Here is a 57671-nt window from a genome sequence, read left to right on the forward strand (position 1 = left end):
GCCCCGCCTCCATTTGCCGGGCGCGCAGCCCGTCGCAAACGCCAAAAGCCACGGCATCGTTGAAGCAGACGGCGGCCGTGACCGGATCGCTTGCTTCGAGCACGCGCCCGATCGCCTCGACACCGCCGGCACGCGAAGGCGCGCAGGGAACAACGGCCGTCTCCTGAAAAGGCAGACCGGCGACAGCCAAGGCGTCCCGAAAACCGCCGACCCGCTCATGGAAGACCGCCGTATCGGGAAACCCGCCCATGAAGGCGATGCGGGAGTGGCCGAGCGAGGCAAGATGGGCAACCGCCTGCGCCATGCCGGACTGATTGTCCGATGCAACCGACGACACTTTCGCACCGGGCAGGCTGCGGACAACGACCACGACGGGAATGCCGGCGGCAATCAGCGGCTTGAAGTCGAGCGGATCGGTCGCTCGGGCGGGCGATACGATCAGCCCGGAGATGCCGTGCTCCCGCATCGAGGCAATCACCTCGCGCTGCCGGTCGATGCTTTCGCTGGTATTGGCAAGAAACTGCACATAGCCGGCCGATTGCACGACCGTGTCGACGCCCACGGCAAGCTCCGCAAAGAAGCTGTTCGTCAGATCGTTGACGACGACACCGATGATTTTCGATTTCGCGCTGGTCTGGCGCAGGTTCGCGGCGCCGCGGTTATAGACATAACCAAGCTCGCGCATCGCCGCATTGACCTTGGCCCGGGTCCCCTCATTGACGAGCGGCGAACCCCGTAGCACCAGCGAGACTGTCGATTTCGACACGCCTGCGGCCTGCGCGATATCTATAACGGTCACCCGTCCGCCAGTCATTGAACCCTCCCAGGCCGTCCATCAAGATCGAGGGGTAATTAATTGGAACGTTCCAATTTTGTCAAGTGACATCGCCGTAGCAAAATCGAAAACTACGAAAGGCTCCGTCTAAAATCGCCAATAATGTTTAATTTCAATGATATTATGATCTCTTTTGGTTTCCATGATTTTCAGAAACCCTATGAAGTTTCGGCATGATTGCCATTGAAAAATGGAACGTTCCAAAATACGCTATTATTTCCTCTCGTCAGGAGCGAGGTGGGTCGAGTTTGCAATGCCGGCGAACGCGAAGGCCGGCAGTGTTCGGCCAAGCCGGAACAGCGACGCTTGCCCTTCCGCCCTAATGGATCGTAGTTTACCGACCAACGCCTACGGCCGGTAAACGATCACCCCTCATTCCGGAGCAATGAATGACCACCGAAACGCCTTCGCTTGACGCCCTGCGGGCAGAGCTAGCTGCCCTTCAGCTCAACACCTTCAACTATGACTTCGCCTGGAAGCTGGGCAGCCTGATAAGATTGCGGGCCGCGGCACAGGAGCTTCCCGTCGCAATCGAGATAAGGCACGGCACCGACGTGGTGTTCGCCAGCCTGCTGCCGGGCGCGACCATCGACAATTTTGGATGGACACGCCGCAAATGCGCGGTCGTTCATCGTTTTCATCGCAGTTCGCTTCAGGTCCGGCTCGAAGCCGAGCGAAAGGGATACGACTTCAACGCAAAGTTCGGCCTGCCGGTCAGCGATTTCGTCGCCAGCGGTGGTGGATTTCCCCTCATCATCCGCGGAGGCACACTGATTGGCTCGGTGGGCGTCAGCGGACTGCCTGACGTCGAAGACCACATTCTTATTACACTCTGCCTGAAAGAAATGCTCGCAGGCTGACATGGTTCGATACAGGCCCTCGTCAAAACGGAAGAAGCCGTCCTTCGGATAAGCGGTCGCCAACCATTTCACGATCCGCAAATTTTTCTTTGGCCGAACGTCCCAAATCCCCAAAACCAAACGTCTACCTCACAAGCGGGCGTTTCACCCACGCTTGATGGTGGGCTGCGGCGTGTCGAATACCGTAGGATTTGGGGGTTTTGATGAGTAAGACAATTTCCGTCTCGCGTGGGGCAAAGGCGGGCCTGCGGGCGGCGCTTCTGGCTGGCACTGCCATTGCCATGAGCCCGGCAATACCGGCAATGGTGAGTGCGGCGAGGGCACAATCGGCGGAACGCACAATCTCGGTGCCTGCCGGACCTCTAACCCCGGCATTGAACAGCCTTGCCGCACAGACGGGATTGCAGATTCTCTTCGACGCATCTGTTGCCGCAGGCAAGAGAACCGCTGGAGTCAGTGGCACCCTCACCCCCGAAAAGGCGCTGAATGCCGTGCTGGCAGGCACCAATGTCAATGCACGCTTTGCCGGCAGCAACCGGGTGACCCTGTCGAGCGGCCCCGGCCTTTCGGCCGCAGGCACCGCACAGGACGGCACGACGGTGCTGGATGCCATCACCATTTACGGCGCGCGCGACGCGACGACGTTGAACAACACGACGGCGAGCGTCGGCATCGTCACCGCCAAGGCAATCGAGGATGGCCAGATCAGATATACGCAGGACGCTTACCGGCGGCTTGCCAACGTGCTCGACAGCGCGACGGTCAATGCCGGCTTCGTCATTCGCGGCATGAGTTCCGAGGGCTTCGTCCCCGGCGGGGCGCCGGTCGGATCGCTTTACGTGGATGGCATTCTCCAGACCCGTTACAATGCCCGTTTCGGTGCGAGAAGCCTCTGGGACGTCGAGCAGGTCGAGGTCTATCGTGGCCCGCAATCGACGCTCTCCGGCCGCGCCGCCATGTCGGGCGCAATCTATATCAAGTCGAAGGATCCGACCTTCGACAAGGAGCTGGAACTGTCCGGCACCGTCGGCAACAATAACCGGGCCGGCTCCGGCTTCGTCGTCAATACGCCTGTGGTCGAGGATCAGGTGGCGCTGCGCATTTCCGGTGCCTTCGAGCGTTCCCGTTCGGATGTTTCCTATTCGAATTTCAGAGACTACGCCGGTTATGACGACCTGACCACGGATATCAGCCGCAACATTCGAGCGAAGGTGCTCATAACCCCTTCCGAGATGCCGGATACGCGCGCCCTTCTGACCTACGCCTATTCGAAGGATCGCCCGAATGACCGGCTGGTCGGCCTCTATGACGGGCGCGGCGACTTCAACAACAATCCCGATACCTATACGGAATTCCGCTGGACCGAGGTCCATAATGTCGGTCTCGAAATCACCCATGATTTCTCCGACAGCCTGCGGTTCACCTCCCAGACCGGCTTTCAATACGGCGTAAACACACGCCGCTCCGTCGATGCGGGCACGCCCGGCCTGGTCACCGGCATCTGGGGTACGGACGACGATTCGATATTCACCCAGGAATTTCGCCTGAACTACGAAGGAGAACGGTGGAAGTGGGTCGCCGGTCTTTTCGGCAGCCATCAGGTCTTCGACGGCTGGTCGCGTTTTGTCGCGGAAGTACCGGGCATACCCATGCCCGCACAGCTCGACGACCAGCAGAATCGCAAAACCTCAAACCTCGCCGCCTTCGGCGAGGCGACCTATGAGTTCGCGCCGAGCTGGTTCGTCACCGCCGGCGGCCGTCTGGACTATCTCGAGGAAACGAATACGGAGTTGAACTCCTTCGTCTTTTACGGGATGGATCCCTTCTTTTCCGGGGGTCCCGCATCCTTCGACGAGTTGAATTTCGTACCCAAGATCGGCCTCTCCAGGGAATTTGGCGAAAATCAAACGGTCGGCTTCACCTACACACAGGGTTTCCGTTCGGGCGGTTCCTATGTCAATCGCAGCGATCCGGCCTTCCCCCTCGTGACCTACGAACCGGAATATTCCCAGAGCTACGAGCTTTCTTACAAGGGAACCCTGCTGGACGACCGGCTCACCCTCAATGCCAATCTCTTTTATACCAAATATGAAGATCAGCAGATCGAAATCCGTCCCCCGTCTCTCATTCCGGGATATCGCATCACGGAAAATGCCGCGTCATCGCGCGCATGGGGTTTTGAAATCGAGCCGACCTATCAGGTAACCGACCAGTTCTCGGCTTTCGCCTCAATCGGTTATCTGAACACCAAATTCCTTGAGTTCGATCACGGCGGCCTGGGCGAGCAATCCGGAAAGTCCTTCCCTGAAGCGCCGGAATGGACCCTCGGCTTCGGCGGGCGTTATGAGTTCGAGAACGGCGTTTATGTCGGCGCGGACGCCAAATACACCACGGAATACAATTCGCGCTTCGGCACGCGCGGCATGTACGAAATCGACTCCCGCTTCATCGTCAACGCCCAGCTCGGCTTCAAGAAGGACAATTGGGAGATAACCGCTTTTGCGGAAAACCTCACCGACGAAAAATACTTCACCGTTGTCGATCCGGATGCGGCCCTGCCATTCGGACAGGCCGGCCAAAGGCGATCGTTCGGTGTCAATCTCCGTGCGAAATTCTGACAATCCGCGTTGCGGGGCGAAAGCCCCGCAATACGCCTCCACGTTCATTGAATGGGTACCGGTCTTGCGCTTCTGTCTTGCCTTTCTTTTCCTCATCCTGCCCGCCTCCCTTGCCCACGCGGCCTGCCAGGGAAAGGAGATAACCGAAGGCGTTTATAACCCGCCCTTCTGCGTTCCGGCTGAAGTGAAGACGATCGTAACACTCGATCCGCTGCTGACGCTCGGGCTCCTCATCGAACTTGAGGCTCCCGTCGTCGCCACGCCCTATATGGCAATTCAGGACCCTGCGGTTCTTCAGGTCGTCAGGCAGGCGAAGATGATCGATCTGGGCAATCCGAAGGAGCCGAGCCTCGAGCGGATCGCGGCGCTGAAACCTGACCTCATCATCGGCAGCACCGAAGGCCATTCGCCGATCTATGAGACGGCGTCGAAGATCGCACCGACCGTCCTCGTCAACCACATGGACTGGAAGAAATATCTCGCGCTGCTCTCCGAAATGACGGGACGCAAGGGCGCCGCGCAGGAGGCGCTCGCCGCCTACGAAAAGCGGGTGACGTCGATCCGCGCGCGAATGAAGGATGTGACGGTTTCGACCGTTCGTTTCGCTCCCGGCCGGTTCGTCGTCTTCCTGGACGGTCCTGCCGCCTATGCGCCGTTTGCGGTGCTGCGCGAAGCCGGGGTAAAGCGCACGGCCTATGAGACGGTGACTGACGGCACCATCGTCAAGCGGCCGGATTGGGAGGAATTGGCCAATCTCGATGGTGACATCCTCCTTTATGTCTCCGCCAGCGGCTTCGAAAGCGGGCCGGACGATGCACTCGAGCAGGAGGTCATCGGCAACCCGCTCTGGCAGCTTCTGCCCGCCGTGCGCAACGGGCAGGCCTACCGTGTCGATCGCATTGCCTGGCAGAGCTTCCACGGCATTGCTTCCGCAAACCGGATACTGGACGACATAGAGCGTTATGTTCTGGCGGATCGATGAACCGCAAACTATCCGGACGTTTTGTCGGTACCGATAGCGGCAAGGCTCTCGCCCTTGCTGCACTGCTGTGTCTACTTGCCGCCGCGTCGCTTCTTGCCGTGGCGCTCGGCACCGTGCGTATACCTCTATCCACGATTCTGGACGCGATTTTCCGGTTTGACGGGTCGCGAAACCACCTCCTCGTCGTGGCGGTTCGCCTGCCGCGTGTCATCGCAGCCCTTCTGGCCGGCAGCGCGCTTGCCGTCTCGGGGGCGATCATGCAGGCCATCACCAACAACCCCCTCGCCTCGCCGGGCCTGCTCGGCATCAATGCGGGTGCTGCCTTCGCAGTTGTCTCCATCATGACCTTTTTCGGTGCGGGTGTCGGCGATATCTACATCTGGTTCGCCTTTTTGGGCGCGGGTATCGCGGCGTTTGCCGTTACTTTGCTTTCCTCGTTCGGCCCCATCCGTCATTCGCCGGTCGGGCTCATTCTTGCCGGTGCGGTCGTCGCGACCTTCCTCACGTCGCTCACCAGCGCCGTGCTCATCTTCGATCAAAGCACGCTCGATGCCGTGCGCATGTGGACGGCAGGCTCGGTGACGGGCAGAACCATGGCGCAGGCAGCAACTGTCGTGCCCTATATTGCCTTTGGCCTCATCGTCTCGCTCTTCCTTGGTCGGCATTTGACGACGCTGAGCCTTGGCGCGGATACCGCCCGCTCGGTCGGGCAAAATACGGCCCTCTGCCGCGGGGTGGCGATCGTCACCGTCATCCTGCTTGCCGGCGGCGCAGTGGCGCTTGCGGGGCCGATCGGCTTTATCGGCCTCGTCGTCCCGCATATCGTCCGGATGACCGTCAGCGTCGACTATCGCTGGATCATTCCGTTTTCGGCGCTTGGCGGCGCGCTGCTCGTGGTCGGGGCGGATATGGCCGGGCGCATGGTCTTCGGCAGCCAGAATTTTCCCGTGGGCGTGACGATCGCGCTTGTCGGCGCGCCGTTTTTCCTATGGCTCGCACGCAACCGGATGAGAGGCGAAACATGATCCGCCTTTTCCTTTCGCTTACCCTGTTGCTCGCGATCCTTGTCCTCGCAAGCCTCGCATTGGGTGACATTTCGTTATCCTGGCCGGCCCTGTTCGATGTTTTTGCCGGCGGACCAGCGGCAAACACGCAGGATGCGATCATCGTCCTCGACCTGCGCCTGCCGCGCGTGCTGCTTTCTATCCTTGTCGGAATGGCTCTTGCGACCGCGGGCACCATATCGCTCGCCATTATGCGCAATCCGCTTGCCGAGCCCGGAGTGCTCGGCATCAATAGCGGCGCGGCCGCAGCCGTCATGGCCGTCATCGTTCTCATGCGGGACCCGCCGGTGGCACTGCTTCAGGCCGCCGGTTTCGGCGGCGCGGTCCTGATGGCGGCGGCGGTCTATCTCCTTGCCTGGCGAGGGGGAGCCTCGTCGCTTCGCATTATCCTGATCGGGATCGGGCTCGGCGCACTCGCCACCGCCGGCACGACTTTCCTCTCCGCCTTCGGTCAGATCGGCGACGTCCAGCGGGCGATGGTCTGGCTTGCCGGCAGCGTCTACGACGCCACCATGATCAAGGTGCGGCTTCTCGCCTTGTGGCTCATCCTGCCCGCTACACTCGCATGGATGGCTTCACGCGAACTCGATCTCATTCGTTTCGGCGACAATTCGGCAAAAAGCCTCGGCCAGCCGGTCGATCGCATTCGCGGCATGATGATCGTGCTCGTCACGATCATCTCCGGCGCGGCCGTTGCCGTCTCCGGTCTCATCGGCTTCGTCGGCCTCGTCGCACCGCATATCGCCCGCAGGCTCGTTGGAGCGTCTCACGCCCGCATTTTCCCCGTTGCGGCTCTTGTCGGCGCGTGCCTCGTCGTCGCTGCCGATCTCCTGGGGCGCACCGTCATTGCGCCTGCGCAATTACCCGCGGGGATCATTACCGGGCTCGTCGGAGCTCCCTTTTTCGCATATCTTCTCTGGGGACGCCGTCATGATCGTGGATGAGCAAAAAGCCGCCGAAAAGCTGGCAGGCGAGGCCATTACACTCGCCTATGACCGCCGCCCTGTCGTCGAGAATCTCGATCTCATCATCCCGGGCGGCTGCTTCACGGCTCTTATCGGCCCCAACGGCAGCGGCAAGTCCAGCATCCTGCGCAGCCTTGCCGGCCTGATGACGCCGCTTTGCGGAACCATCCTGCTCGACGGCCGAAGCATCGCGGCGCTGTCGACCAGGCATATGGCGCGCCGGGTCGGCATGCTCCTACAGGGGCCAGTCGCGCCGGAAGGCCTGACGGTCCGCGATCTCGTCCGCCAGGGCCGCTATCCTCACCGCTCCCTCTTCGGCCGCTGGTCGGTTGAGGACGAAGTGGCCGTCAACGAAGCGCTTATGCTGGCGGGCATGGACACGCTTGGCGATCGCCCGCTCGACAGCCTTTCCGGCGGTCAGCGCCAGCGCGCATGGATCGCCATGACGCTTGCACAGCAAAGCGAGGTGATCCTGCTTGATGAACCCACGACCTACCTCGACCTCGAGCACCAGATTGAACTCATGCATCTGGTGACGCGGCTGGTCAGCCGCCATGGCAAGACCGTCGTCGCGGTGCTGCACGACATCAATCAGGCTGCCCGCTATGCCGAACACATCATCATTCTCAAGAACGGCGAAATCACCGCCGCCGGCCGACCAGCGAACGTGATCTCGGCGGATACCATCGAGACCGTCTTCAACGTCAAGACTGTGGTGATCCGCGATCCGGTCGCCGGAACCCCGCTCTGCATCCCGCTTTAGACGGCGCGGCTTTCGGCCGCTTTCCAGTTACAAAATTATCACACCAGCTACCTTTTCAAACGAAGCTGGAGACGAGAACCCTCCTTCCCGCCGAAACATTTGAGAGTGAAATCCGCAATAAAATCAGGCATAAAGATGAGTATTAATATCATCTTTAAAGCCTGCCGTAAGTTCAACGTTCGAATCGTTCTAACCTGTTGTACTTGCAAGCAATCTTTGAAGCCGGTAGCGATTTTACCATTGGCACCCGAGAAACAAACGCACGGGTGAGCCCGGTTATTGCGAATTGAGTGCCGATGTCGAACCCCTCATCTTCTCCGCCTTCCTGGGACATTCCCGACAGCAATGACCTGCTGAACCGGGCGATGGAGATTTATTACCACGACATCACGGCTGCGGTTCACCGCAGGGGGCATCCGCGCTCCACGGCGCGGGACGTGGTGCATGATCTTTATGTCAGGCTCGCCGCAAAACCTGACATCCTGCAAAACAAGCGATCGGTGAAAGCTTTCCTCTGCCGTGCGGCGATCAATCTCGGCATCGACAGGATGCGGCGGGAGACCATGGAATCGCGGCTGTTTTCCGGTTCCGAGCGCGAGGCGATGGCGGTGGCGAGCGCAGGTCCGGCACCGGATCATGCGCTGGAGATCGAAGCGCGCATTGCAATTCTTCGTCAGGCGATCACCGAACTGCCGACGCGCCGGCGCGTCGTCTTCATCCTGCACCGGCTGCATCATCTCACACCGGATGAAATTTCGGCAAAACTCAACATCTCCAGAAACATGGTGGACAGGCATCTGCGCCACGCCTTCGCCCACTGCCTCGACCGGCTGCTTCTGATCGGCTAAACGTCCCAAATCGGCGATGCCAAACGTCTAGAAGACAAGGGAGCAGCTGGAGACACCAATGCGTGAGAACGAAGCGATGAACGCTCAGCGAAAGCGCAACCGCGAGGCTGCGGACTGGTTGCTCCGCAACGGCGATCCTCAGCAATCGGCCGAAGACAGGGCGCACTTCACGGACTGGCTCAACGATCCGGAAAACTGTCGCACCTATAGTGCCGCCGAGCGACTGATGGGCGACGCACGCAAGGCCATCCAGTCGGACCCAAAGCTCGCCAGCATAAAAGCCACGCCGCGTAACCTTGCGAAACCCGTCGCAACCACCGTCGTTCTTTTCGCCACGGCAACCGCGACCTTTTTCCTTCTCGACGGCCCGATGCGTCTTCAGGCGGACGTCATCGCCGGGACAGATGAGATGCCGGTCATCGACCTTGAGGACGGCTCCAGAGTTCAGCTCAACGCTTCCTCAGCAATCGCCATCGATTTCAACCGGACCCGGCGAACGGTCCACCTTCTGCGCGGGCAGGCCTATTTCGAGGTTGCCCATGCGCCGGAACGACCCTTCAGCGTCGAAGCCGGAACCACGCGCGTGACGGCCCTCGGGACCGCCTTCGACGTCCGCTACGGCGAGACCGACACGGAGGTGACCGTAACCGAAAACGCGGTCCTTCTTGAACCGGACAATGATGGACCGTTCTCCCGACGCGTCCAGCAGGGCGAGCAGGCGACCTATGATCGCATGAAGGGCGAAACAAGCGTCCAGCCGGTCGATAGTCTCGTCGCACTCGCCTGGAAGCGCGGACAGATCGCCGTCGACAATGCGCCGCTTTCTTATGTCGTTGAAGAAATGAACCGCCATTTCGGCGGCAGGATCGTCATCGCCGGAAGATCACTCGCCGCCAGACGCGTGAGTGGAACAGTCGCGATCGCCGACACCGACGCCGCCCTTTCATTCGTGAGGGAAGCGCTCGGCGTGAAGGCGACAAGGCTTGGTCCGCTTATCGTCATCCGCGACTGACGTGGCCATCTCGTAAACAAGCGCCTCACCCGCCCCGCCAGCCCCGCGCATTGTCTATGGCGCGTGCAAAGCGGGCGTGGTCGGCGGCCCCGACCGATCCGTCAGGCGTGAATATCTCGGCATCGTTTCGCATGGCGGCTACATCGATGCCGCAGAGTTCCGCCAAGCCGAGCGCCGTCAACTCGCGCATGGCCGGCACGCGAATGGTTCGGCCACTGGCTGCGGCCAGAAAACGGGCGAAATAGCGACTGTTCGACAAGCCGCCATCGATGGAGATCATGTCGCCTATGGGAGCGACAGCCGACGCCGCCTCGATCAGCCCAGCCGTCAGCAGGGCAATGCCTTCCAGCACGGCGCGCACCGTGTCACTTCGTTCCGTGGTGTGGTCCATGCCGATGAAAAGCGGCACGGCCTGCCTGTCCCAATAGGGCGCGGCAAGGCCCGAAAGGGCGGGCACGAATACAACGCCGCGGCGAATGGCCGAGGGTCCTTCGAAACCGTCGAGTTCGGCACTATCTGCGTATAGGCCGATCTTTTTCGCCCATTCGAGCGCCGCGCCGGCATCATAGACGCCGCCTTCGATGGCGAAGACGGCGGGCGCGCCCTGCATCTGCCAGCCGATGGTCGGCAGAAGCTCGCCCGTCAACGGACGCCCGTTACCGGCAACGGCCAGCAGAAAGGCCCCGGTTCCGAAGGTTATCTTGCAATCGCCGGCCTTGCGGCAGCCATGCCCATAAAGCGCGGCCTGCTGATCGACAATGGAAACGCGGATGGACGTTCCCTCGACCGCGCCAAAACCGCCATCGACAGGACCGATCATGGGCAGGCAATCCATCGGCACGCCGTGAAGCGCGCAGAGTTCAGGGCTCCAGTCTCCGGTTGAGAGATCAAGCAGCCCCGTGCGCGACGCCGTAGCAAGGTCCGTGCGGAAAGAGCCCGTCAGCCGGTCCAGAAAAAAAGCATCGGTGGTGCCCAGCCGCAAACGCCCTGCGGCCCTTGCCTGCGCCACTGCCGGATTGTGCTTCAACAGCCAGGCCAGTTTGCTGGCAGAAAAATAGGGATCAAGCGGCAGCCCGCAAATCTCTTTCGAACGATCCGTTGCCGAAGGCGGCAGGGCGGCCAGCGCTTCGGCGGTACGGGCATCCTGCCAGACGATAACCGGCGACAGCGCCTCGCCGCTCACGGCATCCCACGCCAGACAACTCTCGCCCTGATTGGCGATGGCGATGGCCTCCACCGGTCCGGCGGCAGCCAGCACCGCGCGAATATTGCGCAGCAGTTCTTCCGGATCATGTTCCACATGGCCGGCGGCCGGGTAAAATTGCGCGTGACGCCGGCTGGCCACGACCTCCGCCGTGCCGCTATCGCTCACCACAAGGCACCGGGTCGATGTCGTCCCCTGATCGATCGCCGCAATGCGCATCAATTGGTCTCCCGAAAGTGAAAGGCAATCTGGCTCGCTTCAAACGCAGCGCCGGGAATGGGCACCAGCACACGGCGTTCAGGGCGCCACCGGCCGGTCTTGCTCCACACTTCCGTTCCGTCGAGACGAAGCGAAAGCCGGCCTTGAACGCGTCTGGTGAAACGAAGCTGAAAATCGCGAAATGCCGGTCTATCGAGTCCACCCGGCCGCAACATGGCTGGAACCGCCAGTTTGAGCGGATCGGCGAAGGCAACGGGAACCCCCGGCGCGTTGCAGGGTTCCCGGGCGAGATCGTCAGCCACCGACGCGCCAACGCGGTGGCCTTCGCGAAACGCCCAGCCGCCCGTTTCCACGGCTCGCAAGACATTCCCGCTGGCGAAGAAAATCGGATTGGCCATCCGTCCGTCCTGATCGATCAGCGGCCCGGCACTGCCTGCCGCAACATCCACGGGGGATGCATTGAGAAGCGCTGCCTCCGGCGTGAATCGCCCGGTGAGCAGAACACCGTCGCATTGAACGGTCAGGATGCGGCCATCCGCCAGACGGATATCGGCCTCCTCGACACGGTCACGCCCGCGAATATCCGTGAGTGTCGCACCACAATGAAAGGGCACCCCGACCAGTCGCGGAAACCAATGAAAAGGCGACCGCGCCAGCGAATGAGGCTCCGGCTCGATCATCGCGACCGGTCGGGCGCGATGAGTGAGGCAGGTCAGAAGTGCGGAAAAGGAAACCAGCTCCGAACCGATGATCAACGGCCGGCGAAAGGGCATGATGCCGTGAAAGGCGATATAGGATTGCAGCGTGCCGGTGGTGACCACGCCCACCGGACGGTCGCCGGGCAGAAGCCGCACGGAGCGTGGTTTTTCCCGTGTGCCGGTCGCCAGCACGATACGCCTTGCCTTCAACGCCTCGACGCCACGCGCCGATGTCACCAGCAGCACGCCATCCTGCCCGAGTTCCAACACGGAATGACCGGTGCGGATATCGACACCCGCCTCCTGTGCTTGCCGCTGCAAGTGTTGTGCATAGGCGGGGCCGAAATAAACCCGCCTGAATTCGCGCATGCCGAAGGGCGAGTGCAGGCAATGCCGGGTCGCGCCGCCAAGGGCCGGCTCGCGGTCGAGGATCATCACACGGGCGATACCGCGCGCTTTCAGCTCCAGCGCTGCAGCCACGCCCGCCGGGCCGCCGCCAACCACGATTGCATCTGCATTCTCAGTGCTTGGATGCTCTCGTTGAAAGGACTCCACGGCGCTCATCGGTCGTCTCCCTCCCGAACGGCAAGCGGGGTTGCCAGACGGTCGCCCGTCATCGCGGCCAGCCGGGCGTTGCAATAAAAGCCCTGGCAGCGGCCCATGCCGGCGCGGGTGCGCCGCCGCAGCCCGCCGAAATCACCGGGCGGCACCGGGCTTAAAAATGCCGCCTCGATCTCGCGGCGGGTGACGAGTTCGCAATGACAGACGATTTCGCCGTGATCGGCGCGCTGCCAGTCCCGCTCGCAGGTTTCGGTCAGGTTGGGCATCGTCACTTCGGGGACTGATGGCGGCGGGGCAAAACCCCTACCGAAACCCTCGTGGAGCGTCAAAGCATGCTGCGCCAGCCCGAGTGCTGCGCTGAGACCCGTGGAACGCACCCCGCCAAGCGTGATGGCGCGCCGCTCGGGCCGCGCGGAAATCCGGTAATGTTTCTTTTCGGAGGCCGGCCGCAGACCGGCATAAACGGCAGTTACAGAAACAGAGGCCAGCGCCGGAACGATCTCCGCACCGCGTTTCAGCAGCGCTTCCAGCGTCGCCGTCTCGACCGTCGCGCGTTCGCGGTCGTCCTGCTCTTCCGCCGTCGGCCCGACGAGAACATTGCCGAAGGCGGTGGGGCACACCACGATGCCCTTGGTGATTTCGGTGGGAACAGGCAGAACGATGCGCGGCACATGCCGGCGGGCAGCCTTATCAAGCACGACGAACTGCCCCTTGCGGGGCCTGATGGTGAATTCGGGCGGAAGCCCCAGACGCGCATCGACGATATCGCCGAACAGACCGGCGGTATTGACGACGCTCGTGGCAAGGATAGCGCCCGCCGTCGTCTCGATCCGCCACGCATCGTCGAACACACCGGACAGAACCTCCGCGTTTCGCACCAGCTGCGCGCCCAGCGCCACCGCCTGCGTGAGATAGCCAAGCGGGGCGGACCACGGATCAATGATATGTTCGCCCGGAACGTCGAGCGCGGCGACAAGGCGCTCGGATAGGCCCGGCATGGTTTCACGGGCCTGCCCGGCCGCGAGGAGCTCAAGTCCGGCAATGCCGTTGCGCCGCCCCTGATCGGCGATCGCCTGCAATTTTTCCGCCTCAGCCGGGTTCCAGGCGCAGACGAGCGCGCCGGTTTCGACGAGGCTAAGACCCATCTGCCCATGAATGGACAGATATTCCGCCCGGCCCGCCTTCACCAGTTCCAGTTCCAGACTGCCTTCCGGCGCATCGAAGCCGGTATGGAGGATGGCGCTGTTGGCCTTGGAGGCGCCGGAGAGGATATCGGGGCCTTTTTCGACGACCACCACCTTCGCACCGGCCAGCGCGAAACGGCGGGCGACCGCGCAACCGACCACACCGGCGCCGATGACGGCAACGTCGAATTCCGTGGAGGGGGTCTGAGTCATGGGCTTCCCTTTGCCTTCGTCGTTCAAAGCGAAATCAACAGGCGCGACGGATCGCGCCGATGCAGCAGCAGCGTTCGTAAACGGGAATGAATTCGCGCGGTGTCAGTCAGACGGGCCGGCACAAATCTTGATTCGTCAGCCTCACGCTGACGATCTCCTGATATGCCGGCTTTCCCCGCCGTTACTTCACGAAAGTCTTGGTCAGGCCCGCCGTGCGGTCGACGATGAGAACGACGGCAAGGGTGAGCACGATCAAAAGAACGGAAATGGCCGCAACAAGCGGATCCGCCTGCGTTTCCACATGCTGATACATGGCGACGGGAAGCGTGGTGATGCGCGGGCCGGTGAGGAACAGCGAAATCACCGCTTCATCGAACGACACGAGAAAGGAAAGTGCGGCCGTCGCCACGACGCCCGGCGCGATCATCGGCATCGTCACGCGTCGGAAGACCGTGAGCGGCGATGCCCCGAGCGTGGAAGCAGCCTCCTCGAAGATCAGTGGCAGGCCGGCAAGCGAGGTGGTGAGGACGCGCAGCGCATAGGGCAGCACGATGATGAGATGCGCGATCACCAGACCGATGAAGGTGGCGAGCAGGCCGGCGCCAGCGAAGACGATCAGGATCGCGAGGCCGAGCACGATGGTGGGCAGGAGCAGCGGAGCCGTGAAGAAGGCGAGAAGCGCATCCGCGCCGATCACCCGCATGCGCACGATGGCATAGGAGGCAGGCAGCGCGATCAGCATGGACAGCACGGTGACGATGACGGCGAGAAGGGTGCTGGTGCCGAGCGCCGCCATCATCTTGGAATTATGCATGAGTTCCACATACCAGCGCAGGCTCCAGCCGGAGGGCGGAAAGGCCATGTAGCTGTCGGCCGAAAACGAGATCGGCACGACGAGAACCACGGGCGCCAGCAGGAAAAGGAACATGATGAAGGCGACGATTTTCAGCGCCAGCGGAGCGGGACGTTCTTCCATCTTCGATCTCCTTTAAAGAATGGCCCGCAGAAGCCGGGAATAGAGCACCAGCGCCGCACCGAAGATTACGAGAATGATCATCGACAGCGTCGCAGCGAGTGGCCAGTTGAGCGTCACGATGGCCTGATCGTAGATTTCCGTCGCCAGAAGGAAGACGCGCCCACCGCCGAGCAGCTTGGGGGTGATGAACGAACTGACCGCCAGAACGAAGGAGAGCAGGCAACCGAGCGCGACGCCGGGCATGGTGAGCGGCACGATGATCCGCCAGAACACCTTCCAGGGCGACGCGCCGAGTGTTTCGGCCGCTTCCTCGACACGTGGATCAAGCCTGCCGAAACCGGCAAGCAGCGCCAGGATCATATAGGGCATCAGGATTTCCGTGAGGCCGATGACAACACCAACCTTGTTGAACAGCAGCCGCACGCCGCTTTCAGCGCCGAGCGCGAAGAGGATGTTGTTGATGAGGCCGTCATCGGCAAGGATCGCGATCCAGCCATAGGTGCGCACCACGGCCGAGGTCAAAAGCGGCGAAATGACTAGCACCAGCAGCAGGGTTTTCCAACGGCCCTGCGCCCGGTGAAGGTAAAGGGCGATGGGATAGGAGGCGATGAGCGTGAGAATGGTGATCAGGAGACTGGTCAGGATGCTCTGGCCGATCAGTTCGATATAAAAACCGTCGGTCAGCGTGGACGACCAGTTGTCGAGCGTGTGGGCTTCCCCAAGACCGCCGCCGCCGAGGCTTTCACGGAAGGAAAGCAAAAGCAGGTTGAAGACGGGCATCACGAAGGCAAGGCCATTGACCGCGATGATCGGCCCGAGAAGAAGCGTTGCGAGAAACACCATGGAGGATGTGCGGCTGCCGGGAGCCGTGATCATGACCGCCGCCGTCATTGGTCTGCTCCGAAGACCAGCGTGTCCTCCACGCGCCAGATGAGGCTGACCGCACTGCCGGCCGCAACCGGCGTTTCGCCGCCGGAGGTGGCGCGCTCCACCGACAATGTCTGCCCGCCCGCAGCGATCTCGTAATGAAGGATATCGCCGGCATAATAGACGTCACGAACCTCACCGGTGATGCGGTTGACCGGCGCGCCATCGAAATCTGGCACGGCGTCATCAGCAACCGTCATGGCCATGCGGTGCGGCCGCACCATAAGGTCGATCTTGCCATTGTGCGAACCGGGTGCCCGCAATACCGCATCGCCGACCGTGATGTGATCGCCGACCGCGTTTCCGACCAGCCTGTTGGTGCGGCCGACGAAGGAGGCGACGAAAGCCGTTGCCGGACGCTCGTAAAGATCATGCGGGGTGCCGAGCTGTTCCAGACGCCCGCCATTGAGGACGGCGACCTTGTCGCACATGCTGAGCGCCTCGACCTGATCATGCGTGACGAAGATGGAGGTAATGCCGAGCTGCTTCTGGATGCGGCGGATTTCCGAGCGCATCTCGTCGCGCAGCTTGGCATCGAGATTGGAAAGAGGCTCATCGAACAGGAGAATGGAGGGCTGGATGACGAGGGCACGCGCCAGTGCGACGCGCTGCTGCTGGCCACCAGAAAGCTGGGCGGGACGGCGATCCTCGCGCCCTTCCAGGTGGACCATGGCAATCGCCTCGCGAGCACGCCGTTCCGCTTCGGCGGCCGGCACCTTGCGCATTTCAAGTCCGAACATGACGTTCTTGAGGACCGTCATATGCGGGAAGAGCGCATAGCTCTGGAAAACAAGGCCAATGTCGCGCTTATAGGGTGCAAGCTGCGTCACGTCCTTGCCGTTGATCAGGATTGAACCTGACGTCACGGGTGCAAGGCCGGCAATCATGCGCAGCGACGTCGACTTGCCGCAACCCGACGGACCGAGGAAGGCAACCAGCTCGCCCTTGGGTATCTCGAGGTTGAGATTATCCACGGCGACCATGGTCTCGTAGCGCTTGGTCAGTGAACGAATCGAGAGAAATCCTGGCTGCATGATGTCTGAAGTTCCCATTCCGGCTTTTTGCCTTTCTCCAGAACATGTCCCACCCCGGCGGGGTCTCGGACATGTCCTGTCCCTTGATCTATGCAATCACGGCGGAAATTCACCTGCGCTGTGCGCGGCGCTTTCCCTAACGCAGACCCTCGAGCCACCTCACTCCTCCATCGACCCCAACACCGACGGAGGAAATGAGCCGAGGCCTATGCCGTTTCCGCACCAGCCCGGAGGGATGCGGAAGTCTTGCCATTTTTCACGCCGGGCGCGAAAGCCTTAGCGGCTGAGCGGGATGACCTTGCGGCGCCAGTCCTGCGTGATCTGGTCGCGAACCTTCGAGAGGCCGATCCAGTCAACCGGGATAACCTTGTCCATCGCCTTGACGACCGTGCGATCACTCACATCGGCAGCGACCGTGGCCTTGGCGTTGGTCGGCGCATAATACATGGCGGCGGTAAAGGCGGCCTGGGCTTCCGGGCTCAGCGCATAGTCAACGAACTTGCGGGCCGCATCGGACGACGGGCCGCCCTTGACGAGATTGAGCGTGTTGATCTGCAGGATGGTGCCTTCTTTCGGCAGAACCACCTTCATTTTGCCCTTGGAACCATCGGCATTCACCTGGCTACGGGCGTTCCAGCCCACGCCCAGCGACACCTGGCCATTGACGACATTCGGATAGACTTCCGGCTTCGGTTCCCAGGTCTGAATGTTCGGCGCGACTTCCGCCATCGCATTGATGCCGGCATCGATGTTCTTGATGAAGTCGGTGCCGCCATTCATGTGGTCCATGATGATGGTCGTGCCGATACCGACGATGTCAGGAGCGCTCAGCATGGCGACCTTGCCCTTGAAGGCACTGTCTTTCAGGGCATTCCAGCTGTCCGGTGCGGTCTTGATTGCATCGGTGTTGTAGATGAGAACGAGGTTGTCGAAGGTCACGCCAACGCCTGCGACGCCCTCAAAACGGGCGTTCGGATAGAGGTCGGCGACATTCTTCGTAACGCTTTCATCGATCTTGTCGAACAGGCCTTCATCCGTGCCGGTCTTGGCGACAGAAACATCCATCAGCGCAATATCGGCCTGCGGCGCAGCCTTCTGGGCGCGTAGCGAACCAAGCATGGCGGCAGAACCCTGCTGCGGGAAATAGTCGACCTTGATGTCAGGGTTGGCGGCCATGAAAGGCTCGATGACGGCCTTGGTGTAACGCTCCTGGAAAAGGCCGCTATAACCGAGGAACGTTACGGTCTGCTGGGCGTGCGCCGGCAGGGCGGCCGCACCAAGCATGAGAATCCCACTCAGAAGTATCGTTTTCTTCATTGTCCTGTTCTCCTCTATTGTTATTGGGAGTGGCGAACTGATCCGCCACCCGTAAGATTGTGTCAGGCGCTGAGCTTGGCCTGGACAAATTTATTGGCCCCGGAAATATCAGGCAGCTTCTCGCCGTTGCGCAGGCGTTCCAGAAGCACGAGTTCAGCTTCCTGCATGCCGATGGCGCGCTCCGCCATGGCGCGCGCCTGGCTCGGATGAAGGGCGACGACGCCGCTTTCATCGCACAGGATCGCATCGCCCGGATTGATCACCTGGCCGCCGACGCTGATCGGAATGTTGATCGCACCTTCCAGACCAAGGATCTTGGTGGTGATCGGCGACGGGCCGCGGCACCACATGGGCATGTCGACCTTGGTGAACTCGGAGAAGTCGGTCGCCGGGCCATCAACGACGCCGGCTTTGACGCCAGCCATCTTCATCGTGTTGGTGATGACACCACCCCAGCAGGCGTGGCGGGTATCACCGCAACGGTCGATGAGGACGATATCGCCCGGACGCACGAGTTGCGTCAGGTAGTGGAGCATGGTCGAATCCGCGTTCGGGATACGCAGGGTGACGGCGGTGCCCGCCACGCGCTTGCCCGGAAGAACGGCCCGGATTTCAGGATCGACAAAGCCGGAGTGAAGCACATGACCAATCGTTGCGACTTCGACCTTCTCAAGAAGCTCGATAATGTCGCCGCTGATCTGTTCCGGCATGGGGTTGACGATAAACATCAGGTCTTTCTCCGATCAGAGCACATGGTGGTTTGCCACCGGCACGTTGGCGCGCACCTTGGCCGAATAGTCGAAATCGAGGGCAGCCCCCGCTGTTCCGACAGTGTCAGAGCACTGGGCGACGATGTGGCCCCAAGGATCGATGACCATGGAATGACCCCAGCAGGCCTTCTTGCCACCCGCGTGGGCGCCTATCTGGCCGACAGCGAGGAAATAAGTCTGGGTTTCGACGGCGCGGGCACGAGCCAGCACCTCCCAATGGTCCTTGCCTGTCATCAGCGTGAAGGCGGCTGGCAGAACGATGACATCTGCGCCCTTGTCCCGCAGGGCGCGGAACAGTTCCGGGAAGCGGATATCGTAGCAAATGCCGCAACCAACCGTCTTGTCACCGACCTTATAAGTCACGACCTCTTCGCCACGGGCAACGGAATCAGACTCGCGATAGCTGATGCCGTTCGGCGTATCGACGTCGAACAGGTGAATCTTGCGGTAACGGGCAATCTGCTTGCCATCAGGACCGAAAACGAGTGTCGAATTATAGAAGCGGTTGCCTTCCTTCTCGACGATGGAACCGGCATGGAGCGTAATCGCGTGCTTCTTTGCTAGCCCCGAAAGCAGCGTATAGATTTCACCACCGGGAAATTCCTCGCCGCTTTCATGCATCTCCTGAGGATTATCTCCAAGAAATGCAAAGTACTCAGGAAGAACAACAAGGTCTGGATTATCCGCCTTGACCGCCTTCTCAATCAAATCGGCAGCAACCTTAAGATTTTCTGCCTTGTCATTCTGGGTATTCATTTGAACAAGTGAGACTTTCACGTTGCTCTCCTCTCATGTTGCGAGGAGAATTAAGAACGGGAACTGTTTTCCTGACAAACGGAAAAACTCTATCGAAACCCATAAGATAAGCTTATGGATTAATCATTTTGCGACGCAGCATAAAATTTAAGCTGCAGCGGTCATCCATTGAGTGGTGGTTTCACTAACGATTTCCGTTGCCATGTCGGCGATGGCCCGGGCGAGCGCATTGTCGCCGCGCTCCTGGTAAACCGTGTGAAAGGTAAGGGGCGGCACCGGCGGCGTGATGTCGAGAATACGCGCTTCGCCCGATTTGATGATGCCGTCCACCAGCACGCGCGGCAGCGCGCCCACACCAACAGCGGTCGCCACCAGCCGGGTCATGATCGACAGCGAATTGGAATTATAGATGCGGCTGTCGGACAGGCCATGGGAATCGAGAAGCGCGCGCAATGCCTGGTGCGGCTGCGACCCGGTCGAGAAGGTAAGCAGCGGAAAATGCGCGATATCTTCGAGCGTGACACCCGTTTCCGGCAGCGGCAGCTCGACAGCGCCGACCCAGCAGGATTCGAAGGTACAGAGCGGTGAGTTGTAGATATCGGCGGCCATGATCGGCCCCATGATAAAACCGACATCCACCTCGCCGTTCTGGATGCGCTGGGAAAGTTTCAGGCTGGTATCGATGGTCAGATCGAGGCTGACACCGGGATATTGTTCGTTCATGCGGCGGATGAGCAGCGGCAGCCAGGCGTACACGATCGTATCCGCAGCGCCGATGCGCACGGTGCCCCTCAACGCTTCCCGGTTACTGACGATCTGCCGGAACTCGCCGGTGAGGTTGACGATCTTTTCGGCATGCTGCAGCGCCAGACGACCGGCGGGCGTCAGGTTGACGCAGCGCACATCGCGCGTGAACAGCACCACACCGAGCTCACGCTCCAGCGCCGCAATCCGGTTGGAGACTGACGCCTGCGTCGTGTGCAAACGTTCCGCAGCGGCCGAAAAGCTGCTCAATCGTGCTGCCCAGAGGAAAGTTTCGAGGAATCGCGTGTTCATGGGGTCCATCTCCTCGCATGGCTCCGCGATCCAGCTCTGCGTCTCTGGCTTCGTCTTGCCCTTGGCCTTTTTGGTTCAGGAGCCAGTATGTCCGATGCGCGCGCCGATAAGCAAGGGATCAACGCCGGCGCCTCCCTTTCTCATTGGGGTCGCGCCGGCGGTGCCATGCAGCTGCGAATGGAGAGCCCCTTCCGCGTCGAGGCAACAGTGGAACCGTCGCGGCCGCACGCCTTGCTCAATTCAGAAGGGGTCAACCCGCATATTCGGAGAGGACGGGATGCGGGGCCGACAGACGCCCGCAATCCCTGCCGGTTCTAGTGTCCGCCCTTTGTGGTCGGCGCCGGCGTGTTGAGAAGCTGCTGCTCCCAGAGATAAGCGATGCCGCTGCCGCCGAAGTGCTGAATGAGAATCTCAGTCAGTTCCTCGACATGCTCGGTGCGCGCCCAATCGCGCTGCCATTCGCCAGCAAGCGCCATCACGGTCATCACGTTCGCGCCGGCAGCGATCATTCGCTGGATGGCAACTTCGTGAGACTCCTTCGAAATCCCGCCCGACGCGTCAGTGATCACGGTCACGTCCCAGCCTTCGCCGGCCGCCTGGATGACGGGCATTGCGACGCAGACCTCGGTCCAAAGGCCGGCGATGATCAGTTGCTTGCGGCCGGTCGCCTTGACGACGTTCACCACATTCTCGTCCTGCCAGGTGTTCACCCAGGTGCGATCGATGACCTCCTGGCCCGGGAACACGTCGGTAATCTGCTTGAAGAGAAGTCCGCCCCGCGCCGCGATCACGCTGGTGAGAACGGTCGGAACATTGAAGGCTTTTGCCAGCTTTGCCAGCGCGGTCGTGAGGTTGACCACAGCTTGCGGATCATGGCTGTTCAGGTTTGCTAACTGATAGGGCTGGTGATCGATCAGAACGAGGACCGAGTCTTCGGGACGGAGAAGCGAATCAAGGCCGTTACGAAAGGTCATGGGTTCATCCTATATTGGTGGTTTATTGAAGCGCGCTTGCGCAAAAGGCATGCACCCTCTTGGGCGTTGCCGCGGGACGAAACTTGTCATTCCCGTTTCTGATGCGGTAGTCCTTCTCCGTGCTAAGCTGTGTCGCAGAATGGGGAACGCTTGAGTGGATATCGAAGATATCAGGACATTCGTCGAAGTTGCGGATGCGGGAGGCGTCACAGCGGCCGCGCTGCGGCTCGGTATCTCCAAATCGATGGTCAGCCGGCGGCTGGTGCGGCTTGAAGCGGAGCTTGGTGTCCAGCTTCTGGCCCGATCCACACGCGGTGCTTCCCTGACGGAGGAAGGCGCAACCTTCCGCGACTATGCGGCGAGGATTTCAGCCGAAATCGACGTCGCCAGAGAGACAATCCTTCCGGCTGGTGAGCTCCGTGGCCGCCTGCGGATTGCTGCGCCGCTTTCCTTCGGCCCAACGCATTTCGCGCTGGTGATTGCGCAGATGGCGCGCCGTCATCCTCAACTCCAGATACAGACCTGTTACGCTGATCGTTTCGTGGACCTGATTGCAGAAGGATACGATTGTGCGATCCGGGTCGGCACCCTTCCAGACTCCAACCTCGTCGCCAGACGCGTCGGCCCCCTCTACGGCATTTTCGTCGCCAGCCCCGACTATATCAAGGTCCACGGCTCTCCGGAGACACCGGAGGAACTCGTGACCCATCAGGCTCTCATGCAGGGAACGGAAACCTGGCAGGTGATGGATGGCGACAAGGTAATAACTCTTCGCCCGCAGGGCCGGTTCAAGGCCGATAACGGGGTCGCTCTTGCCGTCGCCGCAGCAGCCGGATTGGGGGTCGCCGTGCTGCCATACGATCTCGTCAAAAATTATCTGGCCTCAGGCGAGCTGGTGCAGGTGATGAAACGTCATCCACCGCCCCCGGCCGGGATATATGTCGTCAGACCGCCGGGGCAGCATCCCGTCAGGAAAATCCGGGTTCTCACTGAAATGCTGATCGAATGCTTCGATCACGGCCCGGCGACGGCGTCCCTCTCCAATGCCGGGGGAAGCCCCCCGGCAGCTGCCTGACCGGCACATTTTTCAGAGCCGTACGTCTGTCACACGGCCACGGGCTTTGGCAGGACCAGATCGCCGACCGTATATGTGTGGAACTCGCTTCTGGAGACGGTGTCCAGTTTCCGGAATTTTTCGACGAATTGCGGATCGGAAAAGAACTCGTCGACATTGCCGGTTCCCTGAATGGCCTCGACATTAACGACCGTCTCTCCGTCGGTGCTTTTCGCAAGGCTGCTCCAGAGGAACCCTTCCTTTCGTTCGGCAACATAGTGAACGACATCCTGAATGATGGCGAAGGCTTCGTCCTGCTTTCCCGGATGGGCATGAATGACGTTGACAACAAAGGTCGTGGGAGCGGGCGAGCCCGCAAAAGCTGCGATAGGTTTCGTTTCCATGAATTATCTCCATTTGAAGCTTCGGGCCATTTCAGCCGCGACGACATCTGGATATCGGAAGGAAAATAGCGGATAAACGAGCTGCTATTCTCGACATACCGGACAAAAATTCCTTAATCACGACATCATGGACAAGCTCGGAACCCTCGGCATATTTATTCAGGTGGCGGAAGCGGGAAGCTTCGTGGCCGCCGGGCATCGTCTCGGCATTTCCGGATCCGCCGTTGGAAAAGCCATTGCACGTCTGGAGGAGGAGCTGGGCGTAAGACTGTTCAATCGCTCGACACGCAGCATGGCACTGACGGAGGACGGGAGTTTCTTCCTCGATACCTGCCGGCGCATCCAGTCGGAATATGAGACCGTGCAGGCGCAATTATCGAGATCGCAGGCCGTTCCGCGCGGGCAACTGCGTGTCAGCCTTCCGCTGGCAGGCATGTTGCTGATGCCGACGATATCCGCCTTCATGGAGGCATATCCCGAAATCAGCCTCGACCTTGATTTTACAGACCGTCTGGTTGACGTCATCGAAGAGGGATTCGACGCCGTCATCCGAACCGGCGAGATCAGGGACACACGGCTGATGAGCCGCAAGCTCGGCACGTTCAGGCACAGCATCGTGGCGGCGCCCGGCTACCTGGAGGCGCATGGCCGCCCGGAGATTCCGGAAGATCTTGTCCGGCACCGCTGTCTTCACCATCGCTTCGCCAATTCCGGAAAGCTTGAGCCGTGGCCCCTGGTTCACGAAGGCCGCGAGATCAGGATCGATCTGCCGGTCGCCACCGTTGCGAGCACGCTGGAACCCCTGATCTACCTTGCGGAACGTTCATTCGGCATAACATGCCTGCCGTCATTCGCCGTGACGTCCGAAGTCGCTGACGGGAAACTGGTATCGCTGCTGGACGACTATATGGCCGACACAGGGACCTTCCGCGTCCTCTGGCCGACCAATCGATATCTTTCTCCAAAAGTCAGAGCATTTGTAGACTATATGGCCGCCAATCTTTTCACCCGGTGATAGCACCGACGGCAAAGGGCATAAAACGATGCGCAAGCGCTCAGTAAGCGCCGCGATAGTGATCCCTGATGAAGACGGGAAGATCGTTTGACGGCGGCGTAAAAGGCACCTGATACATCATGTCGCCGACAAAGCCGCGGTGATAGGTGCCATGATTGACGATATGCAGCACGATCTGCTCGCGGGTCATGACGCCTTCTCCTCCTCCGACAAATTCGAAATGAACGGCTTTCGCGAGATCCCCGTCTGACCAGGTGTCGACCATATCGACATACCAGCGGTCCATTTCCTGAACGGCTTCCCATAATTCGCCAATTGCGGGCGTATGGTCGGTGTTGCGGGCGGTGTAGCTGTGTTTCTTTCCTTGTAGATGATGCCTGAAAATATCGTCCACCACATAAACGTGGTTCAGCGTATGCACCATGTTTCCGAACCGCGTCGGCCGCTGCCGAAGGGCTTCACCTTCCGGCAGGTCCATCACGCTTCTGAACGTCAACCCGTTCGCCCAGGCTTTGTAGCGTACCAGCATTTTCAAGGTATCTATTGCCGATGCGGTGGATGCGTGAACGGGGCTGAGCGGCGCAATATCCATGCTGAAACTCCTTCGTATTTTTGAACTTCAAAAACGATGATCGGGTTGATCCGGCGCTGTCGCGCCGGATCGGAAGCATTGTTGCCGGCAAACCATGAGAGGATGATCGGCACCTGTCCCGGATCGATAAATCCGGAGGCGAGGATCAGCGTGCCGTGGCCTTTTCCTGCAGAAGCCGGATAGCGAGATGCTGGAGCAGAATGATCGTCTTGGCATCGCGAATATCGCCGCGGGTGATCATGCGCATAGCCTCAGGCAAGGCGATTTCCAGCACATCGATGTCTTCGCCCTCGTCCGCTGAACCGCCGCCTGCCCCGACCTTATGTTTCTCGGCATATTCGCCATAGAAAAAGGCGAGATATTCCGTGACCGATCCGGGGCTCATATAGATATCGAACAGATGCGTAAGTTCGGAAACCTCATAACCGGTTTCCTCGATCAACTCCGCACGCATTCGCGTCGCCGGGTCTGCGCCTTCCAGCAACCCCGCCGGTGTCTCGATCAGCGATTCCAGACCGCCATTCAGGAGAACCGGCAACCGGAACTGACGGGTCAGCAGGACATTGTCGCTGGCAGGATTGTACAACAGGCATGTCGCCCCGTTGCCGCGATCATATGCCTCCCGGGTCTGCCGTTGCCAGCTTCCGTCCCTCAGCTGGAGTTCATATTCATACTTGGTCAGCCGCCCCCAATCATCGGCCAATACGCGTTCGGAAATAGGGCGGTAAACACTGCTATTCATCAAAGTCACCTCGTTTTCATCTGTCTTTCAAAGGCCGAGTAAACGGCCTTCGACATGCGTGCGCGTTTCGCCGCCGACCCATATCTGGCCGGCATCATCGCGGGTAAGGTAGATACGGCCATGGCGGCCAAGGCGCGTTCCCTGCGCCGCGACATAGTCTTCGCCAACCACGCCCGTTGCGAACAGCCATTGCGCCAATGAGGCGTTGAGGCTTCCGGTGACGGGGTCTTCAACGATGGTGCCCAGATGATCGCTGAAGAAAGCACGAACCTCAAAAGCGGTCTCGCCGCCTTTCGCATGAGGGCCAACCACGCCGATATCGATGTGGTGGGTCCAGCTGCGGGCCGGGGTGATGCCAAGCACCTTTTCGGCGGACGCCATCCTGATCCCGAGCCAGCCGGGACCATTGTCGATCCATGCCGCATCGATGACGTCGCAAGCCTCGATCCCCAAAAACTGCCGCGCATCCTCCAGCTCGGCGGGCGTCGGCGCGCCGGAACGGATAAGCGGCGGAGCGGCAAAAGAAAGCCGTCCATGCGAGCGCCGGATCGTGACCAGCCCGGCGCCGCATTCCTGAACAATCGCCGTTTCTTGCCCGGGCATGCCATTGGCGGAGAGCCAGGCATGGCAGCTGCCCAGTGTCGGATGCCCGGCAAAGGGCAACTCCCTGTCCAGCGAGAATATCCTGACCCGGTAATCAGCCTGCGGATGGGTGGGCCGCAACAGGAACGTGGTTTCGGAGAGGTTGAACCATCGCGTCATCAGCTGCATTTCATCCGTCGATAAGGCATCAGCACCGATGACGACCGCCAGCGGATTGCCGGAAAGCGGCCCGGAGCCGAATACATCGATCATATGGATAGCAAAACTCATGACATGGCTCTTTCAGTTGGGATTAATCGGCAACGCGGATGGTGGGGCTGTCAGTTCTGCCAGAGAAGCAGTTTCAGCCCGGCGGCGGCAAATACCACGGAAAGCACGGATTCGATCCAGCGCCGCAATCTGGTATAGAGCGCAATCATCGAGGCGGTGGAAAAGAGAAGTGCATAGCTGCCGAACACGATAACGCCGAGAATGGCGCAGCCGCCAATGATCGCCGGCAACATGCCCGCAGGCGCGTCCTCGCGAAACCCCAGCGACATGATCGCTATCCAGGCCATGATGGCCTTCGGGTTTCCGATATGCATGAGAAGACCCTGCCGGTAGAGCGCCCGATAGCGCGGCGTCGCGCGCCCGGTATCCACACTCACAAAGTCGGAGACCGGCTTCATGGCCGACCTGCCCGCTCGAAAAGCCAGATACAGCAGGTAAACGCCGCCGAATATCTTGATGACGAAAAGCGCCTGGGTATAGGCGGCCAGCGCGGCCGACATGCCCGTCGCCGCCAGGATCGCCCAGAACAGCGAGCCGGTGATGACGCCAGCCGTCAAAGCAAGGGCGGGCAGACGGCCGTCACGCATCGCCGTTCCCATGATCGCCATGTTGCTCGGGCCCGGGCTGGCGGTGGCGACGATATAGGTGCCGTAAACGAGGGCGATCTGGCTGGCGATCATTCTGACTTTCTCCGGAAACAGGACAGGTTTCCCCAAGCACTATTGCTGGAGGTCTCCGCGATGCACGATGTGAACCTTGTTGCCGTCAGGATCACGCAGATAGGCGCCGAAATAGCCCTCTCCATAATGCGGACGCGGCCCCGGGCCTCCTTCGTCCGTGCCGCCATGCGCAAGGCCGCCGGCATGGGCCACACCCACCGCCTCTGTCGACGGCGCCAGAAAGGCAACCATGCCGCCATTGCCAACCGTTGCCGGTTCGCCGTTGAAGGGCTGATAGACATAAAAAACGGGGCAACGGGGATTGCGCCTTCACCCAGCAAAGCGCCGCAGGCCCGCCATCAGGGGTCACGGTTCGCCGCTTCAGACCGAGCGGGGCAAGCACCGCGTCATAAAAGCGTTCCGCCCGCTCAAGATCACGCGTTCCGACGGTTACATGGCTGAGCATTTGATCCTCTAAGCGCGCCGGCAGGATGGCAGGCCGGCCGCCGTAAAGTGTGGATATCAATCAGCCTCGTCATAGCCTATGTTACACTTGCTGTTTATTGAAATAGTGTAACGTGACACTTTTATCGAAGGTATGAACGTGCTGCTGCAATCCCCCTGGACTCCCCGTCTTGCAGACATTGAGGCGAATGCCGCAGAACGGCTGATGCTTGCCCTCGCCGACGACATCATCGAGGGGCGGCTGGCGGGCGGTGACCGCCTGCCAGCCCATCGCGATCTCGCGTGGAAACTGGGAGTGGGCCTTGGCACGGTGACAAAAGCCTATTCCGTTCTTGAACGGCGCGGGCTGACACGCAGCGTCAAGGGCCGGGGAACATTCGTGGCGATCCAGGAGGCGCATAACGACCGGCAGATCGACCTGTCGTCCAACGCACCGCCGGCCACGCTCAACGCCCGCATTCTCGCAAAGACGCTGACGGGGATCGCGCGCAGGATCGATACGGATCATATCAATCTTTATGCCCCGCCCGCGGGGCATCTGGAACACCGCCGCCTTCTGGCCCGCTGGCTCGAAACGCAGGGTCTCACCATCGATCCCTCACATCTGGTGCTGACGAGCGGCGCCCGTCAGGCGCTGGCCCTGGCCTTCGATCTCGCCTGCGGCCCCAAGGGCCTGCTCCTGACCGAACGGATCACCTATCCCGGCGCCATCGCGCTGGCCCGGCGGAAAGGCTACCGGATGCAGGGCGTCGAAATCGATGCCGAAGGCATGGTGCCAGAAGCGTTGGCGGCGGCGCTGGATGGCACTCCATCGAGTGACTGCACAGCAATCTATCTGACGCCGACCCTGCATAATCCGACAACCGTTACCATGGGGGCGGCGCGGCGGCAGGTCATTGCGGATATTTGCCGCCGGGCGGGCGTATGGATCATCGAGGACGGTGTTTATGCGGCATCCGCGGAAGCCTTGCCGCCGCTGACGTCATTGGCTCCTGAAATCTCGTTTCATGTAAACGGGCTCTCCAAGTCCCTTGGCCCCGGCTTGCAGATCGGCGTCCTTGCTTTACCAGCCGGTCTGCACGAAACCGCCGAAGACCTTCTGCAGGACATGCCGATGGCCCCATCCGCACTCTCCTGCGCGGTGGTTGAGGACTGGCTGACCTCCGGCATCATCTCTTCAATCCAGCGGGATTTGCGCCACGAGGCCCAACGGCGCTCCAGCCTGGCCGTTTCCCTGCTCGGCACGAACCAGCTTGGCTCGCATCCCGATGCATACAACGTCTGGCTGCCAATGGAACACGACGCCGCCAATCGCTTCGCATTCGCCGCTGCGGCAATGCGCATCAAGTTGACCCCTCCGGAAGCCATGATTGTTAATCCCGATGATCAGGCGAGCGGCATTCGCCTTTGCCTCGGCGGCCCGTCCTTCGACGATCTCACGGAAGCGCTGAAGCTTCTGGCCGGACTGCTGAAACGCGGAGCTTGACGCCATCAGGAAAAAAGCAACAGCACGAGAATTGAATGAAAGTGACCGTATATTATGAATGATCACCCGGACGAGGATGCATGGAACGCTTGGAGCCCTGCCGAATTGTCCCGGCGACTGGACGGTGTATCGAAACCATGGTGCGTTGTTGGCGGTTGGGCTCTCGACCTGTGGCTGGGCAGCAAGACACGCGAGCATGATGATCTTGAGTTCACGGTGCTGCGTGAAGATTTGGGCATCTTTCGCCAGCAGCTGGGTTACATGGCGTTCTACACTGTCAACGATGGCGTTATCGAGCCGCTGCCGGCGGATCGGGATCCGGCTCCCGAGATTTTCCAGATCTGGTGCTTCGATCGCGCTGCCGGATGCTGGCGCGCCGATATGATGATCGAGCCGGGAACGAATGACACCTGGGTTTACAAGAGAAATCCGGAAATGACGCGGCCCCGTATCGAAATGGTGTCGCTGAGCGCTGACGGCATTCCTCACCTTAATCCCTCCGCCGTGCTTCTGTTCAAGGCGAAGCACAGACGCACCAAGGACGAGAAGGACTTCGCGAGAGCCCAACCAAGATTACCGCTCTCGGAACGACAATGGCTCAAAGACTGCCTCACCCGCCTCCACCCGGGTCACGATTGGATACAGGCGCTGTGATCTCAGGCCGTCTTACGGTCGCCTCTTCCTAAATTCGACAATGGGAATTTCAGGTTCGAGGCGACTGAAATGCCCGCGTGATCCGTCGCAGCACGGCGTTCGCGTGATCGCCCGTGACCGCGGAAATCATTACCACATCCAGCTTTGAGAGCTGTGGGAGCAGGCCGTCCCTCACCTCCCGCAGACCGGCAGGCGCAACACTTCGCGCCAGCAGTGCGACGCCGATCCCGGCTTCGGCAGCCGCCCCTACCGCCGTTGCCCCAGTTCCAACGAATACCTCCCGCCATGCGATGTCCGCCGCCTCCAGCGCCCGAAGGGCCATGGCCCGCAAATTGCAGGGTTCGGGTTGCAGCACCAGCGGCACCGGCGCGTTCGAAGGCAGATCAAAATCCGCGCTGCAATACCAGCCGAAGCTTTCCTGAAACAGCAGCTCGCCATCCCGGCGGATATCATCATGCCGCAACACGACGATCGCGTCGAGCTCGCCGGCATCGTAGAGTTCAAGCAGGGTCCGGGTGCCGGCCGTGCGCAAATGAAGCGTAACGCTCGTCTCGCGCTCGCTGATCACCCGGAGTATCCGAGGCAGGTCGGCTCCAATCAAATGATGCGTGAAACCGATCGCGAGACGGGTCGGCTCCTGCCCAAAGACATCAAGCGCACGGCGGCCGGCCGCGACATAAGCACGCGCGGGCTCCAGAAAGCGTTCGCCGGCCGTCGTCAAACGCACCCGGCGCGGCGTCCGTTCGACGAGGCGATGCCCCAGCATGTCCTCAAGCCGGCGCAGGCGCAGGGAGATAGCGGCCTGTGATGTGTTCATCACGCCTGCAACCCGTGTGAACGACTGCAGTTCGGCAACAAGAAGAAAAGCCTCGACGGCCTCGGGATCCAATGAGCGCATGTTTTGCATAACAAGCTGTTATCGCTGAAATGCGCAAGCCCCTAATTCTATCTGATAGTCGTGAGCGCTATTGCACGAAAACCCTTGATAGGAGCTTTTCGTGTCATCACAGATTTCCTCGCCCGCACCCGCCACCGACAGCCGGATCTGGGCAGTCCTTGCCGTGGCAGTCGCAACGCAAACCGCCGGCTCGTTCGTATCGCAGGGAATTTACATTCTCGTGCCCTTCTGGCGGGAAGCATTCGGCATCTCCCTCGCATCCGCATCACTGGCCGTGACCGTCATGAACGGCGTTCAGATCGTGACGATGTTCACGCTCGGCCGCGCCATCGACATTCACGGCGAGCGCCGCATCGTCGGCATTGCCATGCTCGGCATGGCGCTCGCGATGGCTTGCGCGGCGGCATTCGCAAACAGCCTGCCCACGCTGCTTTTGTGTATCGCATTTCTCGGCGGCACCTATGCTGCGGTCCAACCGGGCGGCACGCGGGCGATCATGCGCTGGTTTCCCCCCGCCAAACGTGGCATAGCGACAGGGTTTCGGCAGGCCGCGGTTCCTTTCGGAACCATGATCGCAGCCGCCCTCCTGCCGTTCATGGCGGTCCGTTACGGCTGGCACGCGGCGGCATGGCTCTGCGCCGGTGTTTCCGTCCTGGGCGCCGTACTCTTCTGGGGCCTCTATCGCGAAGGAGGCGATGTCGCCGCTAAAACCGAGCGCCCGCTTTCCCTGGGAAAACTTATCCACGAGGTCGGGCAGAATTCGAGCTTCTGGCCCGTATTACGGCTTGGTATCGCCATGTCGGCATTTCAATTCACCCTCACCGCACACATCATCGGCTTCATGGCGGATGGGCTGGGGCTTGGCCTCTTTGCCGCATCGTCCATGTTTGCCGCAACACAGCTTGCCGGCATTCCAGGCCGGATTCTGCTGCCATGGCTCAGCGACCGCTTCCGGCCCGGACTGCGCACCCAATCGTTCGGCCTGGTATCCGTCATTGCCGCAGGCGCTGCCGCAATCCTCGCGGCTCTCCCCATCGGCACTGCGCCAACCATTGTCCTCTTCGTGCTCGCCGTGCTCGGAATATTCGGGATCGGGTGGTTTCCGCTTTACCTTCTGCAAATCGCCGAAAGTGCGCCGAAAGGTTCGATAGCATCGACAATTGCCTTCGCTTCCACCATCTGTTTGGGGGTCATGGCAATCGGCCCCTACATATTCGGTCTTCTGGTCGATCATTTCGGCTATGGGGCGGCATGGTCCGCACTGATCATGCCTGTCGTTGTGACAGCGCTGCCCTTGGCAATCTCATCGCCGCGCCTGCCGAAGGCTCAAATCGGCTCCTCATGAAACGGGAGAGGCGCGGCGGCAATCGAGTGACATCTACCGTCTGGGAAACCTATGCGGCCGCCGCCTCGACACCATGTTCGAAGTCGTGCAGATGAAGGGAGATTTCAAAGCCCCGGCGTTTCAGCCAATGGGCAACAACACGCGCGCGGGCGCCCAGCAGATCATCCACCAGAATGACCCGTGCTCCGCGCACGGCAATGGTGCGATAGGCAACGCCGAGAAGCTGGCCGCCTTCCGAGGAAATCGAACCTTTAAGGTGGGAGGCTGCGAATTCTTCCGGTGTTCTCACATCGAGAAAATAGGTCGTTCGCGCTGTGTCCCGCAGCCATGTCTCGGCCGTGGCTCGATCGATGAACTGCAGGTCGTCTTGCCGGGAGAAGGTCTCCAGACGCACCTTCGCGATATTTTTCGCATCATTGCTGGCGGACGGATATGTTTGCGAACGCCCCGTTTCCAGCTCAAACCCGTCATCGGTCCAGCCGCGCGTGCCATCGTGCAAATAGCTGACATCGTTTTCAACACCGGCGTCGATCAATGTCTGCGCCCCGAGGATTGCGCGGGGAAGGCCCGCGCAGGAGACGACAACCCTTGTGTCGGGTGACGGCACGAGGTCGGAAAAACGCAGCAGAAGTTCGGCACCGGGTACGCCGATGGCGCCCGGCACATGCGCCTTTTCATATTCCGCTATTGTGCGGGTGTCGATGACGACAACATCCTCGCCGGCTTCCTGCCACGCCTTCAGTTCACGGGCGAAAACCACTGGCGTGTTCTTTTCGCTTCTCACCTTCTGGACGAAAGGAACGCCGGGAATATCGAATGTCGGCAAGGCGTCAAGGCCGCCCTCGATCCATGCCGGAATTCCACCGCGCAGAAAGTGAATATCGCTCCAGCCCCTGGCGGCAAGCCGCTCCGCCCCCTGCTCTGCGCTTCCCTTGCCATCATCCACCAGAACGGTTCGCACGACAGGGCGCGGAATGAAACGGTCGATTTCCGCATCCAGCCTTTCAGCCGGAAGGTTGGTCGCAAACAATGGGGAAGCATATCCCACCTCTTCTGCGGGGCGAATGTCGAGAACGGCAAGTTCCTTGCCATCTGTCAGCCACTCGATGAGGCGGTCTTTGGTTACAGCATTTACGGACATTGCATATCCTCCTGACAAATTCTGGTTTCCACATCGGGTTTCAAGCGGTCGGATCGAGCCATAGGTCGCCGAAACTCCAGTTCAGCCCCTGCGCGCCGGTGACGTAGTTCCTGACGCGCCTGTGCGCCACGATCTGGCTCCCCGCCGCCACAAGATCGACAGAGGCGACGTCGTCATGGATGAGATGCTGGAACCTGCTCCAGGTCACCCAGCGCTTCTTCGCATCGGGCTCGATGGCCGCCGCCTCCAGAAGCGCATCCGCCTCCGGATTGGCGTAGTTGGCCGCGTTGGAAAAGGGCAGTCCGATCTTGAAATTCTTGCTCCAATAGGCCCGCTGGATGCCGAGCGACGGATCGAACGTGTTGGAAAGGGATTCCACAACCAGATCAAAGGCGCGGTCCGTGTAGACCGTCTTCAGATAGGTCGGCAGGTCGTATTTGCGGATTTCGACGGCAATGCCGATCTTTTCAAGCTGGCTGCGAAGGACGTCGGCAAAGCCGGGCGTCAGATAGGAATTGTAGGTCAACCGCACGGGAAAACGTTTGCCGTCTTCCTTGCGGGGATATCCCGCCGCATCGAGCAATTTTTCCGCTTCCCTGGGACCATAGGCATGGGCCTTGACGGATGCGTCATACCAGTTCGGCAGGGCGGTGCTGACGGGGCTCGGCGATATCTGCGCATAACCGAAGAGCGCCACATTGACGATTTCATCGAGGTTGATCGCCTTCGCAATGGCCAGGCGGACATCTTTCTTGCGGAAGATTTCATTATCGTAGTTGAAGAACAGCTGCTGCTGCGGCCCCGCATAAGCATAGGTGTTCGTGTCCAGGACGAGATCAGGGTTCTGCTTCAATCGCTCAAGGTCTGCCAGCGGCACCGGGTTGTCGCCAATATCGACTTCCCCCGTCTCCAGCGCCACCGCCCGCGCGGCCGGGTCGGTGATGATGCGCAGAATGATGCGATCGAGATAAGGTTTGCCGGCATCCCAATAGACGGGGTTTCTATCGAAGATCAGATGACTGCCCGGCGTCCACTCCGTCAGCCTGAAAGGACCGGTGCCAATCGCGGTCTGCAGTGTCTGGCCATCGGCCGGCTTCAGCTTTTCGAAAATATGCTTCGGCACGATCGGCGATTCCGAACTCGATTGCGCGGCAATCAGAAACGGCGCCGGTTTGGACAGCACGATAATGGCGGTCAGGGAATCCGGCGTCTCCACCGCCTCGACGTTCTGGTAGGTAATGCGGCCGCGCGGATGGGCTTCCTTCAGACGGAAAATCGAAAAGGCAACGTCTTCCGAGGTGAAATCCTCACCGTCATGCCATTTCACATTCGGCCGGAGTTTGAACGTATAGCGCAGGTGATCATCCGAAACGGACCATTCCGTTGCCAGCAAGGGCCGCGGATTGAGGTCGAAATCGAATGTTAGAAGACCTTCAACGATCTTCGGGCCGATCGCCTGCCCCGTGCCTGACGATGTGTTGATGGCGAAAAGTGCGTTGCCGGGATCGACACGATAGAGCAGCTTGAGCGTGCCGCCGGAGACGGGCCGGCTCGCATCGCCACTTGCGGCGAATAGCGAACCCGGCAGGGCCGTTCCTGCCGTTGCCAGAAGAAGCATTTTGTTGAACTGGCGGCGTCCTATCGTCATGAAAATCCCCGTTTGAAAACGTCGTTTCGATAGTGAAAGCATCGGGGCAAAGCGGCGCGTTCTTAAGAAGAAAATTCTTCTCAACCATCAAAGAAAACATTTCTTGCAGAATTTTATTCCAATACGTATGCAGCCAGACACCAAAATTTGTGCTGAATAATTGCGCTGCCTTGGACCGCCGTTGCGTTTCTTCGCAACATGGCGAGATAAAAGGAAATCTCGACAGCATGACTCTCGGACGTCTTATGGAAATGTTGTTTCCCTGAAAAATCGCCAATGAGTAAGACATTGCTCGGCACAGGCACCGGCAAAGCATATCAAGTGAAAGGCATTTCAACCTTTCCGGCCTTCATCCGGGACTGCCCCCACTACCAACATTACGGAGCTACACACGATGACCCTGTCCAGTCCGATCACCAAACTGGAAATCCCGCAGCAACGTGTTGAGGCCCGCTACGGAACACAGTCCGATTTTTCTCCGCCTTTCTGGAATGACACGATCGACGCCTTGCTGAACCATCGCACCGCCCGCGCCTATCTGCCGAAAGCTCTGCCGGAGGGCAGCCTGGAACTTCTGGTCGCAGCCGCACAATCTGCGCCCACATCCTCCAATCTTCAGGCGTGGAGCGTGGTGGCGGTGCAGGACAAGGAGCGCAAGGCACGTCTGGCGGGCTTCACGGGCGGCAACGCCCATATAAAGGATGCACCTGTTTTCCTCATCTGGCTTATCGACCTGAAGCGGCTGCGAACGGTCGCTTCCAACCACGGCAACAGCGGAGAAGGGCTGGATTATCTGGAAAGCTTCCTGATCGGCGCCATCGATGCGGCGCTGGCCGCGCAGAACGCGGTTGCCGCAATCGATTCACTCGGTCTCGGCTCTTGCTACGTTGGCGGCATTCGCAACAGGCCGGAAGACGTATCCCGCGAACTGAACCTGCCTCCCGAGACGATTGCCGTCTTTGGCCTCACCGTGGGTTATCCAGACCCGGCCGTGAAAACCGACGTCAAACCGCGCCTGCCCCAATCATCCATCCTGTTTCATGAAACCTATTCGGAGGACGCACGGGATGATCTTGATTCCTATGACGCGGTCTTGAAGACGTTTCAGGAAAAACAGGGCCTGCCGCAAAACGGCTGGACAGCACCCATTTCCCAGCGTGTCGAGAACGCCGCCGCGCTTAAGGGCCGCGCGGAACTGAGCCAGACATTGCGCCGTCTCGGTTTCGGCATCAAATAAACTCTGTTGCCGCTGCCCGCATCGAACGCAGACGCGTCTCTGGCTCGGCGATAACGGACCGCCTGCCAGGGGCAGCGCAATCTCTCCCGAAATCGCCGATTTCGGGAACTGATTTTCTACAAAATTAGTAGATATAGAATGACCGGTCTTCCTTCAAACTGCTCGCAGGCTTTACGATCTGTCCCAGAGTGCTTTTGAACCGTGTGTTACCGCGATCCTCAATTGCAATCCGCACAGAGCGCCGAACCTATCAGCAGCCAAGCTCTCCGGGAAATCCGGAGCGCGAAAAAGACAAGACGAGAAACGACAGATGCCACGTTACGTTATCATCGGCGCCGGTGCGGTGGGCGCGAGCCTTGCAGCGCAGTTCGCACTTTCCGGCATTGACTATGCGCTTTTCGGACGGGGCGCCCAGATCAGCCATATCAGGCAGCATGGCCTCACCTTTCAGCGCCCCTCGGAGACGCGGCAGATCGATTTGAGGGTTTTCGACCTGACAGATATTCCGGAATTGACGCCGGATGATGTCCTCCTGCTCACCGTGAAAGCTCAGGATGCCGTCAGCGCGCTCGCCTTCTGGTCCTGGCAAAGCATCTCGAACACAACGACACCGGCGGCGGCAAATCTTCCGATCGTAACTTTTCAAAATGGACTGGCGACCGAAGCAAATGCCCTGAGAACATTTTCCAGGGTCTATGGCGCAAGCATTCTAACCCCGGCGCGGTTCACCGAAACCGGCAAGGTGGTGGTTGGCGGCGAGCCGCAATTGGGCATCGTGACAGTCGGGCGCTTTCCGCTCGGGCAGGATGACGTGACCGCGCAGGTCACGGCAGACCTGAACAGGGCGGGATATCTTGCCGAGCCAAGCGACGATATCCGCCGATGGAAAGCAGCAAAGCTCCTTCACAACGTTCGCAATGCTCTGGAACTGTTCGACGGTCCGGCCGATCTGAACGACAGGATCAGCGCGGCTTTGGTGGATGAGGCCCGCCATGTGCTGGAAGCGGCAGGCTACACCCTTGCCTCGCCTTCCGAGCGAAGCCTCGACATCTCGAACTGGCGGGTCGCGCCGAACAGCGGAATTCACCCGGGCCAGCAATCGACCTGGCAGAGCTTCAGGCGCGGAGCCTCGAGCGAAGTGGATTTCCTCAACGGCGAAATCGTTCTGCTGGGCCGGATTCACGGCGTTCCGACGCCCTATAACGAAGCCGTGCAAACGCTTGCCGGAAAGCTGGCACATCAGGGCGGGTTTTCAAAGCCGCTGCCGCTCGATGCGATCACGTCTCTCATCGCCGCCCCGGACCGGGCGGCGCATGCCAGTCCTGCCGTCACTTCATGACCGGCAATCCGTATCAGCACGACTTTTGAAACGACAGTGTGAAACGATAATGCGAGAAGCCATATCAGACCATATCCTCACCGCCGCTGGCACACTCTTCTATCGCGAGGGCATCCGGGCCGTCGGCATAGATCGTATCATCGAAGAAGCGAATGTGGCGAAGGCGACGCTCTATCGGCATTTCCCGTCGAAAGATCATCTCGTTGCAGCCTATCTGGAGGCGCGTCACGAGCGGGTAATCCATTCGCTCCATAAAGTGCTGGATGCAGACATGGCTCCGAAGGAGCAAATCCGGTTGATCTTCGAGCAACTCCACGAAAAGGCCGATAGCCCGGATTTTCGCGGCTGCGCCTTCGCCCTTGCGGTTGCGGAACATGGCGAATCCGAACGCGTCGTGGTCGTTGCGCGTGCCCATAAGGCGAAGGTCAGGGACGTGTTTGCCGCTGTCCTGGCAAGAGCCGGCAGCACGGTGGAGATTGCCTCTGCCCATCTGTCGCTTCTCTACGAAGGGGCATTGGCAACCGTCGCCGTCGGACGCGATCCCAAAGCAGTGCTGATTGCGCGCGACTGTGCTCTCTCCGTCTTCGACACGGCCGCCGCCTCCACCAATCAACCCAACTGAAAGCAGCAGATAATGACAAAGACGATCGATTATTTCTTCAGCATCGGCTCCCCCTGGGCCTTCATCGGTCTTGAACCGTTTGCTGTGCTGGCGAAAGAACAGGGTGCCACGATCCGCCCTCATGTCATTCCGCTGATCGAGGAGAACGGCGGCATTTATTCACGAAACCGGCCGGAGGCCAGACGCGCCTACTGGATCAGGGATCTGAAGCGCTGGGCGGCTTTGCGCGGAAAAGTGCTCAATTTCGACAATCGCGCCGCTCTCTCGGATCCCGCACCCGCCGGTCTGATGGTCGCGGCGGCGATCGAAACGGGCGATGACTGGCTCAAGCTGGCAGCTGCGCTTCAGGAGGCCTTCTGGGTTCGTGGTGAAGACATCGGCAACGCAGATGTCCGCCGGGCGATTGCGACAGCCGCAGGCTTTGATGCTGCAGCGCTCGACAAACACGGCCAGAGTGATGCGGTTGCAGCATTGCAAAAGGCCAGCTTCGAAGCCGCCAGGGAAGCCGGCGTGTTCGGCGTGCCGACCTATCGCTATCAGGATGAACTCTACTGGGGGCAGGACAGCCTTCCATTCCTCGAGCGTCATCTCAGGGGCGAAAAACTCGCCGCCTGATATCACCGCCAGATGGCGGAGACAGTCTGGCGTTCCGCCGGGCGCGCGCTTCGCCCTCGATGTTTGCAAGTCTGTCGTAGCATTCCGCTGCCAGGCTCCCACGGAATCCTCTTATGCCTGACCTGTCCTCTTCTCTCATCCAATCCCTGGGGGACCTCCTCGGGGAGCGTCTTTCAACGTCTCTGACACTGCGCGAGCAGCATGGGCGCGGCGAAGCGCATCATGCTGCCGTGTTTCCCGACGCGGTCGCTTTCGCTGAAACCACCTCCGAAGTATCCGAGATCGTGCGGCTATGCGCAGCGGAAGGGGTGCCCGTCATCGCATTCGGTGCCGGCACTTCGCTCGAGGGGCATTTGACGGCTGTCAATGGCGGGGTCTCGATCGACCTTTCGCGCATGTCGACGATAACCCGTATCAGCAGTGAAGATCTGGATTGCACGGTTGAGGCCGGCGTCACGCGGGAGCAGTTGAACACATATCTGCGAGACATGGGATTATTCTTTCCCATCGACCCTGGCGCAAACGCCTCGATTGGCGGCATGGCCGCAACCCGCGCTTCGGGCACCAATGCCGTCCGCTACGGAACGATGCGGGAAAACGTGCTCGGGCTGACCGTGGTGCTGCCGACCGGTCAGATCATCAGAACCGGCGGTCGCGCCAGAAAATCTTCCGCCGGATATGATCTGACGCGGTTATTTGTAGGCTCGGAAGGAACGCTGGGGATCATCACCGAAATAACGCTTCGTCTCTACGGAATACCGGAAACCATCTCGGCGGCGCTCTGCTCTTTCGAGAGCGTCGAACAGGCGGTGGCATCAGCCATTCAGGTCGTGCAGCTGGGCATCCCGGTCGCCCGCATGGAGCTTATGGACCGTGGCCTGATCAGGGCCGTCAACGCCTATTCCGGGCTGGAGCTGAAGATCGAGGACACGCTGGCTTTCGAGTTTCATGGCTCACCCGCCGGCGTTCAGGAACAGGTCGACATGGTATCCGCCATCGTGGAGGAACATGGCGGCAAGGATTTCGAGTGGGCCAATGCACCCGAAGAACGCAATCGTCTCTGGAAAGCGAGGCACAATGCGTTTTATGCCGTCGTGTCGCAGAGGCCAAACGCCAAAGGCTGGTCATCGGATGTCTGTGTCCCGGTCTCCCAGCTCAGCAATTGCATATTGAAGACCCGCGAACTTCTGAAGGATTGCAGCGTGCCTGCGGCTATCCTCGGCCATGTCGGCGACGGCAATTATCATGTTGTCTTTGCGGTCGATCCCGGCAATGCGGAAGAGCTCGGCGAAGTGGCGGCCATCAACAAGAAGATGGTGCAATATGCCCTCTCCGTCGGCGGCACCTCGACCGGCGAACATGGCGTCGGCACCGGGAAAATCGCTTATCTGCGCGAGGAACATGGCGACGCGGTTGATCTGATGGCGCTCATCAAACATGCGGTCGACCCTGCCGGCATCATGAATCCGGGGAAAATCCTGCCGAAATAGAATTGCCACGTTGCAATCCATGATCGTGAGGCCATGCGATGAATCCCTTCAAGACTCATAGTTCCCACTGGGGTGCATTCTCCGGACGCTTTGCAAATGGGCGACTGGAGATAGAGCCCCACCCCGGTGACCCGCATCCATCACCGCTTCTGGGCAATCTTCCAGCGATTGCCGACAGCCCCGTTCGCATCAGACGGCCTGCCGTCCGGCGGGGCTGGCTTGAACGCGAGACCGGCCACGCGCAGCGACGCGGCGCTGACGATTACGTCGAGGTCAGCTGGGCCGAAGCGACGAAGCTGGTCGCGGATGAGCTGAAACGGGTCTATGACGATCATGGCCCGAGCGCGGTGTTCGGCGGCTCCTATGGCTGGTCGAGTGCCGGCCGGTTTCATCACGCACAAAGCCAGATTCACCGCTTTTTGAACGTCCTTGGCGGATATGTCCGGTCCGTCAACACGTATAGTTCCGGCGCTGCCATGGTCATAATCCCCCATGTGCTTGGACCGTATGACAGCTTCGACCGCAAGAGCGTGACTTGGGACGCGATCGAACGCAGCAGCGAGCTGGTGCTCGCCTTCGGTGGGATGGCGATCAAGAATGCCGATGTCCACGGTGGAGGGATCAGCACACATTCCGTCCGGCAGAAACTGGCCGGCGCGAGCGCTCGCGGTGCGCATTTCACATTCATCAGTCCGTTGGCAGACGATTTTCCGGGTGATTTGAATGCCGAGTGGCTTCCCATTATTCCCGGTACGGACGTGGCGATGATGCTCGGGCTTGCTCATGTCCTCGTCACGGAAGGACTGCACGACCGGGCGTTTCTGGAGCGTTACACGGCTGGATATGACCGGTTCGAGAACTATCTTCTTGGCAGGGAGGACGGCCAGCATAAAAGCCCCGAATGGGCGGCCGCGATCTGCAACATCGACCCGGAGACGATCCGCAAGCTGGCGCAAAAGATGGCCAGTTCCAGAACCCTGATCACGGTCAGCCATTCGCTGCAGCGGGCCGATTATGGCGAACAGCCGGTGTGGATGGGTATTGTCCTTGCCGCCATGCTTGGCCAGATCGGACTGGACGGCGGCGGATTTTCCTATTCCCTTGGCGCATTGGGCAATATCGGCAAGAACCTTCTCGCCGTTCCCTTGCCAACGCTGCAGCAATTCAAAAATCCCGTGCCGGACTATATTCCCTGTGCGCGCATCGCCGATATGCTGCTTAATCCCGGCACCGAGTTTCATTACAACGGAAACGCACTCCGCTATCCCGATATCCGGCTTGTCTATTGGGCGGGTGGCAATCCGTTTCACCATCATCAGGATATCAACCGGTTGCGGGCCGCTTTCCGGCGTCCCGAAACGATCATCGTCCACGAGTCGGCCTGGACCTCGACCGCGCGACATGCCGATATCGTGCTGCCCGCCACGACCACGCTTGAGCGTGACGACATCGGCGCCGCCGATCGCGATCCCCTGATGATCGCCATGAAGCGCCTGATCGCCCCTGTCGGCGAAGCGCGCGACGATTATGAGATATTCGCCGGGATTGCGCGCGAACTTGGCAGGTTCGATGCCTTTACCGAAAACCGCAACAGCAGAGAATGGCTCGCCTTCCTGTACGAAACAACCCGTCAGGCGCTTGCGGCGGGCGGCCACGACGCGCCCGATTTTGAAACCTTCTGGGAGCGGGGGGAACTGCTTCTTCCGGCTAAACCCGACGACGGTGGCCCGGCGCGCGCTTTCCTTGAGGGTCCCGGGACGAAGCCGCTGCCGACACCTTCAGGAAAGATCGAGATCTATTCCGAAACGGTCGAGGGTTTCGGTTATGAGGACTGCAAAGGTCATCCGCGCTGGTATCCCCCAAGAATGGAGACGCCCGATGACGCCCGCCTGCATCCCCTGCACCTCGTCTGCAATCAGCCATATCAACGTCTGCACAGCCAGCTGGACTATGGCGATTTCAGCCGTTCGACCAAGATCAGGGATCGGGAGCCTGTCCGCATCCATCCGGCCGATGCCGCGGCCCGCGGAATATCTGACGGCGACGTCGTCAGGCTTTTTAATGCGCGCGGCAGCTGCCTCGCTGGCGCCATCGTCAGTGAGGACGTCATGCCGGGGGTGATGCAGCTTGCCACCGGCGCATGGTTCGAGCCGCAGGATTCCGCTGACGACAATGCCATCTGCATCCATGGCAACCCGAATATCCTGACCCGCGACATCGGCACTTCGAAACTGTCTCAGGGTTCGACCGGCCAGATCGCCAGGGTGGAGATTGAGCTTTTTACCGGTGATTTGCCGCCGGTCAGGATTTTCGAAGCCATGACATTTGCCCTGCGTGACACGGCATCTTCGGCGCCGGGCCATCCTCAATCACCGGCGCGAGACGGCAATTTAAGGGCGCCTGAAACACCAATCCAAACTGTCGGCAAAATGGCGATAAAATAATTCACTAAATCGATAGAAAAAGAACAACCAGTCTTTCTCCCTCACGCCTGACTGCTAGGTTATGGGCAGGATGAACACCGCAACGAGGGACCGCGTCATGACTGGAATATGTAGAAGCGGGCGCGCTCCTCAGCCAAGCAGGCTTCCAGAAGCCGCTCGCTAACCCCGCGACGCCCAACCCGATCATCAATGAACTCCAGCATTCTCCCGCCCGGCTGAAAAGCCGGTGCGGCAACGGTTTGACGTGCGTTGTACCGATGGCAGCAGCAGTAGTCCGTCCGCAGGAGATGCAGAAATTGCAACGAAAAAAACTTTGAATTTATCAGGATCATACCATGACAAAACGTTCTTTCTCATTCTCCCTGTCGCGTCGCCGGCTGCTTTTCACAGCCTCCTTGGCGGTCTCGGCCTCGCTGTTTTTATCGACAGTGGCACCTCTGAGCGCACTGGCGGCAGATACGCCGCGCGATGGCGGTGACATCACGTTTCTGATCGATTCACTGGGCGACACATGGATCCCCAACAACAGCGCCATCTCCAGTTTCCAGGGCCACATCTGGGGTCATGTTACGGATAAGCTGCTTTACGTCGATGCCGAAGGCAAGGTCAGCCCCTGGCTTGCCGAACGCTGGGAGCAGAACGACACCGCAACGGAATTCACCCTGCACCTCAAAAGCGGCGTGACTTTCTCCGACGGCGAACCGCTTGATGCGAAGGCCGTCGTCGCCAATCTCGACATCTGGTATGCCGGCCGCAAGAACGAGGGGATCAACCCGATCGGCCTTTTCCCCAAGACCTATGATCGCGCGGAAGCGGTCGATGCCACGACGGTCAAGGTGTTCTTCAAGAAGCCGACGCTCGGTTTCATTCCGACCCTTGGCTATCACGGTTCCATCCTGGTCTCCCCCAAAAGCATCGCCCAGCCAGCCAGCCAGCAGGCAGACCTCAGCAAGACCGCCGGTAGCGGACCTTATGTGGTGGAGTCCTGGAAAGAGGGCGACCATGTCACTCTCGTCAAGCGCAAGGACTATAATTGGGGGCCCGCCGCAGTCGGCCATACCGGACCCGCCTATCTCGATACCATCACCTACAAGCTGGTGTCGGAACCATCCCTTCGCGTCGCTTCGGTTCAGTCCGGTCAGGCGGACGTCGCCTATAACGCCTCGCCCCAGGAACTGAAATCGCTAAAGGAAGAAGGCTTTACCGTCGCGACGCCGCGTTATCTCGGCTTCGTCAACGGCTGGGCGGTCAACACCAAGCTTCAACCCTATGATGATGCGAAGGTGCGTCAGGCACTCCAGGCAGGCATCAATCGCCAGGAAATCATCGACACCGTCTATACGCAGGACTGGAAGCTTGCGACGTCGTTCATCCAGAGCAACGTCCCCGGCGCGACCGATCATAGCGATCTCCTCGCCTACAATCCGGACAGGGCGGAGAAGCTTCTGGACGAAGCCGGATGGGCCAAGGGCGCGGACGGCGTTCGGGTGAAAGACGGCAAGCCGCTGGAATTGACGATCCATTCCAATCCCTATCTGGCAACTTCGAAATCCGTCGATGAACTGATTGCCCAGCAGCTTGGCAGGCTCGGATGGAAGGTTAACATCAGGGCTTATGATGTCGTGACCTATGGCGAGAAGGTCAAATTCGGCGGCGCCGCAGTTCCCGCATATGAAGTCACGCGCAGCTTCATCGATGCCGGCACGGTCGCCAGCATCCTGACCAACGCCAACAATGGCGAGAACTGGTTCGCGCTGGATGAGCGTGATGCAAAGCTCAACGACCTGCGTGACAAAATCGCCGGCGCGGGTTCGGTCGAGGAACGAAAGCCTCTTCTGGACGGCCTGCAAAAATACGTGCTGGAACAGGGCTATTTCATACCACGCACCCAAATCGTCCAGCGCATTTACGTGCAATCGCCGAAGCTGAAGGGCGAAGTCTATAACGGCGTCGCTTACGCCAGCTACTACACAGCGTTCATTGCCGAATGAGGCCAGCGCCCACCAAGTAACGTCAAGGAGGTGACGGCATGAGCAATGCCTACCTAACCTACGCCGCAAAGCGGCTCGGCCAGGCGATCGTCGTCATCCTTCTGGCCTATGTCTTCACCTTCGTGGTCGTCAGCGTCCTGCCTGGCGACCCGATCACCAGCGTTCTGCGCAACCCGCAGAACGGTTTCACCGAGCAGGAAATCGCCGAAATCATTGCTGCACAGGGGCTGGACAGGCCGATCATCGTGCAGCTCTGGCACTCCCTGTCGGCCTTCCTGACGGGCGATCTCGGCATCTCCATGCGCTCCAATCGACCCGTTTCGACCCTGATCGCCGAGGTGCTGCCATCGACGCTGGTTCTGGCCTCCGCCGGACTCACGGTTGCGTTGATCCTCGCATTCGCCGTTGCCTATGGCACACAGGTCGTGCCGAAACGGTATGGGCAAGGGCTGCTGCGGGCCTTCCCTTCGCTGTTCCTGTCGACACCCAATTTCGTCATCGGCCTGTTTCTGATCCACCTTTTCGGTTTTCAGCTCCGGCTGTTCCGGGTCATCGAACCCGACAGCTTCTGGGCAACGCTGTTTGCGGCGATCACCATCGGCATACCGTTTTCCGCGCAGATCGCGGAAGTGCTGATCGCCAATCTCGATCATGAAGCGGAACAGGATTACGCGGCGGTTGCCCGCAGCCGCGGCATCGGGCCGAAACGGCTTTTCACTACACATCTGCTCAAGCCCGCTTCGCTACCGGTGGTGACCGTTATCGCCCTTACCGTGGGCGAGCTTCTGGGCAACTCGCTGATCACGGAAACCGTGTTCGGCCGTACCGGTATCGGCAGTCTCGTCCAGCGTTCCGTCAGCACGCAGGACCTGCCCGTCCTGCAGGCCATCGTCTCGCTTGGAGCCGTGGTGTTCGTCGTCGTCAACCTCATCGCCGATCTTCTCTATCCGCTGCTCGATCCACGGGTGAAAATTATCGTTGGCCGGAAACGTCGTCTGGCAACCATCGACGACACGCCGCTTGGCCTTGAAACGGGGGCCAAACCATGAGCCTTATCTCCAGCCCGGTTTCCGGCAGCAACCCGTTCGAGAAGCTGAGAGCTCTCAACATTACTTCAACGGTTGCCATTTCCCTCCTCGTCATCGCAATCGTCGTCGCCTGGTCGATTGCGCCGCAACTGTTCACCAGCCAGAGCCCGATCAACGGTGTCCCGGCCGACAAGCTTCTTGCGCCCAGTTTTGCGCACTGGTTCGGCACCGATCATCTCGGGCGCGATCTCTATACACGGGTCGTTTATGGCACGGCTTCATCCGTATCGAGCGCTTTGGTCGCTGTCGTCATCGGCGTCTTCATCGGTGGTGTGGTCGGTTTGCTCGCCGGATTTTTCGGCGGCTGGGTGGATATCGTCTTTGCGCGTTTTGTCGACGTGCTGCTCTCCATCCCGAAGTTCCTGCTCGCGGTCATCATCGTCACGGCCATCGGCTTCGAAACGATCAATGCGGCGATTGCGACAGGCATATCGGCCATCGCCTTCTTCGCCCGCGTGGCGCGCTCCGAGGTTATCAAGACACGTCAGGCGACCTTCGTGGAGGCATCTTTTCTCTCGGGTGGCTCGCGCGGCTACATCGTTCTCAGACACGTCCTTCCAAACGCATCCCGCTCGATGCTGCCGCTTGCCGTGCTGCAATTCGGCGAGTCCATTCTGGTGATCGCCAGCCTCGCCTTCCTCGGCTACGGCGACCCTCCGCCTTCTTCCGACTGGGGCCTGCTGATTTCAATCGGCAAGGACTACCTCAAATGGCCCTGGCTCGTTTATGCGCCCGCGTTCGTTACGATCGTGACCGTCCTCTCTGTCAACAGGATCAGCCGATGGCTTCGCAAATCGCACTGAAAACAGCGCCAATCCTTCCCGAGTTCGTGGCAGCGTCTCCACAACACGCGATACCCCTTCTCAAGGTCGAAAATCTTGCCGTGTCCTACGGACGGCAGGAGGTCGTCCATAATGTCGGCTTCGAAATCGGACGTGGCGAAAGCCTTGCCCTCATCGGAGAATCCGGTTCTGGAAAATCGACCATCGCGAAAGCCGTGCTGAGGCTTCTCCCCACCGGTGCAAACGCCACGGGCCAGGTCGTTTTCGACAGGCAGAATATTCTCGCATTGCCGGAACGCCGCTTCAGGCCGTTTCGCGGCCGTGAAATCGGCTTCGTACCGCAGGATCCCGGCAACTCTCTCAATCCTGTGAGAACAATCGGCTCCCAGGCGCTGGAAGCGGCAGCGCTGATGGAAGAGACCAATCCAGCGATCCGCAGGACACTTATTCTCGAAACCTTCGCCAAGGTGGGTCTCGACAATCCGCAACGGGTTTACGATTCCTATCCGCATCAGTTGTCCGGAGGGATGCTGCAGCGCGTGCTGATCGCTCTGGCAATATTGCCGCGCCCTGCACTGCTGGTGGCGGACGAACCGACCTCGGCACTCGACGTAACGATCCAGAAGCGCATCCTCGATCTCCTCTCCCGTCTTCGGGATGAGCTGAACATCAGCCTCCTTCTCATTACCCACGATCTCGCAATAGCGGCCGAAAGGGCGGATAATCTCGTCGTGCTGAAGAACGGCGTCGTGCAGGAGAAAGGCAGGACGTCCGCGGTTTTTTCCTCCCCTTCCTCACCCTATGCCAAAAAACTCCATGGCGACGTCCCTGCGCTCAACCCGGAGCGCTATGCCAAATTCCGCGATCCGGGGTTCAGCCTCCTTGATGGCGACAAGTCGCCAAAGATCGCCGTCAGCGGCGTCACCAAACGCTTCACTGTCGATGGCAAAACCCTGACTGCGGTGGACGATATTTCGTTTACGGTTCCGGCGGGCACGACTCATGCCCTCGTCGGCGAATCCGGCTCCGGCAAGACGACGACGATCCGCCTGCTGCTGGGGCTCGAAGAGCCGGAAAGCGGCACGATTACGGTTGCCGACGAGACCGTCACGAACAAAAACCGCGCTTCGCTGCGGTCCGTATGGCGGCATCTTCAACTGGTTTACCAGAACCCGTTTACGTCCCTCGACCCGACGTGGAAGGTGGGGCAGCTTGTTCGTGAACCACTCGACCGCTTCGAGATCGGGACGCCGAAAGAGCGATCCGAACGCGTACAGGAAGCTCTCGCGAATGTCGGCTTGAGCGAGCACCTCCTGGAGCGCAAACCGTCGGCCCTGTCCGGCGGGCAGCGTCAGCGTGTGGCAATCGCCCGTTCGCTGGTCCTCAAGCCTGATGTGATCGTGCTGGACGAACCCACATCCGCACTCGATGTCAGCGTTCAGGCGGATATCGTCGAGGTTCTGCTGTCGCTACAGGCGAAGCTCGGCCTGACCTATGTTTTCGTTTCGCACGACCTCGCCCTCGTCCGGCAACTTGCGCACAGCGTTTCGGTGATGCAGCGGGGACGCATTGTCGAACATGGAGCCGTCACCGAGATATTCGCCAATCCGAGACACGAATATACCGCGTCGCTGCTGAACTCCATCCCGTCGGGCATTGCCGGAACGGTTCGCGCTCCCGCTGTCCAGCGCGCTCTGCGGAAGGAGCAACTCGCATGAATATTGCAGCAGCTTCCCGCGACCTTCCCGCGTTGTTTCGACCGAAACAGCGGCTGGGTTTCAATACGCGCGTGTCGTTCAACGACGATGACGGTCCGGCACAGGGGCTGCGACAGGGCATAGAACTGTTCAGGCAGGCGGAAAGGCTGGGTTATCAGTCAGGCTGGGCCTATCAGCGTCACTTCGACCACTATCTTTCTTCCCCGTTACCCTTCTTTGCGGCAGTCGGCCAGCATACGCGGCACATCACGCTTGGTTCCGCCGTCATCCCGATGCGTTATCAGGACCCCATCCTCCTGGCTGAGGCGGCGGGAACAACCGACCTCTTGATCGACGGTCGGCTTGAACTTGCCATTTCGACCGGGACCAACGGCGCGTTCGATGCCGTTTTCGGAACCGTCGATACCGATGCCCGCACAGAGGCAAAGCGACGCCAGTCGCGTTTCCTCGCCGCCATTGCCGGTGATGTTTTGCACACTGTTACCGAGCGGGACATTGGTGCACCTCCGGGAGCCGAGTTGCGGGTGACCCCTCATAGCCCAACCTTGCGCAGCCGTATCCGACAAGGCTCCGCCAGCCTCGATTCAGCAATACAGGCCGCCGAACTTGGGATTGGCCTGATTTCCGGGACCGTCCTTCACGATCAGGCAGAAGGCGAGACTTTCGGTCAATATCAGGCGCGGATCATTGATGCCTATCGCACCCACTGGCTCCGCATCTGGAAGACGATGCCACCCCCGGTCGCTGTTGCCGCTTCCATTCTCGTTGGCACCACCCCGGAACTGCGTGAGAAATACGCGGCTTACGACCTTGAGCGTCGCACGGTGGGAATTGCCGCCTCACGCCCGAAGGGTGCGCTGGCCCCTGCCGGCCCGCCTGTTGGCGCGCAGATTTCCCCGGTCTTTCAAGGTACACCGGAAGAAGTCATAGAGGCGGTTTTGAGCGATCCGGGACTGGCGGCCGCAGATGAGCTCGTTCTTTTTTTGCCTCCCGCTTTCGGACTGTCCGAAAACATAAGATTGCTCACCGATCTTGCGACGACAGTTGCTCCATCTCTGGGGTGGAAACCTGCTCCCGATCACGAAGGGACGGAACGGGCGGCAATCTAAGGTTCTAGACCGTCGGGATAGTCAGGCAATATTTTCTACATATTCCATAGAAATAGAAAGACCTGTCTTCCTCATATGCCACGCCGGCTTTAGCTTTTACCCGACACTCAGAAACACCAAGGAGCTCCCATGGCTGCGGAATTCATCAGCGTCAGCTTTCCCAACGAGTCCAATGATCTGAACCCCATCCCTGATGCTCCGGTCGATCCGCTCTTCCTGGAACGTTATGCGCGTGCACTGGACGACTATGGGTTCAACTACACGCTCATTCCCTATTCCTCCTCTTCGTTCGATCCCTTCACGCTGGGCGCCACCGTGCTCGCGCATACGAAGAACATCAAGATCATCGTCGCGCTCCGGCCCAACACCGTTTATCCGACGGTTGCGGCCAAGTCCCTCGCCACGCTCGACCAGTTGAGCGGCGGTCGCGTCGTCGTCCACTTCATCGCAGGCGGAAGCGATGAGGAGCAGGCGCGCGAAGGAGATTTCCTCAACAAGGAAGAGCGTTACGAACGCCAGGAAGAATATATCCGCATTCTCCGCCTTGCCTGGAGTTCAACCGAGCCCTTCGATTTCGACGGCAAATATTACCAGTTCAAGCAGTTTCGCAGCGCCGTGCGTCCCACCAACGGTCTTATCCCGATTTCGCTCGGCGGTTCGTCAGATGCCGCCTATCGTATCGGTGGCTCGCTGTGCGACATTTTCGGGCTCTGGGGCGAGCCGCTGGCTGAAACCAAGCAGCAGATTGACCGCATCTATGCCGAAGCCGCAAAAGCAGGCCGAACCGATCGCCCGCGCATCTGGGTTACCTTCCGGCCAATCGTGGCTGAAACAGACGAACTGGCCTGGGATAAGGCGCACAGGGTTCTCGACCGTCTGAACGAGAACCGTCAGAGGGGCCTTTCGCGCGCGCCGGTCAACGCAACACCCCCCGCCAATATCGGCTCCCAGCGCCTGCTCGATATCGCCAAACGCGGCGATGTCCATGACCGCGCGCTCTGGTATCCGACCGTCACCGCGACCAATGCAAGCGGCGCAACAACCGCTCTGGTCGGATCGCCGCGCACAATCGCCGACTCCATTCTCGACTATATTGATCTCGGCGCCGATCTGATTTCGATCCGTGGATATGACAATTACAATGATGCCGTCGACTACGGACGATACATCCTGCCTCTCGTCCGCGAGGGCATTCGCGAACGTGAAGAGGCAAAGAAGAAGGCAGCCGCCTGATCACGGCAGTCCGGCCAGGCCGTCGGACCTGCCCACCTCTTCCTCCAAGACCGGGATCATCCACGCCCGCAACGGGTGATCCCGCCTCTCGACCTTCCAGAAAGCCGTTATCCGCATGTCTTATGATCCCACCGCACTTGACGCCGCTGTGTACGCCGTTTCCGAAGCCGCACCGGATGCGGATCAGACCGGTCAGTTTCCCTGGACCGGCATTCGCGCCGTTCATCAAGCCGGACTTCTGGAGAGCACCGTGGCCACGCGTTACGGCGGCCCGGGGGGAACCTTGAGCACCGCGGCCCATATTCTGGCGGCCCTTGGACGCGGCGATCCCTCCGTGGCGCTCATCAGCGCAATGACGATCTTCACCCACCTGGGACAGGCGACGAAGGATCATTGGCCCGACGGTCTTTACAGGGACCTTCTTTCCAAAGCCAAAGATCAGCCACTGCTGCTGAATGCCGCCCGTGTGGAGCCGGAACTGGGCTCGCCGGCGCGCGGCGGATTGCCGGCCACGCGTGCGCGCCGGACGGCAAATGGCTGGTCGATCACGGGCCGCAAGCGCTTCGTGACGGGCGCACACGGCCTCACCCACTTTCTCGTCTGGGCGCACACCGACGAGGCTCAGGCGCGGGTCGGCACGTTTGTCGTGCCTAACGGCCTGCCCGGCATCAAGATTATCGAGAACTGGAAGAGCCTCGGAATGCGGGCGACAGGTTCGCATGACGTCGAATATACCGAGGTTGAAATCCCGGCAGAAAATGTGCTGGAACTCGTTGATCCCTCCGTTGCCCAGCAGGATAATCGCAGCCATGCGGCAATGACGCTTGCGCTGACCGCAATCTATCTCGGCGCAGCCGAAGCGGCTCAGGAAGCCTTCATCCGCTTCGCGCATGAACGTGTGCCCGCCAATCTGGGCCATCCCATTGCGCGGACAGAACGTTTTGTCACGCTTTCGGGTGAGATCGACCTTCTGGTCTCCGGCGCCCGGCAGATCATCTTCGGCGCGCTCACAGGCCATATTGGCGATGCCGAACACCTGATAAGGGCCCGGCTCCTCGCCGGCAGGCAGATCCGCGAAGCTGTGCAACTGGCTGTTCGTGGCATCGGCAATCCCGGCCTCAACGCCGATCTCGGCCTGGAGCGGCATTTCCGCGATATCCAGTCAGTTCTCGTCCATGCACCCCAGGAAGATACGTCCGTCGCCATTCTCGGACGTGCCGCCTTTGATCGTTGGAAAACCAGCGAGAATGACCGATCGACACATCCAGCCGCCCTTTCAATCCTGAAGACGGCTTAAGACGCGTTGGCGCAAACCGCCCTTCCCCAAGATCACTCGAAAGAACGTCAATGAGCAACAATCTGATCGTCGGTTTCTCCGGCAACACATCGCGCCCATCCAGCACGAAGCGCTTTGTCGAAAATGTCAGCGAAGCGCTGGCCGGACAACTGGGCCTGCAGCATCAGGTTTTCGACATCGAGGATCTCGGGGCATCATTGAGCTCGGCACGATCCGTGGCGGATCTCGATGGTGATGCGCGGCGGATTGTTCAAACGATCATCGATGCCGAAGCTCTGGTGATCGGCTCACCGACCTACAAGGGCAGCTATACCGGCCTCTTTAAACACGTCATCGATCTTCTCGACCCCGCCGACCTCAGAGGCAAGCCGATCATCCTGACGGCGACAGGCGGCGGAGACCGGCATTCACTTGTGGTGGAGCATCAGCTCAGACCGCTATTTGCATTTTTCGAAGCCTTCGTGGCACCCACCGCAATCTACACCTCCGGCCGGGACTTCATAGAAGGTGAGCTTTCGCCTGCCATAAGCGCGCGGGTAAATCAGGCAATCGCAGAAGCTGCTTTGCTTGTTAAAGCACGGTTTGAAAGAGTAACAATCGCCGCAGAATAATTGGACGATGCGCCCGGGATATCCTCACAGAGACTGACAGCGCTGACAACGTCGGCTGGTTCGATCCACCGACGTCGTCCGGCATGGCATTGCTTTTGATCCCTGTGACGAATGGCGGGTTGAGATAGCGTCCGGCAAAGGATATCAGGTGCCTCAATCTCAGGCGGATATTCCGCAAGCAACAAGGCGCATCCTGACATGATCCCGGACTTCCTCGTCACCCATTCCGGTGGCTTCCACGCCGACGAACTCCTATCCAGCGTCGTACTCACCCGGCTTTTCCCGCAGGCCCGCCTCATCCGCAGCAGGGCGTCCGAATGGATTACGCCCGGCGCGAACCGCATCATCTACGACGTCGGCGGCGCTTATGACCCATCGGAGGGAATATTTGATCACCACCAGCGCGGCGCGCCACTACGGGACGACGGTCAGCCCTATAGCTCGTTCGGCCTGATCTGGAAGCATTTCGGCCGCGACTATCTTGCCGCCTCCGGCGTTCCTGAAGACCATATCGAAGCCATTCACACCTCTTTCGATACCAGCTTCGTGCTGCCGGTCGATCTGGTCGACAATGGTGCGCTCAGCCCCTCCATCGCCGGGCAGCTCGCTGGGCTGACCCTGCCCGTCCTGCTGGAAACTCTGAAACCTGTTTTCGACGAGACCGATCCCGAAGCGGACAATCGCAGTTTCCACGCGGCGCTGGCCGTTGCCCGCAGCTTCGTGGAGGCAAAGATTGCCAACAGCGCTGCAAAATTGCGGGCCGAAGCGCTTGTGAACCGGGCTATCGTGGATGCCGGTGAGGGACATATTCTGGAACTGCCGGTAGGAATGCCGTTTCGACCCGCCATCATGAAGGCAGGCGCCGACCATCTGCTCTTTGTCGTTCACCCGCGCAACAGCGACTGGTGTCTGACCGGTATCCGCCGCGCGGATGAGGGCTTTGAGCTGCGTGCCGACCTGCCAGCAGCTTGGGCCGGCCTGACGGACAAAGATCTCGAAGCGGTTTGTGGCGTCGAAGGCGCGACCTTCTGCCATAACGGCCGGTTTGTGGCTGCGGCCAAAACCCGCGATGCTGCACTGGCCATGGCGGAGCTGGCGGTAAAGGAAGCAATCGCAGCAAAGCAGTGATGTGGAGCCGCCCGTGTGGCCGGTCGCATCTTGTGGCGGCGCGAGCCTCCATTGCTGAAAAAAATCAGCCGGTAACAGTGTCAGTTGCCGGCGTGTCCTGCTGCGGCCATCGCTGTAGTGCTTCACGACCGGCCTGGGTCAAACCATAGACTCCTCGGTCCTGCCGTTCGAACCAGCCGTAAACATTCGAAAGCAGGATCTTCCCGGCATCAGGTACGCTGGATCTGACTTCACGCACCCGCATCGGCCCTGATGCCAGCACCAGGGCACAGCCGAGCGCCTGCTGGCGGTACGCGGTCATGATCGGCGCGCGCGTGCTGCCACCTGCCGTCGGATCGCCGCGTCGCCTCTGGTGTTCGCGCATCAGCCGCGACCGCCGTTTCGGATTGGTTCGCGGCATCGGTGATATGGAACCAACGATCACGCTGACCTCACCGGTATCGGAGATGCCGAGCATGCCGATCCCCAGCCTGCGGCAAAGATCGCGGTAACGTCTGTCGGCCTCGCGGCCTTTGCCCCTGGCTGAAACCCGAGCCGCGATCCAGACCTCGTCCGCAATGGCTGCGCGATCGACAGCCTGCAAGATGAGTTCCAGATTGAAGCTCAGTTTCAGCTCGCAAATCACGACAACAGGCGGATCGTCATCGCTCAAGCCGACGAGGTCGCAACCGCCAACCTCGCCCTTGACGGCGTAGCCCGCCTTTTCGAGAAAGCCCTTGATGGGCAGATAAAGCGACGTTTCCATGTGCCTGCAGGTTCAAGTGAAGTTCCCCCCCCAGATACATCGATCCACCTGCACAGGACAACCTTTATAGCCGCTGGCGCGCTCGGTTACAGATTGTCAGCTACCTGTCGTCAGGCCTGATCCAGGGCGAGGGTCAGGTCGGCGACAAGATCATCGGGATGTTCGATGCCGATTGACAGCCGGATCGTGGAGTCCAGCACACCGATGCGCTGGCGGACATCGGCAGGAACCCCCGAATGCGTCATCGTCGCGGGGTGAGAAGCAAGAGACTCCGTACCGCCGAGGCTTACCGCGAGTTTGAATATGTTGAGCGCATTGAGGAATTTGAAAGAGGCAGCCTGCCCGCCGACGATGTCGAACGAGAAGGTCGATCCCGCGCCGGAGCATTGTGTGGCAAACACCTTGCCAACCGCGGATGCCGGATCGCTGAACGGCAGGTAATGGATTTTTTCGACCTTGGGATGCGCGTTCAGGAATTCCGCCACGACCTTGGCGTTGCTGTTCGCCCGCTCCATCCGGATTTGCAGCGTCTCAAGGGAACGTCCGAGCATCCAGCATGAATGCGGATCGAGCTGCGTTCCGATTGCCCCACGCAATGCCTTCACCTGCTTCATGACATCCTTGCGGCCGAGCGCCGCCCCGGCTATGAGGTCGGAATGCCCGCCAACGTACTTCGTTAGTGAATAGAGCGAGATATCAGCGCCATGCTCGATGGGCCGCTGGAATACGGGCCCAAGAAGCGTATTGTCGCAGGCGATGATCGGCCTGTGCCCCTGCTTTTCGCCGATAACATCGGCAACCCGGCCTATCATCGCGACGTCAACAATGCTGTTTGTCGGATTGGCCGGGGTCTCGATGAGGATGACAGACACCCTGCCTTTCGCCATCGCCTCCTCTGCAGCTGATATCACCGAGGTCTCGCTGACACCGTCGGCGAAACCCACTGCCGAGACGCCGAAATTATGGAAGGTCTTCGCCAGCAGCGTCTCCGTGCCGCCATACAGGGGCTGGGAGTGGAGCACGGTGTCGCCCGGCCGGACGAAGGCGAAAAGCGTCGTCGAAATGGCGGACATGCCCGAGGAGAAGAGCGCGCAGCTCTCCGTCCGTTCGTAAATGGCAAGACGATCCTCGACAATCTCGCTGTTCGGATGGTTGAAACGCGAATAGACGAGGCCTGCGCCCCTGCCCTCCGGCGGCTCCTTGCGCCCGGAGACGTAGTCGAAGAAGTCGCGCCCGTCTTCTGCCGATTTGAAGACGAAGGTCGATGTCAGGAACACGGGAGGCTTTACGGCGCCCTCCGACAATTCCGGATCATACCCATAATTGAGCATCTGCGTTTCAGGATGGAGAGCGTGGTTGCCGATATGGGTTTTGGATGGATGCGGCGCGGTCATTTCCGATGATCCCTCAGCTGGCGTTGAATTACCTGCAGATTACACGCAGTGAAACCAAAATATCTTGCATTCTGAAGCGTCGGACTGTCTCATGAAGCAATATATTGCGGAGAATGGTCATTTATGTCGCAGAAAATTGCAGACCCAATCGACAGCAGGATACTCAAGGAACTGTCTGCCGATGCGCGGATCACGAACAACGAACTTGCCGAGCGGGTCGGACTTTCGGCATCGGCGTGCCTGCGACGGCTTCGACGCCTGGAAGAGATAGGCGCGATCAAAGGATATTCCGCCATCATCGATCCGGCAATCGAGGGGTGGACGATGACTGCCCTTGCCTCCATCCGCCTCAGCCGTCAGCACGATGACGAAATCCGCATGTTCGAGGCGGCCGTTCTTGACTGGGACGAGGTTCTCGAATGTCATCTCGTCACGGGTCCGAGGGATTACATGCTCAAGGTCATGTGCGGTGGGCTGGAGGATTACGAGCGCTTCATCAAGGACAAGATTGCCAAGCTGAAATGCGTCGACACCATCGAGACCAGCTTCGTCATGAACACGATCAAGGCGCGGCGTATCTGAGCTTCAAGGCCGCTGGAGCCGGCGCAAGATATTCACGGGCGTCCGGCCGACGGCATGGCTGTTCCGGCCCACTCTCATCAGCGCTCATCGTTCCTGATTGCTTCAAGCCAGATACTGACGGCGACCGCTCCCGCATCGAGATGTCCGACAGCCCGCTCGCCAAGATAGCTCGCGCGCCCGAGCCTCGGCTTCATGGAGGCCGTCGCCTCGGCGCCGGCAACGCCTGCCGCCACCGCGGATCGCCAGGCTTCCGCGGCCGAAGCTCCACCTGCGAGTTTATCCCGGAACGTTTCTGCCGCCGGATGAAGCGCATCTATCATCGTGCGGTCCCCCGGCTTCGCACCACCGAGTTCAGACACCGCGGCAACGGCGGCAACGAATGCTTCCGCCATCTGCTGGGCCGTCGGCTTTTCGATGCCGGCAAGATGGCGCGAGGCGCGCATCAGGCCCGTGGCGTAAAAGGGGCCAGAGCTTCCGCCGATTGCCTTGCGCATCGCGTTTGCCATCGCCATCAATCCTCCGGAGACATCTGCGAAGCTCTCCATGGGCAGCGCCAGGATCGCTTCGGCGCCCCGCACCATGCTTGTTCCGAGGTCACCGTCGCCCGCAACACTGTCCAGCTGCGTCAATTTGGGCTCCGCGGCGATCAGGGCTCCGGCAACCAATTCTGCGGCGGCACGCAATCGCTCACCGGCTGCCGTTATCGTGTTTTCCGCAGTCACACTCTTCTCGACGCCTGCCGAAGGCAGGACCCGCGTGCGGTTCACCGCACCGCCGCGCGGCCATGCACCGGCATCGGTTTGCGCATCCATGAGGCTCAGCGTTGTATCGTCCACATGCATGACCGACAGGGAAAAGCCCGGCATGTCGAGAGCGGAGAGGAAGGTGCCTGCCCAGGCCCGCTCGACCACGACGCCCTTCGCCTCCAGGCGTGCGACCGCTGATCGCGCCACGATCGCAAGCTCCATCGGCGGCGTTGATCCCAGTCCGTTGACCAGAAGCGTCACCCGGTCTCCGCTCTTCAGCCTGCCATCGGCTTCGATCGTTTCGAGGACCAGCTTCACAAGCTCGTCCGCCGATGCGACAGGCATCCGCCGCACGCCCTGCTCGCCATGGATTCCGAGCCCGACCTCGATTTCAGCTTCGCCAAGGACGAAGCCCGGCCTGCCGACAGCAGGGAGGGTGCAGGAGCCCAGCGATACTCCCATGGAGGACAATTTTTCTGCGGCTTCCCGCGCGATCCGAGCCACCGCCTGAAGGGGAAGTCCCTGCTCCGCGGCCGCGCCCGCGACCTTGTGAACAAGCACTGTACCTGCAATACCCCGGCGGCGATCGGCGGGAACCGTGTCCTTCAGCGCGACATCATCGGCAACGACCACGATCTCGACCGGAATTCCTTCAGCCCTTGCCAGCTCGGCCGCCAATCCGAAATTC

Annotated in this window: 52 protein-coding genes and 1 pseudogene (1 of these 53 running past the window's edge); 29 read left to right on the forward strand and 24 right to left on the reverse strand. The window is 60.2% G+C overall.

What is annotated here, in order from left to right; translation table 11 throughout:
- On the reverse strand, window positions 1-814 hold an 814-nt coding region (locus tag DA915_RS19930), incomplete at its 3' end, for a LacI family DNA-binding transcriptional regulator (RefSeq protein WP_107677050.1).
- A gap of 410 nt (window positions 815-1224) precedes the next feature.
- Here DA915_RS19930 and DA915_RS19935 point away from each other — a divergent pair.
- From DA915_RS19935 to DA915_RS19970, 8 genes are all read left to right on the forward strand, one after another.
- A complete protein-coding gene (locus tag DA915_RS19935; RefSeq protein WP_107677051.1) occupies window positions 1225-1695 on the forward strand; it encodes a heme-degrading domain-containing protein in 471 nt (156 codons plus the stop codon).
- Between the two features lie 203 nt (window positions 1696-1898).
- Complete coding sequence (locus DA915_RS19940) at window positions 1899-4313, forward strand: TonB-dependent receptor (RefSeq protein WP_192886615.1); 2415 nt, start codon at window positions 1899-1901, stop codon at window positions 4311-4313.
- A gap of 64 nt (window positions 4314-4377) precedes the next feature.
- Window positions 4378-5295: an iron-siderophore ABC transporter substrate-binding protein gene (locus tag DA915_RS19945; protein ID WP_003504318.1), complete on the forward strand. Its 918-nt coding sequence runs from the start codon at window positions 4378-4380 to the stop codon at window positions 5293-5295.
- Window positions 5292-6320, forward strand: a complete 1029-nt coding sequence (locus DA915_RS19950) for an iron ABC transporter permease (RefSeq protein WP_107677054.1) — start codon at window positions 5292-5294, stop codon at window positions 6318-6320. The genes DA915_RS19945 and DA915_RS19950 overlap by 4 nt, the downstream gene beginning before the upstream one ends.
- On the forward strand, window positions 6317-7303 hold the full coding sequence (locus DA915_RS19955) for an iron ABC transporter permease (RefSeq protein ID WP_107677055.1): 987 nt from the start codon (window positions 6317-6319) through the stop codon (window positions 7301-7303). The genes DA915_RS19950 and DA915_RS19955 overlap by 4 nt, the downstream gene beginning before the upstream one ends.
- Window positions 7290-8087, forward strand: a complete 798-nt coding sequence (locus DA915_RS19960; RefSeq protein WP_107677056.1) for an ABC transporter ATP-binding protein — start codon at window positions 7290-7292, stop codon at window positions 8085-8087. The genes DA915_RS19955 and DA915_RS19960 overlap by 14 nt, the downstream gene beginning before the upstream one ends.
- Window positions 8088-8383: 296 nt before the next feature.
- A complete protein-coding gene (locus DA915_RS19965) occupies window positions 8384-8935 on the forward strand; it encodes an RNA polymerase sigma factor (RefSeq protein WP_003504311.1) in 552 nt (183 codons plus the stop codon).
- 58 nt (window positions 8936-8993) lie between these two features.
- Complete coding sequence (locus tag DA915_RS19970; protein WP_107677057.1) at window positions 8994-9947, forward strand: FecR family protein; 954 nt, start codon at window positions 8994-8996, stop codon at window positions 9945-9947.
- A gap of 25 nt (window positions 9948-9972) precedes the next feature.
- On the opposite strand, the gene DA915_RS19975 is transcribed toward DA915_RS19970, so the two are convergent.
- From DA915_RS19975 to DA915_RS20025, 11 genes are all read right to left on the reverse strand, one after another.
- Window positions 9973-11370 carry an FGGY family carbohydrate kinase gene (locus tag DA915_RS19975; protein WP_107677058.1) on the reverse strand — a complete coding sequence of 466 codons (1398 nt, stop codon included), beginning with the start codon at window positions 11368-11370 and terminating at the stop codon, window positions 9973-9975.
- Window positions 11370-12632: an NAD(P)/FAD-dependent oxidoreductase gene (locus tag DA915_RS19980; RefSeq protein ID WP_107677059.1), complete on the reverse strand. Its 1263-nt coding sequence runs from the start codon at window positions 12630-12632 to the stop codon at window positions 11370-11372. Before DA915_RS19980 ends, DA915_RS19975 begins: the two co-directional genes overlap by 1 nt.
- Window positions 12629-14026 (reverse strand): NAD(P)/FAD-dependent oxidoreductase, encoded by a 1398-nt coding sequence (locus tag DA915_RS19985; RefSeq protein WP_107677060.1) that lies wholly within the window; start codon window positions 14024-14026, stop codon window positions 12629-12631. The genes DA915_RS19980 and DA915_RS19985 overlap by 4 nt, the downstream gene beginning before the upstream one ends.
- Window positions 14027-14207: 181 nt before the next feature.
- A complete protein-coding gene (locus DA915_RS19990) occupies window positions 14208-15002 on the reverse strand; it encodes an ABC transporter permease (RefSeq protein WP_107677061.1) in 795 nt (264 codons plus the stop codon).
- Window positions 15003-15014: 12 nt separating this feature from the next.
- Complete coding sequence (locus tag DA915_RS19995; RefSeq protein WP_020010153.1) at window positions 15015-15893, reverse strand: ABC transporter permease; 879 nt, start codon at window positions 15891-15893, stop codon at window positions 15015-15017.
- Window positions 15890-16963, reverse strand: a complete 1074-nt coding sequence (locus DA915_RS20000; protein WP_060724359.1) for an ABC transporter ATP-binding protein — start codon at window positions 16961-16963, stop codon at window positions 15890-15892. The genes DA915_RS19995 and DA915_RS20000 overlap by 4 nt, the downstream gene beginning before the upstream one ends.
- 276 nt (window positions 16964-17239) lie before the next feature.
- Window positions 17240-18280 (reverse strand): ABC transporter substrate-binding protein, encoded by a 1041-nt coding sequence (locus DA915_RS20005; RefSeq protein WP_003504294.1) that lies wholly within the window; start codon window positions 18278-18280, stop codon window positions 17240-17242.
- Window positions 18281-18342: 62 nt separating this feature from the next.
- The gene (locus DA915_RS20010) at window positions 18343-19008 is read right to left on the reverse strand and encodes an RraA family protein (RefSeq protein ID WP_003504292.1); all 666 of its coding nucleotides are present in this window, start codon (window positions 19006-19008) and stop codon (window positions 18343-18345) included.
- 15 nt (window positions 19009-19023) lie between these two features.
- Window positions 19024-19827, reverse strand: a complete 804-nt coding sequence (locus tag DA915_RS20015; RefSeq protein ID WP_080570233.1) for a carbon-nitrogen hydrolase family protein — start codon at window positions 19825-19827, stop codon at window positions 19024-19026.
- A gap of 126 nt (window positions 19828-19953) precedes the next feature.
- On the reverse strand, window positions 19954-20862 hold the full coding sequence (locus DA915_RS20020) for a LysR family transcriptional regulator (RefSeq protein WP_003504286.1): 909 nt from the start codon (window positions 20860-20862) through the stop codon (window positions 19954-19956).
- 314 nt (window positions 20863-21176) lie between these two features.
- Window positions 21177-21836, reverse strand: a complete 660-nt coding sequence (locus DA915_RS20025) for a hydrolase (protein ID WP_020813041.1) — start codon at window positions 21834-21836, stop codon at window positions 21177-21179.
- Window positions 21837-21990: 154 nt separating this feature from the next.
- Here DA915_RS20025 and DA915_RS20030 point away from each other — a divergent pair, with 154 nt between their 5' ends.
- Window positions 21991-22911 carry a LysR family transcriptional regulator gene (locus DA915_RS20030; protein WP_107677062.1) on the forward strand — a complete coding sequence of 307 codons (921 nt, stop codon included), beginning with the start codon at window positions 21991-21993 and terminating at the stop codon, window positions 22909-22911.
- Window positions 22912-22940: 29 nt separating this feature from the next.
- Here the strand turns inward: DA915_RS20030 and DA915_RS20035 are convergent, their stop codons facing one another.
- Complete coding sequence (locus tag DA915_RS20035; protein ID WP_003504280.1) at window positions 22941-23294, reverse strand: antibiotic biosynthesis monooxygenase; 354 nt, start codon at window positions 23292-23294, stop codon at window positions 22941-22943.
- A 127-nt stretch (window positions 23295-23421) separates the two neighbouring features.
- Here DA915_RS20035 and DA915_RS20040 point away from each other — a divergent pair, with 127 nt between their 5' ends.
- Entirely contained in the window at window positions 23422-24309 is an 888-nt protein-coding gene (locus DA915_RS20040; RefSeq protein WP_107677063.1) for a LysR family transcriptional regulator, read from the forward strand.
- 40 nt (window positions 24310-24349) lie between these two features.
- Here DA915_RS20040 and DA915_RS20045 read toward each other — a convergent pair whose 3' ends face one another.
- The 5 genes and pseudogenes from DA915_RS20045 to DA915_RS29480 form a co-directional block, all read right to left on the reverse strand.
- A complete protein-coding gene (locus DA915_RS20045; RefSeq protein ID WP_003504276.1) occupies window positions 24350-24901 on the reverse strand; it encodes a DinB family protein in 552 nt (183 codons plus the stop codon).
- Window positions 24902-25046: 145 nt separating this feature from the next.
- Window positions 25047-25643, reverse strand: a complete 597-nt coding sequence (locus DA915_RS20050) for an NUDIX domain-containing protein (protein ID WP_020813043.1) — start codon at window positions 25641-25643, stop codon at window positions 25047-25049.
- Window positions 25644-25670: 27 nt separating this feature from the next.
- Window positions 25671-26516 carry a PhzF family phenazine biosynthesis protein gene (locus DA915_RS20055; RefSeq protein WP_107677064.1) on the reverse strand — a complete coding sequence of 282 codons (846 nt, stop codon included), beginning with the start codon at window positions 26514-26516 and terminating at the stop codon, window positions 25671-25673.
- Between the two features lie 50 nt (window positions 26517-26566).
- On the reverse strand, window positions 26567-27196 hold the full coding sequence (locus DA915_RS20060) for a LysE family translocator (RefSeq protein WP_020813045.1): 630 nt from the start codon (window positions 27194-27196) through the stop codon (window positions 26567-26569).
- Between the two features lie 39 nt (window positions 27197-27235).
- Window positions 27236-27641, reverse strand: a pseudogene (locus DA915_RS29480) (VOC family protein).
- A 132-nt stretch (window positions 27642-27773) separates the two neighbouring features.
- On the opposite strand from DA915_RS29480, the gene DA915_RS20070 reads away from it, so the two are divergent.
- A complete protein-coding gene (locus tag DA915_RS20070) occupies window positions 27774-29126 on the forward strand; it encodes a PLP-dependent aminotransferase family protein (protein WP_192886616.1) in 1353 nt (450 codons plus the stop codon).
- Between the two features lie 54 nt (window positions 29127-29180).
- Entirely contained in the window at window positions 29181-29780 is a 600-nt protein-coding gene (locus DA915_RS20075; RefSeq protein WP_107677065.1) for a nucleotidyltransferase domain-containing protein, read from the forward strand.
- 49 nt (window positions 29781-29829) lie between these two features.
- Here the strand turns inward: DA915_RS20075 and DA915_RS20080 are convergent, their stop codons facing one another.
- Window positions 29830-30687, reverse strand: coding sequence for a LysR family transcriptional regulator (locus DA915_RS20080; RefSeq protein WP_060724367.1), 858 nt, complete (start codon window positions 30685-30687; stop codon window positions 29830-29832).
- Window positions 30688-30778: 91 nt separating this feature from the next.
- On the opposite strand from DA915_RS20080, the gene DA915_RS20085 reads away from it, so the two are divergent.
- Window positions 30779-32023 carry an MFS transporter gene (locus DA915_RS20085; RefSeq protein ID WP_107677066.1) on the forward strand — a complete coding sequence of 415 codons (1245 nt, stop codon included), beginning with the start codon at window positions 30779-30781 and terminating at the stop codon, window positions 32021-32023.
- A gap of 49 nt (window positions 32024-32072) precedes the next feature.
- Here the strand turns inward: DA915_RS20085 and DA915_RS20090 are convergent, their stop codons facing one another.
- Window positions 32073-33164 carry a rhodanese-like domain-containing protein gene (locus tag DA915_RS20090; RefSeq protein ID WP_107677067.1) on the reverse strand — a complete coding sequence of 364 codons (1092 nt, stop codon included), beginning with the start codon at window positions 33162-33164 and terminating at the stop codon, window positions 32073-32075.
- A gap of 40 nt (window positions 33165-33204) precedes the next feature.
- The gene (locus tag DA915_RS20095) at window positions 33205-34812 is read right to left on the reverse strand and encodes an ABC transporter substrate-binding protein (RefSeq protein ID WP_107677068.1); all 1608 of its coding nucleotides are present in this window, start codon (window positions 34810-34812) and stop codon (window positions 33205-33207) included.
- A 394-nt stretch (window positions 34813-35206) separates the two neighbouring features.
- Between DA915_RS20095 and DA915_RS20100 the strand changes: the two genes are divergently transcribed.
- From DA915_RS20100 to DA915_RS20175, 15 genes are all read left to right on the forward strand, one after another.
- A complete protein-coding gene (locus tag DA915_RS20100) occupies window positions 35207-36049 on the forward strand; it encodes an NADPH-dependent oxidoreductase (protein ID WP_107677069.1) in 843 nt (280 codons plus the stop codon).
- A 310-nt stretch (window positions 36050-36359) separates the two neighbouring features.
- A complete protein-coding gene (locus tag DA915_RS20105) occupies window positions 36360-37388 on the forward strand; it encodes a ketopantoate reductase family protein (protein ID WP_003504255.1) in 1029 nt (342 codons plus the stop codon).
- 49 nt (window positions 37389-37437) lie between these two features.
- On the forward strand, window positions 37438-38010 hold the full coding sequence (locus tag DA915_RS20110; RefSeq protein WP_003504253.1) for a TetR/AcrR family transcriptional regulator: 573 nt from the start codon (window positions 37438-37440) through the stop codon (window positions 38008-38010).
- Between the two features lie 12 nt (window positions 38011-38022).
- A complete protein-coding gene (locus tag DA915_RS20115) occupies window positions 38023-38625 on the forward strand; it encodes a 2-hydroxychromene-2-carboxylate isomerase (protein WP_087745312.1) in 603 nt (200 codons plus the stop codon).
- 113 nt (window positions 38626-38738) lie between these two features.
- Entirely contained in the window at window positions 38739-40115 is a 1377-nt protein-coding gene (locus tag DA915_RS20120) for an FAD-binding oxidoreductase (protein ID WP_107677070.1), read from the forward strand.
- Between the two features lie 38 nt (window positions 40116-40153).
- Window positions 40154-42559: a molybdopterin guanine dinucleotide-containing S/N-oxide reductase gene (locus DA915_RS20125; RefSeq protein ID WP_107677071.1), complete on the forward strand. Its 2406-nt coding sequence runs from the start codon at window positions 40154-40156 to the stop codon at window positions 42557-42559.
- Between the two features lie 335 nt (window positions 42560-42894).
- Complete coding sequence (locus DA915_RS20135; protein WP_107677072.1) at window positions 42895-44550, forward strand: ABC transporter substrate-binding protein; 1656 nt, start codon at window positions 42895-42897, stop codon at window positions 44548-44550.
- 38 nt (window positions 44551-44588) lie between these two features.
- A complete protein-coding gene (locus tag DA915_RS20140) occupies window positions 44589-45599 on the forward strand; it encodes an ABC transporter permease (RefSeq protein ID WP_080843170.1) in 1011 nt (336 codons plus the stop codon).
- A complete protein-coding gene (locus DA915_RS20145; RefSeq protein WP_107677073.1) occupies window positions 45596-46441 on the forward strand; it encodes an ABC transporter permease in 846 nt (281 codons plus the stop codon). Before DA915_RS20140 ends, DA915_RS20145 begins: the two co-directional genes overlap by 4 nt.
- A complete protein-coding gene (locus tag DA915_RS20150) occupies window positions 46420-48138 on the forward strand; it encodes an ABC transporter ATP-binding protein (RefSeq protein ID WP_107677074.1) in 1719 nt (572 codons plus the stop codon). Before DA915_RS20145 ends, DA915_RS20150 begins: the two co-directional genes overlap by 22 nt.
- Window positions 48135-49247: an LLM class flavin-dependent oxidoreductase gene (locus DA915_RS20155; RefSeq protein ID WP_107677075.1), complete on the forward strand. Its 1113-nt coding sequence runs from the start codon at window positions 48135-48137 to the stop codon at window positions 49245-49247. Before DA915_RS20150 ends, DA915_RS20155 begins: the two co-directional genes overlap by 4 nt.
- 129 nt (window positions 49248-49376) lie before the next feature.
- Window positions 49377-50480: an LLM class flavin-dependent oxidoreductase gene (locus tag DA915_RS20160; protein WP_003504237.1), complete on the forward strand. Its 1104-nt coding sequence runs from the start codon at window positions 49377-49379 to the stop codon at window positions 50478-50480.
- Between the two features lie 115 nt (window positions 50481-50595).
- The gene (locus tag DA915_RS20165) at window positions 50596-51777 is read left to right on the forward strand and encodes an acyl-CoA dehydrogenase family protein (RefSeq protein WP_107677076.1); all 1182 of its coding nucleotides are present in this window, start codon (window positions 50596-50598) and stop codon (window positions 51775-51777) included.
- Window positions 51778-51827: 50 nt separating this feature from the next.
- Window positions 51828-52388: an NAD(P)H-dependent oxidoreductase gene (locus tag DA915_RS20170; protein WP_107677077.1), complete on the forward strand. Its 561-nt coding sequence runs from the start codon at window positions 51828-51830 to the stop codon at window positions 52386-52388.
- 198 nt (window positions 52389-52586) lie between these two features.
- Window positions 52587-53516: an MYG1 family protein gene (locus DA915_RS20175; RefSeq protein ID WP_107677078.1), complete on the forward strand. Its 930-nt coding sequence runs from the start codon at window positions 52587-52589 to the stop codon at window positions 53514-53516.
- A 64-nt stretch (window positions 53517-53580) separates the two neighbouring features.
- On the opposite strand, the gene DA915_RS20180 is transcribed toward DA915_RS20175, so the two are convergent.
- Window positions 53581-54261, reverse strand: coding sequence for a DUF2161 domain-containing phosphodiesterase (locus DA915_RS20180; RefSeq protein ID WP_107677079.1), 681 nt, complete (start codon window positions 54259-54261; stop codon window positions 53581-53583).
- Window positions 54262-54371: 110 nt separating this feature from the next.
- Window positions 54372-55655 carry a cystathionine gamma-synthase family protein gene (locus tag DA915_RS20185; RefSeq protein WP_107677080.1) on the reverse strand — a complete coding sequence of 428 codons (1284 nt, stop codon included), beginning with the start codon at window positions 55653-55655 and terminating at the stop codon, window positions 54372-54374.
- Window positions 55656-55778: 123 nt separating this feature from the next.
- Here DA915_RS20185 and DA915_RS20190 point away from each other — a divergent pair, with 123 nt between their 5' ends.
- The gene (locus DA915_RS20190; protein ID WP_003504223.1) at window positions 55779-56237 is read left to right on the forward strand and encodes an Lrp/AsnC family transcriptional regulator; all 459 of its coding nucleotides are present in this window, start codon (window positions 55779-55781) and stop codon (window positions 56235-56237) included.
- 77 nt (window positions 56238-56314) lie between these two features.
- On the opposite strand, the gene DA915_RS20195 is transcribed toward DA915_RS20190, so the two are convergent.
- A protein-coding gene (locus tag DA915_RS20195; RefSeq protein WP_107677081.1) for a dihydroxyacetone kinase family protein crosses the window boundary here: on the reverse strand, window positions 56315-57671 show its 3' portion. 338 nt of this gene lie beyond the right edge of the window; 1357 of the gene's 1695 nt are visible here — the last part of the coding sequence; its start codon lies beyond the right edge, outside the window — the gene reads right to left on this strand; the stop codon is at window positions 56315-56317.

Origin of the sequence: Agrobacterium sp. LAD9 (assembly GCF_003031125.1) — a bacterium.
GTDB lineage: Bacteria > Pseudomonadota > Alphaproteobacteria > Rhizobiales > Rhizobiaceae > Agrobacterium > Agrobacterium radiobacter.

What these genes read in the sequence shown, in the direction of transcription:
- DA915_RS19935 (WP_107677051.1), top strand. Translation starts at nt 1,225, where the DNA reads ATGACCACCGAAACGCCTTCGCTTGACGCCCTGCGGGCAGAGCTAGCT.
- DA915_RS19940 (WP_192886615.1), top strand. Translation starts at nt 1,899, where the DNA reads ATGAGTAAGACAATTTCCGTCTCGCGTGGGGCAAAGGCGGGCCTGCGG.
- DA915_RS19950 (WP_107677054.1), top strand. Translation starts at nt 5,292, where the DNA reads ATGAACCGCAAACTATCCGGACGTTTTGTCGGTACCGATAGCGGCAAG.
- DA915_RS19955 (WP_107677055.1), top strand. Translation starts at nt 6,317, where the DNA reads ATGATCCGCCTTTTCCTTTCGCTTACCCTGTTGCTCGCGATCCTTGTC.
- DA915_RS19960 (WP_107677056.1), top strand. Translation starts at nt 7,290, where the DNA reads ATGATCGTGGATGAGCAAAAAGCCGCCGAAAAGCTGGCAGGCGAGGCC.
- DA915_RS19965 (WP_003504311.1), top strand. Translation starts at nt 8,384, where the DNA reads ATGTCGAACCCCTCATCTTCTCCGCCTTCCTGGGACATTCCCGACAGC.
- DA915_RS19970 (WP_107677057.1), top strand. Translation starts at nt 8,994, where the DNA reads ATGCGTGAGAACGAAGCGATGAACGCTCAGCGAAAGCGCAACCGCGAG.
- DA915_RS19975 (WP_107677058.1), bottom strand. Translation starts at nt 11,370, where the DNA reads ATGCGCATTGCGGCGATCGATCAGGGGACGACATCGACCCGGTGCCTT.
- DA915_RS19980 (WP_107677059.1), bottom strand. Translation starts at nt 12,632, where the DNA reads ATGAGCGCCGTGGAGTCCTTTCAACGAGAGCATCCAAGCACTGAGAAT.
- DA915_RS19985 (WP_107677060.1), bottom strand. Translation starts at nt 14,026, where the DNA reads ATGACTCAGACCCCCTCCACGGAATTCGACGTTGCCGTCATCGGCGCC.
- DA915_RS19990 (WP_107677061.1), bottom strand. Translation starts at nt 15,002, where the DNA reads ATGGAAGAACGTCCCGCTCCGCTGGCGCTGAAAATCGTCGCCTTCATC.
- DA915_RS19995 (WP_020010153.1), bottom strand. Translation starts at nt 15,893, where the DNA reads ATGACGGCGGCGGTCATGATCACGGCTCCCGGCAGCCGCACATCCTCC.
- DA915_RS20000 (WP_060724359.1), bottom strand. Translation starts at nt 16,963, where the DNA reads ATGCAGCCAGGATTTCTCTCGATTCGTTCACTGACCAAGCGCTACGAG.
- DA915_RS20005 (WP_003504294.1), bottom strand. Translation starts at nt 18,280, where the DNA reads ATGAAGAAAACGATACTTCTGAGTGGGATTCTCATGCTTGGTGCGGCC.
- DA915_RS20010 (WP_003504292.1), bottom strand. Translation starts at nt 19,008, where the DNA reads ATGTTTATCGTCAACCCCATGCCGGAACAGATCAGCGGCGACATTATC.
- DA915_RS20020 (WP_003504286.1), bottom strand. Translation starts at nt 20,862, where the DNA reads ATGAACACGCGATTCCTCGAAACTTTCCTCTGGGCAGCACGATTGAGC.
- DA915_RS20025 (WP_020813041.1), bottom strand. Translation starts at nt 21,836, where the DNA reads ATGACCTTTCGTAACGGCCTTGATTCGCTTCTCCGTCCCGAAGACTCG.
- DA915_RS20035 (WP_003504280.1), bottom strand. Translation starts at nt 23,294, where the DNA reads ATGGAAACGAAACCTATCGCAGCTTTTGCGGGCTCGCCCGCTCCCACG.
- DA915_RS20040 (WP_107677063.1), top strand. Translation starts at nt 23,422, where the DNA reads ATGGACAAGCTCGGAACCCTCGGCATATTTATTCAGGTGGCGGAAGCG.
- DA915_RS20045 (WP_003504276.1), bottom strand. Translation starts at nt 24,901, where the DNA reads ATGGATATTGCGCCGCTCAGCCCCGTTCACGCATCCACCGCATCGGCA.
- DA915_RS20050 (WP_020813043.1), bottom strand. Translation starts at nt 25,643, where the DNA reads ATGAATAGCAGTGTTTACCGCCCTATTTCCGAACGCGTATTGGCCGAT.
- DA915_RS20055 (WP_107677064.1), bottom strand. Translation starts at nt 26,516, where the DNA reads ATGAGTTTTGCTATCCATATGATCGATGTATTCGGCTCCGGGCCGCTT.
- DA915_RS20060 (WP_020813045.1), bottom strand. Translation starts at nt 27,196, where the DNA reads ATGATCGCCAGCCAGATCGCCCTCGTTTACGGCACCTATATCGTCGCC.
- DA915_RS20070 (WP_192886616.1), top strand. Translation starts at nt 27,774, where the DNA reads ATGAACGTGCTGCTGCAATCCCCCTGGACTCCCCGTCTTGCAGACATT.
- DA915_RS20075 (WP_107677065.1), top strand. Translation starts at nt 29,181, where the DNA reads ATGAATGATCACCCGGACGAGGATGCATGGAACGCTTGGAGCCCTGCC.
- DA915_RS20080 (WP_060724367.1), bottom strand. Translation starts at nt 30,687, where the DNA reads ATGCAAAACATGCGCTCATTGGATCCCGAGGCCGTCGAGGCTTTTCTT.
- DA915_RS20090 (WP_107677067.1), bottom strand. Translation starts at nt 33,164, where the DNA reads ATGTCCGTAAATGCTGTAACCAAAGACCGCCTCATCGAGTGGCTGACA.
- DA915_RS20095 (WP_107677068.1), bottom strand. Translation starts at nt 34,812, where the DNA reads ATGACGATAGGACGCCGCCAGTTCAACAAAATGCTTCTTCTGGCAACG.
- DA915_RS20100 (WP_107677069.1), top strand. Translation starts at nt 35,207, where the DNA reads ATGACCCTGTCCAGTCCGATCACCAAACTGGAAATCCCGCAGCAACGT.
- DA915_RS20105 (WP_003504255.1), top strand. Translation starts at nt 36,360, where the DNA reads ATGCCACGTTACGTTATCATCGGCGCCGGTGCGGTGGGCGCGAGCCTT.
- DA915_RS20110 (WP_003504253.1), top strand. Translation starts at nt 37,438, where the DNA reads ATGCGAGAAGCCATATCAGACCATATCCTCACCGCCGCTGGCACACTC.
- DA915_RS20115 (WP_087745312.1), top strand. Translation starts at nt 38,023, where the DNA reads ATGACAAAGACGATCGATTATTTCTTCAGCATCGGCTCCCCCTGGGCC.
- DA915_RS20120 (WP_107677070.1), top strand. Translation starts at nt 38,739, where the DNA reads ATGCCTGACCTGTCCTCTTCTCTCATCCAATCCCTGGGGGACCTCCTC.
- DA915_RS20125 (WP_107677071.1), top strand. Translation starts at nt 40,154, where the DNA reads ATGAATCCCTTCAAGACTCATAGTTCCCACTGGGGTGCATTCTCCGGA.
- DA915_RS20135 (WP_107677072.1), top strand. Translation starts at nt 42,895, where the DNA reads ATGACAAAACGTTCTTTCTCATTCTCCCTGTCGCGTCGCCGGCTGCTT.
- DA915_RS20140 (WP_080843170.1), top strand. Translation starts at nt 44,589, where the DNA reads ATGAGCAATGCCTACCTAACCTACGCCGCAAAGCGGCTCGGCCAGGCG.
- DA915_RS20145 (WP_107677073.1), top strand. Translation starts at nt 45,596, where the DNA reads ATGAGCCTTATCTCCAGCCCGGTTTCCGGCAGCAACCCGTTCGAGAAG.
- DA915_RS20150 (WP_107677074.1), top strand. Translation starts at nt 46,420, where the DNA reads ATGGCTTCGCAAATCGCACTGAAAACAGCGCCAATCCTTCCCGAGTTC.
- DA915_RS20155 (WP_107677075.1), top strand. Translation starts at nt 48,135, where the DNA reads ATGAATATTGCAGCAGCTTCCCGCGACCTTCCCGCGTTGTTTCGACCG.
- DA915_RS20160 (WP_003504237.1), top strand. Translation starts at nt 49,377, where the DNA reads ATGGCTGCGGAATTCATCAGCGTCAGCTTTCCCAACGAGTCCAATGAT.
- DA915_RS20165 (WP_107677076.1), top strand. Translation starts at nt 50,596, where the DNA reads ATGTCTTATGATCCCACCGCACTTGACGCCGCTGTGTACGCCGTTTCC.
- DA915_RS20170 (WP_107677077.1), top strand. Translation starts at nt 51,828, where the DNA reads ATGAGCAACAATCTGATCGTCGGTTTCTCCGGCAACACATCGCGCCCA.
- DA915_RS20175 (WP_107677078.1), top strand. Translation starts at nt 52,587, where the DNA reads ATGATCCCGGACTTCCTCGTCACCCATTCCGGTGGCTTCCACGCCGAC.
- DA915_RS20180 (WP_107677079.1), bottom strand. Translation starts at nt 54,261, where the DNA reads ATGGAAACGTCGCTTTATCTGCCCATCAAGGGCTTTCTCGAAAAGGCG.
- DA915_RS20185 (WP_107677080.1), bottom strand. Translation starts at nt 55,655, where the DNA reads ATGACCGCGCCGCATCCATCCAAAACCCATATCGGCAACCACGCTCTC.
- DA915_RS20190 (WP_003504223.1), top strand. Translation starts at nt 55,779, where the DNA reads ATGTCGCAGAAAATTGCAGACCCAATCGACAGCAGGATACTCAAGGAA.